Raw genomic sequence first — 57,671 nt, forward strand, 5'->3', positions numbered from 1 at the left:
CTTTGGCCAAAGCAGCGTTCAGTTCAGATGCAAAAGCATCACGGGCAGTTGGTAGCAAGCCTTCTACAATGATGATGTCATGTTTTTTTGCAATTTGACGATGTAGACGTACCGCATCTTCCAACAGCTCATCGCTTTCACCTGAATTTAAGCGATGAGTAACCGTTGCATATGGAATTGGCTCTACGGTTTCACTTTTGGTCAGATGTTGAAATAACGCAGACGTACGATCTGCTTCAACTTTGCTTTCTTGAGAAAATGGTTTCAGGAAGCCTGCTTTTACGCCTTGGCACTCTAAAGCATAGATTAAACCCAAACATGCTGAAGTCAGGCCAACACCTTCTCCAGTTGGGACTAAAAGAATCGTTTTCATAGTCGTCAATTTTTTAATTTAGAAAAAGGGAATAGCGAGAAATGCGCGATTGCTTAAGCAATCGCGGCATTAGATTCAGGCTTTTTTGCAGCTGTCTGATTAACCTCATGTTCAACCACGCTTGCTGTTTCTTTGGCAATTCGACCTTCTTCGTCAGTTGGGATTACCCAAATTTGTGGACCTGTGCCAGCATCGATACGACCTTCAGTGCCACGTTTGAGGGTGTTGTTTTGTTCTTTGTTCAGGTTGAAGCCGAAGTGTGGTAAGTACGCCATAGTTTTTTCACGGATGTAGGCAGAGTTTTCACCAATGCCACCTGTGAAAAACAAACCATCTAAACGTGGTAAACCACAGCTAAGCGCAGCTAAAGATTTTGCAAGGCGATAGCAGAACACTTCAATGGCTAAAGTTGCATCTTCATTGCCTTGTTCAGAGGCTTCAATCAAGGTACGCATGTCGTTAGACAAGTTGTCAGATAAGCCAAGCAAGCCGCTTTCTTTGTTTAGCATCTTGTCAATTTTGTAGACATCCCAGCCAAGGTTAGCCGCCAAGAAGCTATGTAAGCTTGGGTCTACATCGCCACTACGGGTACCCATCACAATCCCTTCAAGTGGCGTTAAGCCCATAGAAGTGTCAACGCTTTGACCGTTCCAGATGGCACAAGTTGAGCTACCGTTACCGAGGTGAGCGGTTAACCAACCACCTTGTTTTAAGCTGCCTGCCAACTCTGAGCCACGTTCAGACACATAAGCGTGGCTAGTGCCGTGGAAGCCGTAGCGACGGACGTTGTGTTCAGTGTATAAGAATTTTGGCACTGCATAGCGGTAAGCATGTGCAGGCATAGTTTGGTGGAATGCTGTATCAAATACTGCAACTTGTGGCAATTCTGGGAATAAGCGCATGGTTGCGTCAATGCCGACAAGGTGTGCAGGGTTGTGAAGTGGCGCAAGCGGCGTTGCTTCACGAATACGTTCAATAATTTCTGGTGTGAGTAGTTCAGCTTTGGTCAATGTACCACCATGTACAACGCGGTGACCAATGGCTTGAGGGTTATAGTGAGAAAGACGTTCTAAGATTGTTTCTAATGCTTTTTCGTGATCCGCATGGGGAATAGACAGTTCTAGTGGTGCGCCACCAACGGTGACACCTTTAATGCGAGCTTCGGCAGAACCTAAGTTTTCCGCTAAACCAAAAATTCGATCTTCACGACGCTCTGAAACAAGTGCATATTTAATTGAAGATGAGCCGCAGTTAATAACTAATACTGATGTAGACACGTTTATATACCCGAATTTTAATTGAAATAAGTCGTCCCTAAAGTGATCTTTATGCAGTACTTATCAATGCAATCCAGATCAGTAGTAATGTTTTATCATGTGTTGATTTTCTGTCCTAGATAGACTTTAGGAGATTAGACTTAAGCACTATCGACCAGGGAAATAATAATAAATAGAATTTATTGGTTCATAGTTTTCATTTATTAATGAAATAGTACTCAAGCATAAATTCTCCTTCCTGTATGCCTTTAACCCTAGCATGAGAAATGAATTTTGAGCAGAAGCGAAGTGTTGTTTTTATGCTTAGTTTTGATACTTGATTTCTGACCAGCGGACAATGACATAGGCAATTAATGCCACCATAAAAAAGACCAGCATCATCCAGGCCAAACCTTGTAAGGTTTCAATGATCGTCCGGTAAATTTCCAATACCCAGCGCTCTTGAGTCAGTTCAATCACAATTTTTTTGTCATTCTCTGTATAAGTCAGTGGCGTGATATATTTTTCCATATCGTAAATACGAATGCCTGAAGAGGTTCCGACCACCATGCCGGCAAATTTAGTGTATTTTGCCCAAGCTTCATGAATCGGGTCGTGAATAATGCGTGCCAGAATAGTATTAATCGAATTGGAAAAAATTTTCATTACTGTAAAAGAAACCAGTAATGCCAGTAAAAAGGTACAAATGATCAAATAATAAAACATGTGATATCCCTTTTATCTTTTTCAATTTTTTATCATTTTACAAAATTTAAGGCAGGGATAGTGTAGTCACAGTGTTCAGCTTCATGTTTGAAACTGAACACTTAAAGATGCTTTAGAGAGAGCGGTATTATTGACGAATTTGTCCGTCACCTAACACAATCCATTTTTGTGAAGTTAGACCTTCTAGACCAACTGGACCACGGGCATGGATCTTGTCGGTGGAGATGCCAATTTCAGCACCTAGACCATATTCAAAACCATCGGCAAAGCGAGTAGAGGCATTCACCATAACCGAGCTTGAATCAACGCGCGCAAGGAATTGACGTGCCAAACTGAAGTTTTCAGTAATAATTGCATCGGTATGATGCGAACCATATTTGTTAATATGCTCAATGGCTTCATCCATTCCCGATACCACTTTCACTGCCAAAATTGGACCGAGATATTCGGTGTACCAATCTTCTTCATTCGCAGGTTTCACACCGCTGCCTAAAATACGCTGGGTTTCACGACAACCGCGCAATTCCACATTTTTCTCGGCATATAGCTCGGCAATACGCGGTAAAAACTCTTCAGCAACTTTCTCATCGACCAATAAGCTTTCCATCGCATTACATACGCCATAACGATGGGTTTTGGCATTCAGTGCAATTGGTAATGCCTTATGTAAATCGGCTTGTGCTTCAACAAAGACATGGCAGTTGCCATCTAAATGCTTAATCACTGGAATACGGGCTTCATTGCTAATACGTTCGATCAGCCCTTTGCCTCCACGTGGAACAATCACGTCCACATATTCCGACATGGTAATTAAATGACCTACTGCAGCACGATCTGCAGTATTAATGACTTGTACTGAAGTTTCAGGTAGGCCCGAAGTTTTCAGTCCATGTTGTATGGCTTCAGCAATGGCTTTATTGGACTCTAGTGCTTCAGAGCCACCACGTAAAATAATGGCATTGCCTGACTTTAATGCCAGCGAAGCAGCCTCTAGTGTTACGTTCGGACGTGATTCATAAATCATACCGACCACACCCAGTGGAACACGCATTTTACCAATTTGGATACCAGACGGGCGATAAGCCAAATCGGTGATTTCCCCAATTGGGTCTACTAGGCTAATGACATCTTTTAAACCTTGAAGCATGCCTTTGAAGCGTGTGGGGTTGAGTTCTAAGCGATCAAGCAAGGCACTGTCTAATTGATTGTTACGACCTTTATCCATGTCTATCTGGTTGGCCGCTAAAATCGCAGACTCATTGTTTTGTAATGCTGTGTAAATTGCAGACAAAGCATTGTTTTTCATTTGGGTAGAAGCGCTGGCTAACACGCGCGATGCTTGGCGTGCTTGTTGTCCTACCGTTTGCATGTATTGTTCAATCGACTCTTGCATGGCGGTTTGATCACTTAGAAATTTCAGTTCCGATAGTAACAGCCTGTGTTCTGACAATGAAGCATATCGAGTGAAAATAGACAAAACTTTAGCGTACAGGGTGCCTCCTATCGCTTTTAGGGTAAAAAAAGATAAGCGGTCATGGAATGAGTTGCAGCCAAAATCATCCTTTGTATATGATGGCTAGCGATAATGACATTGACGTCTTACACAAAAATAGAAAGAGTTAGCACCTAAAAATAGGTACATACGTTGCAGAAGTAGTGTCTTGCAAAATAAAAATAAGACAAGGATGGAGGTAGGGAATATGAATTCCATTATCCAATTGGACGCGGAATTACAGTCATCAATAAATCGTCACGGTTTCTTCGATTTATATCATAAACACAGTTTTAAGCAGCCAGCTCGAACCACATGGATTGATGGTTGGAAAATCGAGTATATGGCGATTGCTAAACCTGAAACCCTGCACAAGACACCCATTGTGATTATTGGCGGCGCATTCCAAAACTTTAATTCATATAAATATTGTGTTGAACAGTTGTTCGCAGCAGGCCCCGTCATTTTAATTGATTTGCCTTCTATGGGCGCCAATCAGCAAATTATCAATGTCGATACAGGACTTTCTGCGGGTAGCTTGGAATTGAGTGATCTTTCCGCCATGTTAGGTCAGTGGCTGGATATTGTCGGAATGCAGCATGTTTCGGTGATGGGAATGTCCTTGGGTTCTGTGGTGGCATCAGGTTTGGCAGATTTACGTCCAGAGTTGATTGATCGCATGATTTTAATGGGCGTGATGCAGAAAACGCGGAAAAGCTGGCGCATGTTACTGGAAGAATCCTTATTTTTGATGCAAGAACAGCGTATGGAAGAATTTGGACAAGCGGTGATTCTGTATCTGGTTAATCATGCCAAACTGGATGTGACGCGAATGTCACCGACGGCAAAGCGCCTGTTCTTTCGGCAGATGGCGGACTTCACTGCAACCGAACAGGAGCGCTATGAAATTAACTGTAATCGCTTGTTACGCCTGACCGATGTCCCAATTCCAAGCAGTAAAGTGCTGGTGGCATGCGGGCAATATGACAGTTTTACCTTGCCGCATGAAAATGCCAATTTTGCCGTGCAATGTCCTGACATGGAATTTGCCATGATTGCCAACGCAGATCATGTGCCGCAATTGCAACGACGTAAAGAAACCATGCATTTATTTGCGACTTATTTACGTGGCGAGTCAATTCAATCGCTTGAAGGCATTATTAATCTGACACGGGCGCAATTGCTGACCATGGAACGCCGCGGAGAGCCACGGATTCAGGTGAGTCAGCCTTTTACTCGGCTTACGCATCGTTTTCTCAATGTACAGTTTGCTACAGAAATAGTCGATCTCAATTTCTTTGGCTTGATGCTCAAGTTTCATCATCAAGACAGTCAGCGTGTTGCTGAATATCCTCGCGATTTAGCACTGCATTTAAAAGATGAGGAAGGGGAATTCTCGATTGAATGTTTGATTTTTGAAGCAGGGGAAACACATGTCCGTGCCTTGTTTAAACATGGTAGTTTTGATGTGGCGGAGCGACTGCTACGTTATATTCAGCGACAACAGTCAGCTTTGATGCCTGCTAGTGCTTGAGCGTCAGTATGATGCTAAGAAAAGGGAGTTGATTGAACTCCCTTTTTTGATTTTTTCCCATTGATTATCTTGAAGATTGCCGACTAGAAGCATGTAGCATCCAAACCAAATCTCCAGAATGTTCCTCTGCCGAGGTCTCATTGGTCTGTGCTTGAAAATAATATTTGGGCTGAACGATGTGGGAATTTTGAAAGCCTGCATCTGTCAGAAACTGTCGTACTTCTTGCGGATGTGTGAAGTGGAAGCTAAATGCACTGCGTGACATGAATTTTAAGAGCTTACTGCTACTCCAGATAATATGTGCCAGTTTATTTTTGACAGGTTCAGGATACAGGTCGCTGAGATAATGAATTTCAGGGAAGCGTTGCCCATGGTGACTAATCGCTTGGAACAGTTGTGCCAATAATGCTTTGTCAAAATAGTTGATTAAGCCCTCACTGATGACCAAAAGTGGATATTGTGCATCAAACTGCTGAAAGATCTGTGCGAATTCATGGCTAAAAATATCCGCGCTAAGTACCTGTGGGCTATTCGGATCAAGTTGTTGTAAGGCTTGGGTTTTGAGCTGAGCCATATCTGGCAAATCTAATTCACGATAAACCAAATTGGGGAACTTTTGTCGAAAATGCCAACCACGCGGAGAAAGTCCGCAGGCAATTTCCAAGACCTGTAATTTCGGGTATTGCGCCAGTAGTTGGTAAAGATGTTCATCAATCATGCAATGGCGCTGCTTCAAGGTACTCCGCATGCTGCCACCGACATAACGCTCTGCCCATGATTCTAAGGGATGCGCCAGTTTTGCCAGAAATTTGCCTTTGGCTGTCGCGAAAATAGGATTAGAAATTCCCATTTGGTACCAAATATAGCCCGTGTAGTGTGCGGTAAATGAAATATGGCGATGTTGTGAAAGTCCTTCTGTCATGTCTTCCTGACCTACTTTTTTGTTTTGATTCTCGTACAGCAAGCGTTGCTGAAAGTTTTTCACATCATAAAGAAAAAGGAGCATTTTGTGATGCTCCTTCCGTCGAATAGTTAGCCTGCATTTTTAAAGGCGACAATTCTGTCTCGGATTTGTCGCCATTCATCACCGAGATCTAAGCTTTCGCCAATTTCAATGTTTGGAATTTTACCGCGCATGCGTTCTAGGCGTTGTTGATTCGGTAATGGCAGTTCTGTGATACCTGCCAATGCGACACATTGTGCAGCGCGATCATTACAGACCAGTCCCATATCACAGCCTGCTTGAAGCGCTGCTTGAATACGAGCATCGGCACCACCTGCGACACAGGCTGCTTGCATGCTTAAGTCATCAGAGAACAGGACGCCATCAAACTTTAATTCTTGACGCAGAATATTTTGAATCCAGAACTTAGAGAAACCTGCTGGGTTTGGGTCAACCTGATCATAAATCACGTGAGCAGGCATCAGGGCATCCAGTTGTGGCATCAATTGAATAAAGCTTTGCATGTCTTTGGCAAAGATTTCAGCATAAGGACGAGAGTCAATTGCTGCCGCCACATGAGAGTCTGCTTTCACCGAACCATGTCCAGGGAAGTGCTTCCCAGTGGATGCCATACCCGCACGTTTCATGCCTTTTAGGAAAGCGCTAGCCAGCGGCACAATATCCTGCATATTTTTGGCAAAACCACGGTCGCCAATCACATCGCTAATGTCATTTAAATCGAGCACAGGTGCAAAGCTGAAATCAATGCCGACTGCCAGTACTTCAGTCGCCATGAGCCAGCCACATTGTTCAGCCAAATCGAGTGCCTGTTCACGATGGTCTAAATACAGCTCACCGAAACGCCCCATGGCTGGGAGCAGGGTAAAACCCGTTTTCAAACGTTGTACACGTCCACCTTCCTGATCGACCGCAATTAAGATTTCTGGGCGAATTTGACGCATATGATCGGTCAGTGCGCGAACTTGTTGTGGGGACTGAATATTTCGTGCAAATAAAATAACGCCACCGACTTGCGGAGCTTGCAATAGTTCAATATCTTCTTGGGTAAGTTCTGTGCCAGCGATGTCCAGCATCAATGCGCCAATCATATCGGTGTCCGTGTTTGAATTATTTAAATAAAGAGGCTGAAGGGATCAGCTTCCGCGAAACAATACCCGAATTCTGCAATGATTTGCTACATTTTGTCAGCACAGATTATGATAAAACTACACGACATAAACATATTCAGTTGTTTAAGATGTTGAATCTGCACCATTCATATTGAATAACGACGCAGAAATTTTGGTCGAAAACCAAGGAAGTACAAATTATTTATGAAACTTCAAACAATAGCTTGTGCAGTTGCGATTGCGACTGGTGGTTTGTTTTTTACACACGCAATCAATGAAGCAATTGCGGCAAATGATACTGCTGTAGTCTCGCAATCTATCGTACCAACAAAAGAACAGGCACTGGTTTCACGACAGCTCGCAACCTTAGTCGATCGTCAACATTATTTGAATATGCGTCTGGATGCGGAGACCTCGAACCGTATTCTTGATTTTTATCTGGACAGTTTAGATCCAGATCACACGATTTTTCTGAATTCTGAAGTTGAACAATATAAGAAACAATATGGTGCGACCTTTGGTGCGGCATTAAAAGCGGGCGATTTAACAGGTCCTTATACGATTCATGCGCAATACCGTGAACGTTTGACACAGTTTTATGAGTTTATGTTGGCTGAGTTGAAAAAGCCGCAAAATCTGCATCAGTCGAATATTTACATTGATATTGACCGTGAAAAAGCACCTTATTTTAAGAATAGCCAAGAGCAGCGTGCCTATTGGCAAAAAATGCTGGTTTCTCAGCTGATCAACTTAACCATTAGTAAGCAAGAAGATCAAGCCAAACAAAAGGTTCTGAAAGATAATCCAGAACTTGCGAATGGACAGGACTTAACCAGCCCAGAAGATTTAACCCCAGTTCAGACCCTGACCAAGCGCTATACCCGTCAATTGGAACGCATTAGCCGTACCAAGAGTGATGATGTATTAGATAAAACCTTGAATGCGATGATGCTGACTTACGATCCGCATAGCAACTATTTCCCACCTGTGGATGCGATGGAGTTGAACCGTCAAACCACGTTGCAACTCGAAGGGATTGGGGTATCGATTCGCCCTGAACGTGGCAATGAAGATTACACCAAGATTGAGACCATTGTAGATGGTGGTCCTGCGAGTAAAACAGGACAAGTGAAATCGGGTGACCGCATTATTGGTGTGGCACAAGATGGCGAAAAAATGGTGGATGTAGTCGGTTGGCCTAGTAATGAAATTGTCGGGCTGATTCGTGGTAAACGAGGTACTAAAGTCACGGTACGTTTATTGGCGACAGGTGCTTCAATGAACCAAGCGCGCAATGTGACCATTGTACGTGATGTGATTCAGGAAGAAGATGCTGGGGTACGTGCACGTGTGGTTGAAGTCAAGCGTGATGGCAAAGTCCACCGTATGGGCGTCATTGAAATCCCATCTTTCTATCTGAATTATCGTGCACGCCGTGCCGGCAATGAATACCGTTCAGTTTCTGAAGATACCAATAATGCCTTGAAAGACCTACAAACCAAAAATGTAGAAGGCATTATTATTGATTTACGTAACAACCCTGGTGGCTCTTTGGAAGAAGTCGCGCGTATGTTGGGGCAGGTGATTAAGTCCGGTCCAGTGGTGCAAATCCGCGATGGCAATGGCAACGTGAGCGTGTTTGAAGATGATGATGGTGGCGCGCAAACTTATGCAGGTCCATTGGCTGTCATGGTGAATTTGGCTTCCGCTTCGGCAAGTGAAATTTATTCGGCGGCCATTCAAGACTACGAACGCGGTATTGTGATTGGCAGCACCACCACGGGTAAAGGAACCGCACAAGTTCAGCTGGATTCCTTAGCCCATGGGCAAGCAACCTTGACTCAGCGTAAGTTTTATCGTGTCACGGGTGGCAGTACGCAAAATAAAGGCGTCATTCCAGATGTCACGCTAGTCGATATCTACAACGAAGAGTTTGGCGAACGTAAAGCTAAGAATGCTTTGAAATGGGACACGATTCCAACTGCACCGTTCAAACGTGAAGGTTCGGTCAAACCGTATGTGCAGCAGCTTGATCAAGCTTCAGACCAACGTGTCAGCGTCGATCCACAATTTAAGTATCTGGAACAGCGTAAAGCGATTGCGAAAAAGTCGGATGACCAGAAACGTATCGTGTTAGATATTGATCAACGCAAAGCTGAACTGATTGCACTTGAGCAGGAAACTTTACAGGCAGAAAACCAGCGTCGTCAGGCAACGGGACAAAAACCGTATGCAAATTGGGAAAGCTATCAAGCCTCTTTAGATGCTTTGGCAGAGTCACGTGCCAAAATGAAAGCTACACAACGCCCAGCTTTGCCTGAAGAAGAAGCTTTTGTAACCGAAGCAGCCAATGTCTTGTTGGACTATGCGAAAGTACAAAAGACGAAATCTTAACTTGCTGTAAAGTTTGTTATGTTAAAAAGCCAGTCTACACAAGACTGGCTTTTTAATGTTTGGAGTATAAAAAAGGCATAAAAAATAAATGGATATTGCTTCAACACTGTAACTAAATTACGTAAATATTCGGGAATAAACACTTGACCAAAAGGATAGAGTATTAGATTCTTAACAGGATTATAAAATTTGAAAAACTTTAGGTTATTTATTGCTCGAGAGCACGACTTTGAATGTATTGATAAAAAAAAGATGACCTAAACGGAAGCTTTATATGGTTCATATACATTATGATTTAAGCCTTGTTGTGGGTTCTATTTTATTTGCTTTGTTGGCATGTTTAATGGTCGTGTCACTGGAACAATTATTATTCCGAGGACCACAGCAAAAGCTTCACAAGGTGATTTTGCTGACCAGTGGTCTAGTTTTAGGCGTTGCCATTTGGTGTATGCACTTTATTGCTATTTTTGCTTGCCAGTTTCCTGAATCATTTAGTATTGATTTTGGGTTGACGATTACATCGTATTTAATCGCTTTTGTCGCATCGACTTTCGCCATTTGGCTGATTACACGTCCCACTTTATCTTTCGCCCGCCTGATTATGGGGGCAGTGCTGATGGGACTGGGCATTTCGGGTATGCATTATACTGGCATGCTCGCTTTAAAACTGCCGTCTTATCATATTCAATATGACGCCATGATGGTGGTATTTTCGATTATCTTTGCCATCTGTGGTTCAGGTTTAACCTTTTGGCTCACATTTAAATATAAAGCGGCCATCAAATATAAGCTTTGGCTAAAAATCTGTATTGCTTTAATGATGGCGATTTCGATTGTAGGTATGCATTTTAGTGGCATGGCGGCGACGAAATTTGTTCAAGATTCTACAGATTTGCTGAACTTAAACCAGTCAGGTTATGGCTTGATTGTGTTTACAGTATTGTTGGTCACTTCTCTGATTTTTATTGCTGCATTTTTTGTTGCAGTACTTGAACAGCGTCTAGAAGAACGGAATATACAGCTCTATACCGCCAATCAGGAACTTGCAAAGCAAGCTGTGAGAGATAACCTGACTAAATTGCCGAACCGTTTGTATTTAGCCGAATACGCTCATTTCCTTTTTACTAATCATCGCTATAACGATCAGAAAATTGCTTTTCTTTTTATCGATTTAGATCGTTTTAAAGGCGTCAACGATGTCTTTGGTCATCATGTGGGTGATCAATTGCTGGTACAGCTCTCGAGCCGTATTCATGCCCAACTGAATGAGCGTCAAAAACTGCTACGTATTGGCGGAGATGAGTTTTTGATGGTGATTGAAGATGCCAGCCTCGAACAAGCAGAACGAATGGCAGCAGTTGCACTGGAACAAATTCAAGAAAGTTTTCTCATCGCAGGGAAGGAAATTAATATTTCAGCCAGTGTGGGCATTGCTATGTTCCCAGAACATGGTAATAACTTGCAAGATTTGCTGATTAATGCAGATGCAGCAATGCTGTCCTCGAAATACCAAGGTCGGAATACCTATTCAGTGTTTAACTATACAGTTGATCAGCAAGAAACCAAAAGCCTGACCAAGTTAATTAATGACCTGTATAAAGCGGTTGAAGAACAGCAATTTGTCCTATTTTATCAGCCGAAATTTACCACACAAGATCATCAAATTTGTGGTGTTGAAGCCTTAATTCGTTGGCAGCATCCGACTTTAGGTTTGTTGACTCCGAACATGTTTATACGTGGTGCGGAAAAAACAGGATTGATTATTGAATTGGGCTATTGGGTGCTGGAACAAGCCTGTCGTCAAATTCAAATTTGGGAAAAAAATAACGTACCATTTTTCCCTGTAGCAGTGAATCTTTCAGCCGTTCAATTTGAACATAAGCATCTGTTTACCAATCTGGAGCAGTTGTTTGAAAAATATCAAATTGATCCAAGTCATTTGATGATTGAGATTACAGAAACCACTGCGATGCATCATATTGAATCCAGTATTCTGAGTTTCGAGCGATTGCGCCAAATGGGGATTAAATTGGCGATTGATGACTTTGGTACAGGGCATTCCAGCTTCCTGTATTTAAAAAATCTTCCTGTAGATGAACTGAAAATAGACCGTGAATTTATTTATGATTTAGAAGAAGATTCTAAAGAAGAGATGATTTTGGAAAGTATCATCCAGCTTGCGATTAAGCTCGGTTTGGTGGTTACCGCAGAAGGGGTGGAATGTGCATCTCAGGCGGAAATTTTATCGCGTTTAGGCTGTCAGCAATTGCAAGGTTATTTATTTGCGATGCCGATGGAAGTGGAGCAACTAGAGCGTATCTAAGTTCTAGCTTTAGGTTGCAGTTCAGTTAGAGTAGTATTGGGTTTGATCTCTGTTTTTCAAATTCACCTCGATCGAGTATCTAAAATTACATACAGATGCGATTACGTCCTTCGGCTTTAGCTTGATAGAGATTTTCATCTGCCAGTTTCATGACCGCTTTAATCTGTACCGAAGAGTCAGGCCAGTGGGCGAGTCCAATTGAAATGGTAATTGGACCAATGCCTTCAACCAGCGTGGTCTCAAGTTTGAGTCTTAGGCGTTCTGCCAGTTTATAACCAATATTCAAATCAGTACTTGGCGTGAGGACGATAAATTCTTCACCACCAAAACGGCAACAGACATCATTATCACGGAAATTGGCTTGAATCAGTTCAGCGACTTTCTGTAACACCAAATCGCCTTTGTCGTGACCATAAGTGTCATTCACTTGTTTAAAGTGATCAATATCAATCGCAATCACACAAAACTGGGTTTTGGTATTCATCAACTCTTGCGTAAAGACTTCCATGCCACGTCGGTTATAAAAACCTGTTAGGGGGTCGGTGTTGACATGATAGTTTAGTTCGCTAATCCGATTTTTAAAGTTCTGCGCGCTGAGCAAGAGCGACAGACGGAACTTTAACACCTCAAAATACCAAGGCTCGATACTTTTAATTTTTTGATCGATATCAGGGGTATTCAAAATACTCGCCATTTTTGCCAGCTGTTCTAGAGGATTGGAAATCAGATAGGCAATGCGCCAAACAATAAAGAAAATAACCAGATAAAAGATCGACATGCCAAACAGGATTTTATACACAATACTGGTGGCTTGTTCTAACAGAATCGCTGTGGGTTGTTGTGAAATGATGATCCATTTGGTGGAGGGCACATAGGCAAATCCTGCCAGATTCTCTTTACCTTCACTGTTGACCAGCTGCATCTTACCAAATTTGGTCGCCTGAATTTGTGCCAGTCCCGTGTTATGCGTTACGGTTTCACCAATCCGTTTTGGATCGGGGTGAAAAATAATACGGTTATACTGATCCAGCACATACATATAGCTGTTTTGATAATTGTATTTGATGCTCAGTAATTCACGAATAATGTTATTTTTCTTTAAATATAGCGCGCCACCAATAAAGCCGAGATAGTTGTGGTTCTGGTCAAAAATGGGTTGTGAGACAAAAACAATCAAATTATGACGCACAGAATAATAAGGTGGCGTGATAACGGGGGCTTTTTTATCTAAGGAAAGCTGAATGCCGTAGGTTTTATTGATGCGTTTTTTATCAAATGCCAGCTGTTCGGGTGCATAAGACAAGAAACGCCCATCTTTATCAATGACCACCACGCTGTCAAAGGCATCAGACTGGAAGCGTAAGCGATCGACTTCATTTTGCAGTTGAATCGGATCATCAAAAGAATGCCCGAGAATGTCGGCACTATACGCCAGTTGCTTGACCAGATTTTTGAACTGTAAATCTGTGCCATGCGCAATTTTTGAAGCATAGTCAAAATTGACGGAGAGGGAGTTTTCAATCAATTGTTGACGCTGAATGTAATAACTGACGGCCAATGAAATTACAAACAGGCTAAAGACACTAAACATCGCTAGGAAAAGAATGAGTTTTCTTAAATCTAGATTAAGTGTTGAAAGTAGCCTTTGCACAATGGTCATTACAATATGAGGTGATTCTGTCGCGAATGGAGTTTTAGCAAAACTTAATCAGGTGATGATATGAAAAAATCAAAGTCAGCCTGAATCTAAACTTGTAGCATGCCAGACAATGTATAGAGAAATGAGATAAAAATCTAGTTTTGATAAAATTTATCCATGCGCTTAACACTGCTATTACTGGTCAAGCAGAAGATTAAGTATTATATTGTTTTTGTAACTATATTTTAATTTTTTGTATCTCTATTTCACGATTTATCTGCGGTTCAAGATTTAAACAAATAAGCAAAATGAAATGTAACCATGTTTGATCTTCACGTTTTCCCGAGGCAATTATGAAAATACAACTCCTAGAGATTGGCTCAGAAACCGAGCAATTAAGTGCGTGTAGACTTTCATTGTTGCTGGATATTGAGACCCCACAGAATCAGATTTCAACTGTTCTTAAATTAGCACGACAATTACTGGCAGTCGATTATGCGGTTATGCAATTTCATCATGAACCCTATGCGTGGGTATCGATGTCGTCTGGTTTAAAAGCCTATGCCTGTTCAGCTCTGTTTGCAGATTTACAAGCGCATGTTTATGTCGATGACCAACATGCAGATTATGCCGCATTTGTGAGTGAGGTTTCGCGTTTGGGCTTAGTTGCAGAGCCGCGCTTATTGGTCTTGAACTTACGCAATACCGAGGGGCAGTCATTTGGTCAGGTGGTTTTTTTCGATCAGCAGACTGCACCATTTACTCAAGATCAGATTCAAATGCTGCAAGAGCTGTTTATCAATTTAATCAAGCATATTGAACTTAAGATTGATTATGCTGAGTTGAAAGAAATGAATGAACAGCAATCAGCATTAAATTTTAGTAAAACCAAATTTTTCCAAATTATTGCGCATGATTTGCGTGCACCTTTTCATGGGCTGCTGGGCTTTTCAGAAGTGCTGGCTCAAGAGCGTGACAGTTTGGATGAAGCCAGTATTCAGAATATTGCCGATTACTTGCATGACACCACGCAGTCAACCTATAGCTTATTGGAGAGTTTACTCAATTGGGCAATGGCTGAAGGCGGACGCTTTGTGTTTCATCCGATTAATTTTCAATTAAAGCAAGCCTCTAAAATCGTATTTGATGTATTAAATGGACTTGCCATTAAAAAGAAAATTCAATTGATTGATACGGTGCCAGAAGAGATCAAAGTTTTTGCTGACATCAATATGGTGACTTCAGTGATTCAAAATTTGGTCTCAAATGCGCTTAAGTTCACGCATATGGATGGGACAGGTGTAGTAAAAATTACTGCCGAGCTGAGTGAAAAGGGTGTCGAGATTTCCATTCAGGATACGGGGCTAGGCATGACACCACAGCAAATTGAACAACTGTTTCAACCCCGATTAACCGTCAGTTTTAAAGGTACTGATGGTGAAAAAGGCATGGGGTTGGGTTTGGTGCTGTGTAAACGCTTTGTGGAAATTAATCAGGGCGAAATTGAGGTGTACTCTAAGGAGGGGGAAGGTACCTTATTTAAGGTGACTTTACCGCAAGCCGAATCTCATCTAGCCCTTGGTGCTAGTCAAAAACGCATAGAAGTTTCTCCTTAAAAGAGGATGCTCGCTGCTTTTGAATAAAAATAACCAGAAAACAGAATCCGCGAGGTGGTATCCCATTGGCTGATTGAGTACACTCAAACTAAAGTCGCTGTCATACTTTTGCCCAATATCCGACTTTAATCGTCCTGCATATGCTGGATCACAACAAGATAGAGTCATACTGAAAAGGATGGTCCGAATGATCGTATACTGGTCAAAACGACCGTCCAACTAAATATGCACCATGCGACAACATGAACCTTAATAATTAAAGAAGAAGTTGAATTCGGCTTGTGCCGAAAAAGGAGAGCCGCTCTTGATGAACGCTGAACAATTGCAGAAAACCTTGTGCGCCAGCCAATATGCAGAACAAGTTTTGGCAATCCATTCCAGCTTATTAGAACAAGATTACAGCGTTGATCAGTTCCTGACTTCCTTAACCACAGCACAAATTTATGCGCACGTCCAAGATGAATTACAACTTGTAGAAGATGAAAGGACGTGGTTACGACTTAGCCGAGTATTACGCGCCCGATTGATGTTTCGCTGGATTTGGCAAGATGCCAACCAATTAACCGATGTGGTGACACTCACGCGTGAGCTGTCCGATTTTGCCGATGCGATGGTCTGTGCGGCAAAGGATTTTGCGCGTAAGCCTTTGGTTGCTAAGCATGGCGAGCCAATGGGCTATAACGGTAAAGTTCAAGATTTGATTGTGATTGCCATGGGTAAACATGGTGCACAAGAACTCAATCTGTCCAGCGATATTGATTTGATTTTTACTTTTGATGAGCAAGGTGAAACCAATGGACGCAAATGTATTGATGTACAGCAATTTTGTATTCTTTGGGGACAAAAGCTGATTTACCTGCTGGATCATATGACCGCGGATGGTTTTGTCTTCCGTGTGGATATGCGTTTGCGTCCGTGGGGTGATGGTTCTGCGCTGGCAATCAGTCATGTGGCTTTGGAAAAATACCTGAGTCAACATGGGCGCGAATGGGAGCGCTATGCATGGATCAAGGCGCGTATCGTCACAGGTGGCAAAGAAGGTGATGAATTATTGGCAATGACCCGTCCATTCGTGTTTCGGCGTTATGTGGATTACACCGCCTTTGAAGCCATGCGCGAAATGAAAGCCATGATTGAGCGTGAAGTGGCGCGTCGAAATATTGAAGATGATATTAAGCTGGGTGCAGGCGGGATTCGTGAAGTCGAATTTATCGTGCAGGTGTTCCAATTAATTTATGGCGGTTCAAAACTCGAACTACAAGATCGTCAATGTCTGGTCAGCCTGCATCATTTGGGTGAGGTAGGGTTACTGGATCCGCAAGTGGTGCTTGAGCTGGAAGATGCCTATTTATTCTTGCGTCGCGTTGAACATGCGATTCAGGCATTGAACGATCAACAAACACAATCCTTACCGAGTGAACCTGAGCTACGTCAGCGCATGACCGATACTCTGGGTTATGCAGATTGGCAATCCTTCCTTGATGTGTTGAATCAGAAGCGTGCCAAGGTGATTTATCAGTTTGAGCATCTGATTAAAGAAAAAGAGCCTGATCCATTGGTGGAGAGCTTTGGTCAACTGGAGCAACGCTTAAAAGCAGTACTGGATGAGGATGCCAAAAAACTGGTACATGAATTCTGGTATGGCAATGCCTTAAAAAAATTGCCTGCTAAAGCGGTACAACGTTTAAAAATGTTCTGGCCACATTTGATTGAAGCGATTTTGGAGTCGGATAAACCGCAAACAGCTTTATTGCGTTTAATGCCGTTGGTTGAGTCGGTGATGCGTCGTACCGTGTATCTGGTGATGTTGATTGAAAGTAAAGGGGCATTACAACGCTTGGTCAAAATGGCGACGGTCAGCCCATGGATCTGTGAAGAGCTGACCCATTATCCAGTGTTGCTGGATGAGTTCCTCTCGATGGATTTTGAACTGCCACGCCGTCAGGATTTACAGGACTCTTTACGTCAGCAATTGCTGCGTATTGAACTCAATGAAGTCGAAGATTTGATGCGGGTACTGCGTCTATTCAAAAAGTCTAACGTCTTGGCGGTGGCTGCCAGTGATGTATTGGCTGAAAGTCCACTAATGAAAGTTTCAGATGCCTTAACTGATATTGCGGAAGTGTCGGTTAATGCCACCCTGAATATGGCGTATCAGATGGTGGCAAAACGGCATGGTTTCCCGCTTGACATCGAAGGTCAGCGTTGTGCGATTGACCATACGGCATTTGCCGTGGTGGGTTACGGCAAAGTCGGTGGGATTGAGCTGGGCTATGGTTCTGATTTGGATTTGGTGTTTATCCATTATATGGATGAACAGGCTGATACGGATGGACCGAAATCGATCAGTGGCTTTGAGTTTGCCATGCGTGTGGCGCAGAAATTTATTTCGCTGATGACCACGCAAACCCTCGATGGTCGGGTCTATGAAATTGATACGCGCCTGCGTCCTTCTGGAGAGGCAGGGGTTTTGGTGACAAGCTTAAAGGCATTTGAACAATATCAACTGAAAAATGCTTGGTTATGGGAACATCAAGCGCTAGTACGTGCACGTTCGATTGCAGGTGAAGAAACCTTGCGGGATAAGTTCGAGCAACTGCGTTGTCGGATCTTAACTTTGCCTAGAGAAGAGGCAAATGTCCGCGACGAAGTGCTCAAAATGCGTCAGAAAATGAAAGACCATTTAGGTTCTTCTAAAGAACAACAAAAAGATGGAATTTTTCATTTAAAACAGGATGCAGGTGGTATCGTTGATATTGAATTTATGGCACAGTATGCTGTGTTAGCATGGAGTGGGTCGAATCCCGATCTCGCCCATTACTCCGACAATGTACGAATCCTTGAAGACGCTGCAAAAGCAGGTTGCTTATCCAGTGACGATGCAACAGCATTGATTCAAGCTTATCTCAGTGAACGAGCCGAGAGCCACCGTTTAGCGCTTGCGAACCAATCCATGCAAGTAAATGCTGCGGACTGGCACAATACCCGCGTGATCGTTTGCAAGTTATGGCAAAGATTAATAGATCCAACTGCCACGGCAGTATTGGATAAAAATGACTGTGTATAAAAAAATTTGGAGTGTGTGCCATGAATTTGGCTGATCGTGATGGTTTTATTTGGCAAGATGGACAATTAGTTGACTGGCGTGAAGCGAAAGTTCACGTTTTAACGCATACTTTGCACTACAGTATGGGTGTCTTTGAAGGTGTACGTGCTTACGAAACACCTAAAGGTACAGCGATTTTCCGTTTACAAGACCACACAAAGCGTTTGCTTAATTCTGCAAAAATTTATCAAATGAAAGTTCCATTTGATCAAGCAACGCTAGAACAAGCTCAAATTGATGTGGTTCGTGAAAATAAATTAGCATCATGCTATTTACGTCCTTTGATCTGGATTGGTTCGGAAAAACTCGGTATTGCAGCAACCAATAACACCGTTCATGCTGCGGTAGCGGCTTGGGGTTGGGGTGCATATTTAGGTGAAGAAGCGATGGCGAAAGGTATTCGTGTAAAAACTTCATCTTTCACACATCACCATCCAAACGTGACCATGTGTAAAGCAAAAGCATCAGGTAACTATACTTTGTCAATTCTTGCTCACCAAGAAGTTGCACATTCAGGTTACGATGAAGCAATGCTAATGGATCCACAAGGCTATGTCTGCCAAGGTTCTGGCGAAAATGTATTCCTTGTGAAAGATGGTGTGTTACATACCCCTGATATTGCGGGTGGTGCATTGGATGGCATTACGCGTCAAACCGTGATTACCATTGCCAAAGACTTAGGTTATGAAGTGGTAGAACGCCGTATTACCCGTGACGAGTTCTATATTGCGGATGAGGCATTCTTCACAGGTACTGCTGCTGAAGTGACGCCAATTCGTGAATATGATGACCGTCAAATCGGTTGTGGTTCACGTGGTCCGATAACCACTGAAATTCAAAAGACTTATTTTGATGCAGTGCAAGGTCGTAACGACAAATATGCACACTGGTTGACTTACGTAAACTAAGTTGATCGGTTAAGATCAAAAGGCGAGACTTCGGTTTCGCCTTTTTTATTGAAATTTGATCATGGTTAGAGCTTATGCATATTGTCTATGTTAGTGATGGAAAGGCGGGACACCGTTCACAAGCACTTGGCTTGTTTAAGGCTATACAAAGACAATCTACAGAAATGGTCAGCTTTGAAGAAATTTCGATAGAAGACTTAGCTATTTTCTCGCTTGTTGCTGGGATATTTCATCGATCGATTCCACAGTTGAAAAACCTGCCCAATTTGATTATTGGAGTCGGTAGTCATACCCAATTACGTGTGTTATTGCTTGGGAAAATTTATACGCAAGCTAAAACTGTGATTTTAATGAAACCGAATTATCCATTGACTTGGTTTGATTACAGTGTGATTCCTGCACATGATGGTATTCCTGCATCTGCTCGCGTAATTGTGACTCAAGGGGCACTGAATCCGATAGTAAATGAACAGCGACATCAATCAGGAAGAATTTTGATTGCATTGGGTGGCTCATCGAAACGCCATCAATGGAATGAGGATAAAGTCTTTGCATCGATTGAGCACATTGTGCAGCAACAATCGAATAATGAAATCATTATTACCACCTCACGTCGAACACCAGAGCTGTTTGTTGAACGCTTGAATGCCCATCCTTTTTTACCCCATGTACATTTTTTTCCAGTCGAACACACAGCGCAAGGCTGGATTTTTGAGGAAATGCAGAAAGCTGAAGCAGTTTGGGTTACTGAAGACAGTGTCTCGATGATTTATGAAGCATTGACCGCTGGATGTCGAGTTGGAGTAATTGCCATGGATCGCATTAAACAGGATCGTATTACCGCATCAGTCGATGTTTTGTTGGGAAAAAGTATTGTGACTGAAACCTCAGACTTAGCCCAGTTGCCTCCACCGAATGCTTTTAAAGAAGCGGAGCGTGTGGCAACATATCTTTTAGCTCAATAAGCAGATGTTGCCTGTGATTTACTTATTTCTTATCGTATTGCTGATAATCGTGGTGTTTAGTTACAAGTTTGCATGGTGGAAACCCGCAGTGGATTGGAAGAGACCACGAGTACTCATGTATCACATGGTGCGCGAACATATTGATGGGGCAAAATTTAATAAACTCAGAGTTACTCCAGCCCAATTTGAGCAACAGGTGGCATGGATGAAGGCACAAGGTTTTCATTTTGTCACCATGCAGGAATTGCAAGCCAATTGGGGGCAGCACCCTGAAAAAACCGTTGCGATTACTTTTGATGATGGTTATTTGGATAACCTAGAAAATGCGTATCCAATCTTAGAGAAGTATCAAGCCAAAGCGACTATTTATGTGGTTGTAGACCGACATGATCGTGACTGGTCGACGTATAAAAAAGCACATCATAATAGTGGCGAATTGGCACGTGAACCTAAGTTGAATGATGAGCAAGTGAAATTCTTGGCGGATAGTGGTTTAGTCGAAATAGGCTCACATACCATGACCCATGCCAATTTGGATAAATTGGATGATGCTCAATGCTTATCAGAACTGACTCAGTCGAAGTTACAACTAGAGCAATTGATTCAGCAACCTGTGACCAGTTTTGCTTATCCATTTGGTATTTATTCAGTACGTGATGTGCAACTGGCAAAGCAGGCTGGCTATCAAAATGCTGTCACCACGATTGAGGGGATTGATGGACCACAACCTGATTTTATGCAGTTACAACGGATTAAGATTAGCGGTAAAGACTCACTCTTTGCTGTGAAATTAAGATTGAAATTAGGTAAGCGTAGTTGATGATTTTTAGTAGTATCTTTGTTGTGTCAATATTATGACAGAGATAAAGTATTTATTAATAAGTGGTTGGAAATACAAAGTATGAATTTATCTTTAAATAAAGTTGCGATTTTGTATATTGCAACAGGAAGATATACTATTTTTTGGGATTATTTTTATAATTCAGCGGAAAAAAATCTATTGCCTGACTGCCAAAAACATTATTTTGTTTTCACAGACAATCAAGAGTTTTTAAGCTTAAGAGAAACAGAGAAAGTAAGTTATATAGAACAGGAAAAGTTGGGATGGCCTTATGATACATTAATGAGATTCGATATTTTTTTGAAAATAGAGGATTTGCTAAAAAAATTTGATTATATCTATTTTTTTAATGCAAATACTGAAATTTTAGCACCAATTTATGCAAAAGAATTATTGCCATTAAAACCTGATAAAAAATTAGTTTTTGCTATACAACCTCATGCATTTCATAAAAAAAGAAATAAGTTTACTTATGACCGAAACCCTCAATCTAGAGCATATATACCCTATGGTCAAGGCAGGTATTATTTTACTGGTGCATTAAATGGTGGTTGTAGTGAAACTTATTTAGAAATGTGTCGTATACTGAGTTTAAATACGCATAAAGATTTAGATCATAATCAGATTGCTTTATGGCATGATGAAAGCCATTTAAATAAATATGCATTAAATCGTACTGATATTCAAATATTACCACCCTTTTTTACACGCGGTGAAACTGAACCTTGGAAGAAGCAAGCTAAAGTTATGTTCTCAGATAAGGCTCATTTTCGTTTTGGCGGACATGCTTATTTGAGAGGGGAAACAGACCATAAAATCAATGAAGATGAATGGAAAAATTCTACCGATGTCAAATCGAAAGGTTTTAGCTTTAGGGTAAAGCAATATTTTGCTTCAATATTTTTATAAATAAATCTCATTAATATTACCTGGTATTTACATCTTGGTAGAATTTAAATACCAGGTTTTTTTCTAGATATCACTTTTCGCGGGTGTAGAATATACAGCCATAATATATAAATAAGGTAATTTAATTTTTTGAGTTTTACTACGGGTGTATTTTGTAAACGGTAATGATTTTTATTGATTACAGTTGTATCAGCATTGATATAAATTAAACCAAATTGTTCTGCAAAACGTTCATAGCGAAATTGAAGATTTTGATTTTGTTTTGCTTTTTCAATGGCGATGGAGTAAGGAACAGGTCCAGTAGTATTGAGTACTCCTTTGCGTCCTACGTGATATTTCATTGGTGTATAGTCATGAATCCGAAAAGTAACTTCATCAATGACCGCTTTTAAAAAAGGAGAATAGGGTTGGGCAATAATATTCCATTGTTGGTATTCTCCATTTTTTAAAAATTTGAGATGTTTATTGATACCATAGCCTTGGTATTTTTGTCCGATTTCATTTTCCCAACCACAAATAATAAATTCATCATCTTCATGCAAAATATCATCAAAAGGTACAGCACAAGAACTTTTTAAATCTAGATAAACACCACCTTCCTGATACATTAATAAATAACGGAAAAAATCAGAACGTGCTGCTGAGTAATTTTCATTGATTAATAAATAGGTGTTTAACGTTTTATGCCCATAATGTTGTTGAATATAATCTAGAATTTTGGGTTCATCATAAAAGCGATATTCCCAGTTTGGATTACGTCGACGTAACTCACTTACTGATTTCTTTATATTGTCGGGAATGTTGGCTTCACCTTGCAAATATATTTGGTGAATAATTTTCGGGATTGGCATAGCGAACACCCAGAGAGTAAAAAGGACGATGATATAACAATAATTTATTGAGGGCGACGAACTTGATCAAGCTGTGAAAAATATTTTTTTAGTTCTTGAACCCGAATAGTCCACCATTTATCAGGATTACGTTTAGAAAGTAGATAATAAAAAAACTCTTTTAAATTTTGTTGATTACGGACTTTAAGACTCTTCCAGTATGTTGAAAGTGCTTTGATTTTTAATAATTTTTGTTGGGTTTGATCTAGCTCATGATTACTTAAAAAGTCATAAATAGTAAAAAACATATCATGATGTTGTTGATTTAGGTTTTGAGATAATCGATTATTTCCACGTTTTGTTTTGGTTTCACTAGTATCCAGAATAACAAAGACAGTCGCGGTTTCGGTAAATAATAGTTTTTGTGCTACAGCACCCAGTTGTAGTGCCAAAGATTCATCTTGAATAAATAGAGAAGTATTACAACCTTGTGATTTCTGCCAAATAGATTTAGAACACATCACACACATTTCCATAATGTTATGTTGAATCATATAAGTGAGTGGTTGATTAATAGTGCAAGTATTCATAAGTGGATATTTATTGATTTCTGTTAAATCATGGATTTTGACTTTATTTCCATAGAATAAATCGCAGCTTTCCGTCTGCATTTGCTCCATAATTTGCTTAAGGCGATTTGGTGCAAGTACATCGTCTGCATCCATAAAAAAAAGATAATCACCTTGAGCAATATCTCCTCCTTGGTTAAGACGACTTGCAGGTCCTTTATTGTCAGTATTCCGAATAATTTTTACTTTAGGATATTGTTGTTCTAATTGACTTGAAACGCTTGGCCAACTGGGATCAGTGGATGCATCATCTACCACGATAATTTCTAACAATTCTGATAAGTCAGGTTGTAAAGATTCAATAGTCCTTTGTAGAAGAGGACCTTTATTGAAATGGGTTAAGACAACTGAGATGGAAAAAACAGTAGACATATCTAGGTAACTTGTTTGTACTTAAGTGTTTTATTTAACCATAAAAAGAAAGTTTTGAAATGACCAGTGAAGCTATTGGTTGCTAAAAATTGTACCTGCACATAAGGGATATTGTATTTTCGACAAAAATACATACGGTGATGTCCTTGATGTAATTTATCTTTAACACCTAATCCTCGGCAGAGCATAATAGCCATAGGGTGCTTTTTATCATAGCCTTGATTTTTAAAAGATTCATCTATTTGCTGAAAGCGCGAAAGCCGCAGATCTTCGGGGACTCCCCACTTGTTACGCTCACTATAGTTATAAGCTGTTTCTTCACTTTTTAAATTACGTTCTAGTTGGTTATCGATAATATCGCTAAGGTAAATTTCATAACTCAGGGTTGAATAGTCGAGATATTTTTTTCTAATGGGTTTTAATAGGGCGAGAATAGATAAGTGAGGTGCACGTTGCTCAAATATAATACGTGTTGGATAGTGGGTATTACCATCATTAAATGCTTGAATGAGAACATCTCTACCAGATGCGAGTTGATCGGATTTGTTTCGTTTTTCTTGACCAATCAATAAGACAACTTTTTCCTCAATATTTTGCAATATATGAGAAGGTAGAGCCGCATCAGTTAAATCCAATAACTCCTCGATTCTAATATGATAAATATCAGAGGAAATACCGTATTGAGCCATATTGAACAATCAAAGAAAGTAAAGCTGAAATCATAACTTCCTTAACCTAAAAAATCTATTTATATGTCTACAGTAGAATTACTATTTGAACAGTAGATACAATATAATTTGACTATATGCGAAACATCTCGGGTTCATCATTGAAAAAGTATCTTATCAGCATTGAAAGGGAAGACAGTCCTCGTTTAGCAACTTTTTTTTCTCAGCAAACTTTTCAAAAGTCTCAAGCAGATTTTAAAAAAATTGGTGTTCGAGGTGCAGACCTTCCGACTGCGGAGTATTTTAAATTAGCGGTTGCAGGAAAAAAAAAGCCACTAAGCCCTGCCGAGTTAGGTTGTACACTATCACATGTAAATGCATTCAAAGATTTTTTAGAATCAGATGAACAATATGCATGTATTTTTGAAGATGATGCCATTTGTACAAGTGATTTTGACTTAGATAGTCTCGAATCAGAAATTCCCAAATTAAATTTGAACCCTTGCTTTTTTCTTAGTATGGGGGGAATTCAACTAAAGAGTAGTAATAAGGTTAGAGGTATTTTTTTAAAGCAGAAGTTAAATAATTCCGTTATCTTGAAAATACATCCAATTTATTTTGGTCGTCTATTTTATACTTATGCATATGTTATTGATCGTAAAATGGCAGAACTATTATTACGTTATCATGAGGTTCCCAAAGGCTGTGATCACTGGTCACAGATACGTGAATATGATGAAAAATGTCAATTTTATGCTACGTTCTTATTTGATCATCCTGAGTTAGGCGAACTCTCTAAAGGACAAAGCTATATTGAACAAGAAAGGGCATTATTAAAAAAAGAACAACGCTCAAAGAAATCTATATTTTATAGATGGAAACTATCCATTTTAAAAAGATTTTTAAACCTCACTTTAAAGCAATATCCGAAGTAGGGCTGAAAAATGTCAATAACCATCGTAACAGCTTTTTCTGATATCGGGCGCGATGCTTGGAGTGTAGAAAATGGTCATCCCTCTTATCTGGGGCGTTCAACTGATAATTACTTTAAATATTTCTCTAATTTGGCTGACTTAGAAAAGGATATGATTGTTTTCACAAGCCAGGAATTTGTCACTAGGATTAAAAAAATTAGGGGTGATAAACCTAAAAATATCATGACATTAGATTTGAATAAAAAATTTATAAAATGCATTATTGATGGTGTGATTGTTGCAGCACCCTCAAAATGGTTGGAATTTTATAATTTAGTATATACTTGTCAAAAGGATATGCTCAGTAAGAAAATAATTGATAATGATCAAGGCGTATATTTACAAGCTTCATTGAAGCAGCCTGACTTGTTTAAAATACACTATTTAGGTGAAGATTGTTGGTTTGATGTATTTAAACGTTATGATGAAACAACGCATTTAAATCTCAAAAATCGATATAAAAAATTGATGGGATATTTTTAATGTCAGAACTTAAACAAGTTGTATTTGAAATCAATAACTTATTTTCTCAAGATGAAGCACAAACTGTACGGTTAAAACGTTTTAAAAAGCAGCCATGGCGTACTTTTTATTCAACTTTTGTGCCTAAAGCAAAGCGTAGACTAGCGAAAAAACAAGCCAACTCTTTGCAGAAACAGCATGTGGCAAAACTTTGGAAAATTTTTCTAGATAAATATTTTAGTGGTGAATTAAATTCGTTTCAATTAAAACCTAAAAAGCACTTTGCTGATCAAAAAATTATTTGGCAATATTGGGGGCAGGGTTTAGCAGCGGCTCAACAAATTGAAGTAGTAAATTTATGTTTTGCATCCGTTGATCAATATAAAGGTGATTATCAAGTCATTCGATTAGATGAGGAGAGTGTTCGCGAGTATTTAGACTTTCCTGAATTTGTTTGGAATAAGAAAAAAAATAAACAATTTAAACCTGCATTTTTTGCTGATTTGATTCGTTTAGCTTTGTTAGATGTATATGGTGGTATATGGATTGATGCGACAATATTGTTAACAGCAAATATTGATGATCGGTTTTTAAGTCAAGATTTTTTTATGTTTCATCGTGATAACCATGTAATTGATAAGCCTCAATGGGTAAACTTTAATAATGATTACTTTGGTTGGGATGCAAATCATAATGTAAATGTTTTAAATAGTTTTATTATAAGTAAAAAAAATAATAAACTAGTGCATACATGCTTTGAAATTATGATGAATTATTGGGAAACACAAAAAGATATTCCACATTATTTTATTTTTCAAATTATGTTTAATGAATTACTTAAATATAAAGATTATGAGGATAAAATGATAGTGGTTGATGATACATTACCTCATTTATTGCAAATTCGTTTGAATGATAAGTTTGATATTAATGAATATAATTTAATTTTAAGAAAAACAAATATTCATAAACTTACCTATATAAAAGAACCTGAAGAGGGGACATTCTTTAGTTATATTAAAAGTATTTTTTAATTTTTTGTGGTGTTATTAAGTTAGAATGTAATTCACTATTCTAACTTAATAACACAATTAAGTTTTATTCTCTATTTGGATTACCTTTAAGTACCATATAAATCAAACCGACAAAAATGGCAAAAGCACCACCTAAGCTACTCACGCAGAAATACAGAATACGGTCAGAAGTGTCGAGGTTAAACAATCCATTGGCAAGAATATAGCGCATGAACAACCACTGGACGATCGCAAAAACAATTACAACAAGACCACGACGGCGGACTTCAGGACGCATAGCCATAAGGTTGCTCATCTATCAACATAAAAACAGCGGCTATTATGCCACTGACGAGAATTGATCTCAAATGAATAAAAATAATCTACTGTAAGCCCATATAAATTCACACAAATATTTAATTTTGCACTTTCAATTACTAAGTGTTTTTGCTGAAAATTAGGTTATTGGTTACTTGCGATAAACATTTACATTGCCAAAACAATTTCTAAACCGCTTATATGACCAGATGTACTGCTCAGGCGCGAGCTGAATTATCTCTTGCATCGCAAGATTCAAACAGTCGACAGATTGCTGTAAATCTTTTGAAAGAATCGTTTGGGGTAATTCGGTGCAATGTACATCAAAACTTGATAATTCGGGATTCCGGATACAGCTTAATCCAATCACATTACATTGGGTCTTGGCTGCCATTTTAGAGACCAGCGTTGCTGATAATGTGCTTTGTTGAAAGAAGTGAGAATAAATACCGCCTGATGCTTTGGGTAAGTGATCAGGTAAAACCACAGTAAGACCACCTTGCTTAAGATGTTTAAAAATCTGACGGATACCTATTTCATTTGTCGGTACTAAGGTGGCATTAAAGTTTTGACGTGCATCCAAAATATAGCGATTCACGCCTTTGATTTTGTCAGGTTTATACATAATCATGGGTTGCGTATAAACATTTAGCCAGGCATTTAACAGTTCCCAACACCCGAAATGAGGAATGACCACAATCACACCTTTTTGATTGGTCAAGGCTTTTTCTAATAGATCTGCACCATGGATATTCTTGAGTAAGTCGAGGCTATATTGAGGTGGCATTCCCCAGCACTTCACAAATTCGATATAGGTCATACATTGGCTTTGAATGCTCAGACGAATACGTTTATTTAAGGCTTGTTCATTTGATTCAGGATATGCCAATCGAAGATTAATTGTTGTAATTCGTTTGATGGAGGAGTTTGTATGAAAGAGCAGATAGGCCGCCCAACGCGCAATTCTTTGTAAAAAGGACAAAGGGAAAATTGCGATAAATTTAAGTATTAAATAAATAGCCATATTTTGACTCAAGAATCTTTCTGAAAAGATATGGTGAGAGAAAATTTTGCAAAGAGACTTAAAAATCTAAGATAGATAAAATCAAAAAAAGATGAGCATCTTAAGAACAAAATGAACTTTTGAATAGAGTATTAGGGCAAGAACCACTGCAGCAAAATATAGACTATCGTTGCTTACTCTAAGCGGGATAGGGTGAAAATTCAAAAGGAAATTTACAAAATGATTGCTAAAGGTGAAATTTTCAAAAATGCTGTTCAGTTAAAAATGAAAAAACCCTGCACGGGGCAGGGTTTTAAGTGAAGTTAAAGCTTAAGCTTCTTTAGCTTCAGCTTTTTGTTTTTCACGTAGGCGGATGCCTAAGTCACGCAATTGGTTTGCTTCAACTGGAGCAGGTGCTTGAGTCAATGGACATTCAGCAGTCTTAGTTTTCGGGAATGCAATTACATCACGAATTGAAGAAGCACCCGTCATCAACATGATCAAGCGGTCAAGACCGAATGCCAAACCACCGTGCGGAGGTGCACCGTAACGTAATGCATTTAATAAGAAGCTGAATTTCTCTTCTGCTTCTTCTTCACCAATACCAAGTGCTTCAAAAATTGCTTTTTGCATTTCTAAAGTATAGATACGCAGTGAACCACCACCGATTTCAGTCCCGTTAAGAACCATATCGTAAGCTACTGAAAGCGCAGCACCTGGGTTGTTCTTCACTTCTTCAACACTAGATTTAGGTAGTGTGAATGGGTGATGTACAGAGGTCCATTTGCCATCATCAGTTTCTTCGAACATTGGGAAGTCAACCACCCAAAGCGGAGCCCACTCGCAAGTTGCAAGCTTCATGTCATGACCGATCTTCACACGAAGTGCGCCCATCGCATCATTTACAACTTTCGCTTTGTCTGCACCGAAGAATACGATGTCGCCATTTTCAGCACCAACACGCTTCAATAGATCAAGTACGATTGGCTCGATGAACTTCACGATTGGAGATTGTAGACCTTCAATGCCTTTTTCAAGTTCGTTGACTTTGATGTAAGCCAAACCTTTCGCACCGTAGATCCCTACGAATTTGGTGTATTCGTCGATCGCACTACGTGGAAGAGAACCCGCACCTGGTACGCGAAGCGCAACAATACGACCTTTCGGATCTTTAGCAGGACCCGCGAAGACTTTGAACTCAACGTCTTGCATGAGGTCTGCAACGTCAACCAATTTCAACGGAATACGCATATCTGGTTTGTCAGATGCATAGTCACGCATCGCATCTGCATAAGTCATACGCTCAAATTTATCGAATTTCACATTCAATAATTCGTTGAACATTTTAACTGTTAAGCCTTCCATTAAATCCATGATGTCATCGTCACTCATGAACGATGTTTCAACGTCGATTTGGGTAAATTCAGGCTGACGGTCTGCACGCAAGTCTTCGTCACGGAAACATTTCGCGATTTGGTAATAACGATCAATACCACCCACCATCAACAACTGTTTGAACAATTGTGGTGATTGTGGCAAAGCGTAGAAGCTACCATTTGAAACACGGCTTGGCACTAAATAGTCACGTGCACCTTCTGGGGTTGCACGCGTTAAAATTGGTGTTTCAACGTCCAAGAAACCATGATCTTCAAAGTAGTGACGGATCAAGTTGGTCACTTTAGAACGGAAGCGTAAACGATCTAACATTTCAGGGCGACGAATGTCCAAGAAACGGTATTTCAAACGAATTTCTTCAGAAATATTGGTGTTTTCGTCATTGAGTGGGAATGGAGGCGTTTCAGAAGCGGCAAGAACTTCAATTTCTTTACCTAAAACTTCAATTTGACCACTCACCATATTGGCATTTTCAGTACCCGCATAACGACGGCGGACACGGCCAGTAATTTTTAATACGAATTCAGAACGCGCTTTGTCTGCTGTAGCGAAAGCTTCTGGAGTATCTGGATCGATAACTACTTGCACAAGACCATCACGGTCGCGCATATCAAGGAAGATGACACCACCGTGGTCACGGCGACGGTGTACCCAACCGCAGAGGGTAACTGTTTCATCAATTTGAGCTTCGGTTAAAGAACCGCAGTAATGAGTTCGCATCATGGCGTTAAAAATCCAACTATATGGCTAAAGGTAGCGAATACGTAAACAGCGTACCGCCAGAAATAAAGGTAGGATTATGCCTCGTTGAAGATTTTGCTACAAGGACTAGAACCAAATTCCTCCCAATTTCAGCCTATTTCGATGGAAAATTCGGGTAAAAAATATTATTCAAAATGTTGTTTATGATCTAAAAACAGAAACAGCGTACAGCCCAGACTGAAGGTCAGCAGTGCAGCTTGGCTAAATTCATTGATACTTCGCGCTGTAAAATAATACAGGTTGGACATCCACAGCTCTTGGGTGAAATAGCGCGCATAATCCCAAACCGAATAACACCCCAACAGTAAGGTTAACGCAAGTAAGCTCCAGGCATAAATTTTAATGTTAGGAGCGACAGTTTGGCTTTGTCTAAATTGTTGATAGTAGCGTGCGCACATCCAAAATAAGATGGGTAAAGCCACAGCAGAAGTACCGATTTGCAGAACTAGATGCACGGGAAAGCTGTGTCCGAACAGCATTATGCTTTGACTTAGAAAATCATGAAAAGCGAAGGTTCTAAAATCGACATGCGTCAGTCCATCCCAAATTAGATGGGTGCTTACGCCCAATAGAATGGCGAGTACCACACCTACAGCAAAGCCAAGTATGTGGCTAAAGCGATTAAGCACTAACGGATCTTTTAGCCCCAAGAAACGATACAACACAGGGCGATAGAGTGCATACCAGAACAGACAAAAAATCAGTCCAATCCATAAATTCGGTTCAATCAAAGCACTCCACAAATGGGTTTTCCCTCCGTCATGTTGGGTAAATAAACGGATTAGGTCAGGTGTCATACAGCCAATCGCAAGTGCGGCAATGGGTAAGCGACCTTGAGTCAGTTTGGAGAGTGGCGGGGCAAGGACCGCATGGGACAGGGTAAATGGCATGGCATCTGGTATTTAAAAATTTTTATGAATTATTGGGAATAGTTCGTCCTTATTTAGTGTAAAGCACCAAGTGGATAATTTTTGTTTTTTATTGCAAATTAATCGTAATGTTATATTATAACAATTAATAAATTCCACCAGACCTTTTCTGACTCATGCTATTTCATAAGAATTTACTTTCAGTTGCGATTCTTTCAGTCATCGCGCCTTCTGTATTTGCACAAGATAATGAATCTACGCAAAAATTAGAAACTATTCAAGTAACAGCACATCCGCTAGTACAAAGTGCTGCAGACTTTGCTGTAGCAGACCATGTGGTCGATCACAAACAATTGGCTGAACGTGGTGCAACTATTGGTGATGCACTGGCAGATGAATTGGGAGTGTATTCAAATCAGTTTGGGGCAGGTTCAAGCCGACCTGTCATTCGTGGACAAGAGGGTGCACGTGTCAAAGTACTGGAACATGCTTCAGAAACAGCTGATGTCTCGACTTTATCGCCAGACCATGCAGTTACAGTCGATCCGATTTTAGCCAAGCAAGTGGAACTGATTCGTGGTCCATCGACCTTACTCTATAGTGCAGGTACGGTTGGTGGATTGATCAACGTCACAGACAATAAGATCCCGACGCAAATGCCAGAAAAGGGTTATGAAGGACAAATCGGGTTGCGTTATAACTCTGGCAATGATGAAAAGCTTGCAAGTGCTGGGGCTACCGTTGCGCTGGGTGATCAGGTGGCATTGCGTGTGGAAGGGCTAAAACGTAAAGCCAATAATTATATTGCCCCTGATTATGTGCACGAACATGAGGGTGAACTGGAAAAAGAACGCCGCGTTGACAATACTTTTGCCGATGGGCAAACCGTGAACGTCGGTTTATCTTGGATTCATGAGCGTGGTTTTACCGGAATTTCTTATAGTAATCGTCAAGATCAGTATGGCTTGCCAGGGCATAGCCATGAATATGAAAGTTGTCATCCGCATGATGATCATTTGCACTGTGATGGGAGCGATAATCATGGGCATACAGATGAACATGATCACTCAGGGCATGCACATGAGGAAGAAGAGGCTCATGGTGGTCCGTGGGTCGATTTAAAATCAGAACGTTATGATTTTCGCACCGAACTGAATAACCCATTTAAGGGCTTTGAAAAACTGCGTGCGCATGCCAGTTATACCGACTACAAGCATGATGAGATTGAAGAAGGCGTAGCCGCAACCACATTTAAAAGTCAGGGTTATGATGCACGTTTAGAGTTGCTGCATAACCCGCTGGGGGCTTGGGAAGGGGTGATTGGTACTCAGTTTGCACGTCAAAAACTCGATATTACCGGGGAAGAGTCCTTATTTGCAGGACCAAGCACGACGGATAAATGGAGTTTGTTTGCTTTAGAGCATACGCAGTGGAAGGATGTGCATTTCGAGCTAGCCACACGTTTTGACCAGCAAAGCATTGATATTGATTCACCGCAAAAAGATTATGATGATCATGCCATTTCATACTCAGGTGCAGCCAACTGGGCATTTGCGCCTGACTATAAATTGTCATTGGTGGCATCACATCAAGAACGCTTGCCTTTGGCGCAAGAACTCTATGCCAACGGTAAACATTTGGCGACCAATACCTATGAACGTGGCAATGAAGATCTAGACGTCGAAAAATCAAATAACCTTGAATTAGGTTTGCACTACGAAACGGATCGATTTGACTATCATGTGCATGTTTACCATAACTGGTTCGATTCTTATATTTATGCACAAACCGCAGACCAGTATGAAAACTTCCGTTTAGTGGATTACACCCAAGATAAAGCCAAGTTTTATGGCACCGAAGCACAAGCATCTTATCAACTGAATGACCTGTATAAGCTCAGTGTGTTTGGGGATTATGTTCGCGGTAAAATTGACAACGAAAATGCACCCCGGGTACCCGCAGGTCGTTTAGGCAGTAAAGTGGATGTCGATTTTGCCGATGGCTGGTCTGGTTTAGCCGAGTATTATCACGTATTTAAACAAGACAAGATCACGGCTTATGAGCAAGAAACAGCAGGCTATAATATGGTCAATCTTGGGGTTGCCTATGCAGCACCAGCCATTGCAGACACCAATTATCGCGTGTATTTCAAAGCGAATAACCTGCTAGATGAACAGGTTTATCAGCATGCATCCTTCCTGGCCAATATTCCACAAATGGGGCGTAATTTCACGGTGGGCTTGGAATTTGGTTTCTAAGTGTTGCTCGGCTTTTGGAATTGAATCAAGACCTTGTCACAGAAAGCCTCTTGAAAATTAAGTGTAGAAAACCTAGCCTGAGACTATTGGGTTAGGTTTTTTCTTATGCGTATTCTCCGAAAAGTTCATTATCAATTAAATTGGTCACCACGACGATATGTTGCGGTATTTATGGGTTTATTGGCACTGGGCTATTTTGCTTCAGGCATTTATCACGCGGTGAAACCAATACCCGAAGGTCTGAACTACACCGGTAAATTGCGCCATGCCCAAGTCAAATTCTTAGCCGATCAGACTTATTTAACGCCTGATGGCAAACAGCAGCAACAGCATGTGATTTTCAATGAAATGCTGAAGATGATTGAGGAGGCGAAAACCACGATTGTGTTGGATATGTTTTTATTCAATACAGAGGTGGGTGAGTCTAAAATTCAGCAACAGGCTTTAACACAGCAATTAACGGATGCCTTGATTTCCAAACATCGTCAGTATCCAGAGATGGACATCAAATTCATTACCGATCCGATTAACTCTGTTTATGGTGGATTGGCACCTGAACACTATCGTCAATTGCGTCAGGCTGGAATAGATGTAATTGAAACAGACTTGCGTCCATTACGGGCCTCAAATCCGACTTGGTCAGGTTTCTGGTATCTGTGCTGTCAGGATACAGGCAATAACCCAGAAAAAGGCTGGTTGCCAAATCCATTTGGAAATGATCCGATTACCTTACGCAGTTATCTAAATTTATTTAATTTTAAAGCCAATCATCGGAAAACCTTGGTGGTTGATACAGCTGAAGGCTGGAAAACTTTGGTCACTTCCATGAACCCGCATGATGGCAGTTCACGTCATTCCAATGTAGCTTTGGTGGTCACAGGCAATACCGCAATTGACATCTTAAAGACAGAGCAAACGGTTGCGAAAATGTCAGGTACGGAACTTCCGACGGTCATTTTGGGAGAATATGAAGCCGCGAAAACTGAGCCACAAGTGCAAGTTTTGACGGAGCAAGCGATTCTTGACGCCACATTAACATTAATTGATTCAGCAAAAAGACAGGATCAGATTGATTTGGCGATGTTCTATTTGTCTGAACGACAAATTGTTCAGGCATTGCTTGCAGCGCAAGAGCGCGGGGTAAAACTACGGATTTTACTTGATCCGAATAAAGATGCGTTTGGACGTCAGAAAAATGGTATTCCCAACCGTCAGGTGGCATCTGAATTACATCAGGCAGGTGTGCCAGTTCGCTGGTGTAACACCCAAGGTGAGCAATGTCATAGTAAAATGATCATCAAACGCAGTGGCAATGCAAGTGAGCTCATTTTAGGCTCTGCTAATTTCACTGCAAGGAATATCAAAAATTATAATTTGGAAACAGATTTGCGCGTCGTTGGTTCAACTCAGGCGCAAGTATTTCAAGATGCGGATCAGTACTTTAATACCGCGTGGTCAAATTTAGAGGGCAAGCAGATGAGTGTGGACTATGCTCAATATGCAGATGAATCCAATTTGAAATATGCGTTGTATCGCTTTATGGAATGGAGTGGCTTGTCGACGTTTTAATCCCTTCTAGCCTCCCTTTATTATAGGGAGTAAATCCCTTATTTTTATAAGGGATTTGGAGAGGAGAGATTGTTTATACCTCAGGATTTGGCGGAATGATTTGATCCAAATCTTTATCCGTCATGTTATCCAATTCGCGTAGATCAGTTTTAATTTTCCATTTTTCAGCGTCTTCCACAGGGTTCGGTAGACGCGCTTCAAGCCAGTCACAAACCACATCGGGTGGAAAGTCTGGGTGATTACATTGAATGACCCAAGAGAGGAACTGTTTCGCTTCACCATTCATATAAGGGGGTGGAGAAACTGGAAGGAATTGCGTGGGTAAACGTTCATTGGTCGAAATGTAATTTAAAACATGTCCAAGCTCTTGTACCGTTTGCCAAGCCAGTGGGTGGTCGATATTAATCTGGAATTTAAACCACCACGCATGTTGACCATCTGTTCCATAAGAATCGATAAATTCTGGTTGTACACTTGGAACTTTAGAGAAAAATTGATGCAGTCGTTCAAAGCTTAATTCCGCCACAATGTTCAGCCTAATCCATGAAAAGGCTTATTTTAGCATAAAGCGTGAAAAGCAAAATTGAGAATCGAAATGGATGTATGGGGACTACAAATCTTTGCGTAGTCTGCTGTTTTTATCCATGCTTAAATACAAAGATCGGTTAAAATATGAATAAAGACAGTTGGGAGAAGCAGATGACAACCAAATACTATGTTGCAAGCGCTATCGCTATCCTCATGTTGAGTTCAAGTTATGCTTCAGCGGATGCCAATGGTTGGTCAAACTATCAGGGCACCAGTACTAAACGCCCGAACTATCGACCTTATCCACCGCAACCGCCTTATCCTAACCGACCTTATCCGCCACATGATCATCGTCCTCCCCATCATTGGGACCGACCGCATGCAAATGTCAGCATTAATATGCAGGCACCTACTTATACCCAATACAATCATCAAAGTACCAGCTATGTCTTTGGGGATGCCAATTCACGTATAGAAAGTTCAAATTATCGAATTATTAATGATTGGCAGCGTTTAGGGTTACCTGAACCACCACAGAATATGTATTGGATCTTTGAAAATGGTCGCTATGTGTTAGTTCCGAGATAAGAATAGATATCCTTCTTTCGATGTCTGGCTAATGATCACACATGAAAGAAGGAAGAGCATTTAAGCCAATTCATCATCTTCGGGACGTGGGGTTTTACCTAGCGCTAAGGGTTTGTCTTGATGTTTGTCACGCATGACGGACGGGTAGTTCCAAGAGGCAAAGCGCACAACCAAAATTGAAAAGGCAAGAATTAAAATTGAACCCGTAATAATCACCAGATCCATATCGGCTTTATGATCGTGTTGAATATCGGAAATGAGCAGGCGGGTCAGGGCAGTAATCGCTACATAAATCAAAAAGCGTACTGGCATATGGTTGGTTTTAAAGTAAATACCGACCATGGCACCCAATTCCAAATAGATAAATAACAACAGAATATCGTCAATGGTGGCATATTGTTTGATGGTAAGAATTTCAATGACGGTATGTACCGCAGACCATGCCACCATACAGCCAATAATGAAGAGAGCAATGTAGTGAAAGCTTTCTACCGCAAGATTTCCTAAACGGTCGAGGAGGGTTTCAATTTTGGCAACTTTGGGTTCACGTTCTGACATGTTCTACCTCCTATACTCGAAATAACAATGCATTCAATTGAATAAATATGATGGGATGCAATTTGGAAAATATTCATTACAGCGAGAAGCTGTTTATAAATTTATATTCACTATTCTCTATATTTTAATTTCTGATTTTATTCAATGCTTATTTATTTTTTTATTCTAAAAGTTTAAATCAATCACTTTTTAACAATAATTATAATTAAATGACGATTTTGGTCACACTATTTTGATTTTTTTGATAATTACTTCAACAAGTTATATTATGATCAGCAAAGTTTTATCTAAGAAATATTAATAAATGCTGAAGCTAGGGTGGCGAATGAAATCATCATTGGGGTTTACTTTAATCGAATTAATGATTGTTGTAGCAATTATTGCAATTTTTGCAGCTATTGCTATACCGAGCTATTCAAGATACATCGTGGCAAGCCATAGAACAGAAGCACAAGCAGCAATGCTCACTTTAGCTCAATTCTTAGAAAGCAAATACAACGCTTCATTTAGTTATCCTGCAGTTGCGGACATTCCTACAGCATTGAAATCACCTGCAAATGTAACAACCTACTATACCTTTTCAATCAATGTAGCCAATTCCTCTCAGACCTATACGATTACAGCAACACCTACAAATGCGCAGTCGGATTCTTTATGCGGGACATTAACATTAAAAGAAGATGGGGCTAAAACACCAACCACATCTGGGTGCTGGAAATGAAAACAATAAAAGGATTTACCTTGGTCGAACTGATGGTCACCATTGCTGTACTCGCTATCATTGCGACTTTAGCCGCACCTAATTTAAGCCAAATCTTAAAAAATACCAAAGTGAAAACCAGTAGTGGCGATATTTTTAATTTCCTTCAGCAAGCGCGAACCGAAGCGGTGCGACTAGGAAAAACAGTCACCATTTGTGGAAGTGTAGATGGTACGACGTGTTCAACTGCAAATAAAACCAATTGGTCAACAGGGCTCATTGCAAAATCCTCTGCTTCCTCTACGCCTATACAGAAACTAACATTTGAGAATTCACAACTTTTTATTACCGCACCTGAAACAATTTCATTTAATCCAGTGGGGTCGACGAATGCTGAACATGCAATCAGCGTAACCATTGCGGGTGCAGATACTTATTCAGTCTGTGTTGAAGTTATTGGCAGAGCATTCAAAAGTAAAACAGGGTGCTAAATCATGAATAAAATAAATGCTCAACAAGGTTTTGTGCTCTTCGAAGCACTCATCGCAATGTTTATTACCGCAGGTGTGTTGTTAGGACTTGGTATCCTGCATTTGAAGTCTATGCAGCAAAGTGCACTTACAACTCAAAGAACGATCGCTACCATTCAAGCCAATGATTTGGTTGATCGTATGTGGGCGAGTGTTTGCTCCTTAGATAATAGTTCTGGGCAAGTGTCATCAAGCAATATTAATGCGCTGAAAGCACAATGGCAAAACCGCTGGAAGGTTACGGGGAACACCAGTAGTTTTGTTCAGGGTTTAACCGCAAATCAGAAAGCTTTACATAGCCGTATGAATGCTTGGTCGGGCAATCTAGAGATAGAGAATACGGCTAAGCGACGTTATAAAATCACCATTGAATGGGAAAACAAAAAAGCAAAATGGTATGCATTAGATCCATCCCAGAAAGAAACATTTATCTATTATTTTTCAGTACCGAAATGTGAGATTTAATAGAGGACAATTTTATGAAAAGAAAAATATCTATTAATCGATCTTCTCAAGCGGGTATTTCTTTAATTGAGCTTATGGTGGGTTTAACCATTGGGCTGATTATTACGGCAGGGGCTTTAACCATTCTTTTTTCAAATCAGAAGCTGATTCTCGAAAAAGATGTTATGGATCGCTCACAAGAGAATTTTCGTTTTGCATCAATGACCATTACACGACTGGTTAGACAGGCAAATGAACTAGGTATTCCTGCCAATAATAATGAATTGATTGTGACATTTGATCGAACTCAAAGAGACTGTCTGGGGCAATTAAATAACTCATGGATTAATACATTTAAAGTGAATGCGAACAATGAATTACTGTGTGTTTTGAATAATGATGAAAATTTAAGTTATGTGCTTGCCAAAGATATTTCTGAAATTAAATTCTCATATGGCATTCAGAATGGTGTGAGTGCGAATTCTCTAGTCTATCAACCGAGATTCAGTGGCAATAGCAACACGGAAAATACGGCAGTGGTAAATGCGTGGAACACGGTAACCAGTGTTTTAACCCAGATGACGGTTGCTGAGGGCAATGGTAAGCAGCCAACGATTGATTTTATTTCGACTTCACATTTATTGGCATTAACCAAACTGGCATCAAGTGGGGGAACGAGTCACGCCAATCCGTCAAATAATGATTCAAGCAATTCTTCCTCCGGTAGTAGTCAGAATGGAAATGACAGCTCTAATGGTAATAGTAGTGAAGATGGTCCTGAAGAAAATAATGAGAATCCTCCCACTGAAATAGCGACTTGTTCGAGAGATGTGTTTAGCCGAGTTAAAGTCACATATGGAAGTGGGGCTTCATATTGGGCTGATTTATCAGGTACAAATTTTGTGCCAAATAAATCAGTAGTCTCAGTAGATATAAGCCAAGTTAACAACAATACGGATTGGCAGTTAGAATGGAAATACAATACAGGAGTTACTGGAGAGAAACCTTTTTCTAGTTCGTGGACTACTTGGACATCTGATAATTTGCAAGGTAATGAATATGTTGTATTGACGCTTAGATGTAGTGACCAAATTACTAGTTCACTTAAATTTTCGAGATAATGAGTATGAAACAAAAATATCAACAAGGTTCCGTCCTCATTATTACAGTAGTCGTTTTATTCGCTGCGACGATGATTAGTTTATATGCGATGCGCGGCACAGTCATTCAAGATAAGATGACGGCAAATATCAATAATAAAGTAGCGACCAGTAATGCCGCTGAAGATGGAGCCACTCAATTTTTAAATTGGGCGGATAATCGTTTTAAAACATATGGTTGGCCAACCAGTAGTTCGGATAAGAATTCATGGAAGGGTAACTTAACATCTGACCTGATTCCTTACACAGACCCTACCAATGGAGTAAGTGCATCCAATTTACAAAATGGACGCTATTATTGGATTAAAACCGACGCCAATATTACAGGCTGCTCAGTTGCCAATACCAATCCATGTTGGGATGATACTCATCAACAAGTTACCGTACAAATTACTGGTAATTTGATTAAGGGTACAGGTCGTGATACGAAGATCTTGGGTGAAAGTGTTTATCAAGTTAAATTTGCAGCACCACAAGCCGTTCGGTTGCCTGAGTTACCAGCAGCCCTAACACTGGCTGGTGATGTGAGTTCTTTTTCTGGGGCAAATAGTAATGTCTTTAGGATTGATGGTGGTCATAAACTCGCTATTGCTACGGATAGTGTGAATTCGAACAATACTGTTAAAAATGGTATTCCAAACAATCGTAATGATGCAGCTCATTATCCTGGTGGGAGTGCTTGTCCATCTTCTGGAGCTTGTGTTAAGAATACGAACTTGGGTCTATGGGGAGATGCCAATCAAGTGATGGAGCTTGTCAATTCCATCAAAAATGCGCCAGGTGTGACTTATGTTGATGGCAGTGTGAACGGTAGTCTCCCAGCGTGCTCAGGGATTGTGATAATTACAGGAAGTCTGCGTACAAACGGGAATCAATGTTCATTTACAGGCATTCTTCTTGTCTTAGGTGGAAATTATGATGTACGAGGCAATGGCGGCGATTATGTTGGTGCATTGTATGTGGCAAATATTGTATCCAATGGAAGTGGTGGCTACCAGTTCTCTAGCAGTCCGACTCAATTTACGGGTGGTGGGAATATGACCATTACTTATGATTCTAGTTTGATGGATGATTCTGTAAATCCAAGCTATTCAACCAGAACTTCGGTTTTATCTTGGGTGGATGTTCTCTAATCTCAAAGCATTTCATAAAAAAACGCCTGACATTGCAGGCGTTTTTTATACTTAACGATTATGCTTGGCTAGTGAAGTAATCTTCGCTGAAGTTCATGATCAAGTCTGAACCCGCTTTTACTTTCGCAATACGCATATCTAATTCTGGAAGAATGCGTTGTGCGAAGTATTGAGCTAGTGCAAGTTTGTTTTGGAAGAACTCACCATCTTTGTCTTTTGCTGCATTGGCAATACGAGCAAACATGTAAGCAAAGCTTAACAAACCAACTGCATGTAAATAGTCAACTGCTGCTGCATTCGGGAACTCAACATTTTCAGCTGCTTGCGCAAGAACGAATTGAGTCAGATCAGCTACTTCTGTCGCTGCATCTAAAGTTGCATCTTTAATAAAGTTTAAGTCAGCATCTAAGGCATTTGCGAAATCACGAATTTCTTCGATGTATTCAGCAAGGTATGCACCGTTACACTTAATGGTTTTACGACCAATCAAGTCTTGTGATTGAACGCCGTTTGTTCCTTCGTAGATCTGTGCAATACGTAAGTCACGAACACATTGCTCCATACCCCATTCACGGATATAACCATGACCACCGAAGCACATTTGTGCATCTAAAGTCGCTTGGAATGCGGTATCGGTTAAGTATGCTTTTGCAATTGGCGTAAGAAGCGCAACGCGGTCATTGGCTTTCTTCACAGCAGCAGCATCAGTAGAGAACTTGGTGACGTCTAACTGTTGACCTACATAGACTGCAAATGCACGAGAAGCTTCATTATTGGCACGTACGTTGAGCAACATACGACGTACATCGCCATGCACTAAAATGCTGTCCGCTGGTTTGTTTGGAGATTTAACACCAGATGCGCTACGACCTTGTAAACGATCCGTCGCATATTGTGCTGCATTTTGGTAAGCAAATTCAGAAGCACCGAGACCTTGAATACCCATAGACAAACGTTCGTAGTTCATCATTACGAACATTGCTGCAAGACCTTCATTTTCTTTGCCTACGAGGTAACCTTTCGCACCGTCAAAGTTCATCACGCAAGTTGCAGATGCCTTGATCCCCATTTTGTGTTCGATAGAACCAGGACCTGCTGCATTACGCTCGCCCACTGAACCATCTTCATTCACAAGGAATTTCGGTACGATGAATAAAGAAATACCACGTGAACCTGCAGGTGCATCTGGAGTTTTCGCTAACACCAAGTGAATGATGTTTTCAGCTAAGTCGTGGTCACCGCCAGTAATGAAGATTTTAGTCCCAGTAATGTTGTAGCTGCCATCTTCGTTACGTTCAGCTTTAGTTTTGATAATCCCTAAATCAGTACCCGAGTGTGGTTCTGTTAAGCACATGGTGCCCGACCATTCACCTGAGTAGATTTTAGGTAAATAAGTTTCTTTTTGCTCTTGAGATGCATAGCTGTTTAACGCCATACCTGCACCCACTGAAAGCAATGGATAAAGCATGAAAGAAGGGTTGGTTGCAAACAGCATTTCGTCAGAAAGTACAGTCAGCATTTTTGGCATGCCTTGACCGCCCCATTCTTCTTCTGCACCTAAACCAATCCAGCCACCTTGAGCATATTGTTGGAAGGCTTCTTTGAAACCAGCCGGTGTCGTCACTGCGCCATTGTTATAAGTTGCACCTTCTTCATCACCAGTACGGTTCAGCGGAAGTGTTACATTTTGCGCAAATTTCGCCATTTCTTCTAGAATAGCTTCGGCAGTCGCTGCATCTAAATGAGCAAGATTTTCGTTAGATTGCCAGAATTGTTCTGCGTTAAAAACATCGTTTAAGATGAATTTCATATCTGCAAGCGGTGCATTATAAATTGGCATAGTTAGTTCACCTTTGTTGTATACATCATGTGCCGAGTGTGAAATAACACGCGATCACACGTATTATTGATTGAATTAAATTTAGCATTGATTACATAAAAAAAGGACCGTCAAAACCGACCAGTCCTTTTTTCTTAAATTAACATTGCAAGCAACATTAAAGTGTGATTAGAACGCGAAGTGTTCCGCATCTAATGACATTAATGGGTCTACACCACCAGCAATCACTTCAACGTGTGAACGAACACGCGGTAAGATTTTCTTAAAGTAGAAGCGAGCAGTAGTCACTTTTGCATTGTAGAAGTCAACCTCAGTTGTACCTGCAGCAAGAGTTTGCTGAGCTACTAATGCCATTTGTGCCCAAAGGTACGCAAGCGTTACATAACCTGAGAAGTACAGGTAATCAACTGCCGCAGCACCCACTTCATCTGGGTTTTGCATTGCGCGCATACCAATTTGCATGGTGAGGTCGCCCCATTCTTTGTTGAGTGCAGCCAATGGCTCAACAAATTCTTGCATTGCTGCATTGTCTTTGTTGGCTTCGCAGAATTTGTGAATAATCTTGGTGAAGTCTTTCAACATTGCACCTTGAGTACCCAAAACTTTACGACCTAACAAGTCCAAAGCTTGAATTTCTGTTGTACCTTCATATAAGCAGGCGATACGGGTATCACGAACAATTTGTTCCATACCATGTTCAGAAATAAAGCCGTGACCACCAAACACTTGTACGCCGTGTTTAGCCGATTCAGAACCTGTTTCAGTTAAGAATGCTTTTGCAATCGGAGTAAGCAACGACAAAATATTGTCAGAGTTTTTACGCTCTTCTTCAGTAGCACCTTGCTCAACGATATCGGCATGGAAAGACAATAAGTAAACCAATGCGCGACCTGCCTCAGCAAAAGATTTTTGCGTTAACAGCATGTTGCGTACAGCTGGGTGAACGATAATTGGATCTGCTTCTTTTTCAGGTGCTTTAGGACCAGAAAGCGAACGCATCGCTAAACGGTCTTTCGCGTAGGCAAGCGCACCTTGGAATGCACCTTCAGATGCAGCAATTCCTTGAACTGCTGTACCGATACGTGCAGTGTTCATGAAGGTGAACATACAGTTTAGACCGCGGTTTTCAGGTCCAATCAAGTAACCTTTTGCGTTGTCAAAGTTGATGACACAGGTTGCGTTACCGTGAATACCCATTTTGTGTTCGATTGAACCACAACGCACTGCATTACGCTCACCCACAGTACCATCAGCATTTAAGTTGAATTTTGGTACGATGAATAAAGAAATGCCTTTAGTGCCTTTTGGTGCACCTGGAAGGCGTGCAAGAACGATGTGAATAATGTTCTCTGCCATGTCGTGCTCACCAGCAGAGATAAAGATTTTCTCGCCAGTAATTGCATAGCTACCGTCAGCATTTGGTTCAGCTTTGGTACGGATAATACCGAGGTCAGAACCTGCATGAGATTCTGTTAAGCACATGGTACCTGTCCAAACACCTGATACAAGGTTTGGTAAGTAAGCATCTTTTTGTTCTGGTGAACCGTGGTGTTCTAAAGTACGCACTGCACCATGAGAAAGACCAGGATACATACCCCAAGCCCAGTTCGCAGTACCGACCATTTCAGAAATCACGTTACCTAAAGAAACTGGTAAACCTTGACCGCCATATTGCTCTTCAGCAGAAAGAGAAGGGAAGCCGAGTTCGATATATTTTTGATACGCTTCTTTAAAGCCAGTCGGTGTAGTAACAACACCGTCATTCCAAGTACAGCCTTCTTGGTCGCCGCTTTGGTTGATTGGAGACAATTCGTTTTCACAGAAATCTGCAGCAGCATCTAAATATTGGTCAACCAATTCACGGCTTACGGTTTCTTGGAAAGCAGGTAGTTTTGCATAATGTTGTTCAGCATTTAGTAATTCATGCAAAACGAACTGCATATCACGTAAGGGCGCTTTGTATTGTGGCATGTCGGTTTTCCTCAATACTGGTTTCAACCAGCGTTATAATCCTAATAAACATGGTGACGTGCCTTCAATGACACGTTTTTAAGTACAAGTTAATCGTGCAACATCTTGTTATAAGGTACAAGCTCTTGCCCCCCATTTCTTAGTGACTGTAAAGTCAAAAAAAGGTGGCTTGAATTTTCTAAGTGCATTGAGTGTAAACGTTTTTATGTTTTTTTTGATGATACAAATAGTCAAAAAACGTAAAAAGTTATATCCCTTATTTAGGCATAAAAAAAGACGCTTACGGCGTCTTTTTTGTTGTAAATCTGCTTATGCAGCTGGAAGCGGAGCAATTTTTGCTGCTGGCGCTGAATTTCACTGCGGTTGGATTGGAAAGAAGCGTACTGAACATTTACCTGAAAGCGTTTGTTCGCCCGCTTTAATCTGAACGGCTTTGCCGTCAGCTTGACCTTTACATGCAGTTTCAACCGCTTGTTGGAAGGCTTGCTTTTCTTTTAAACGTTGATCGAACTGTTGCACCATCTGTTGACGTTGAGCATCTGTCAGTTTTTCGCCACGTTGTGGGTGCATCATGCCTTCATCACCTTGCATTGGATGTTGACTCATACGCATGCCATGACCGCGTTTTTGATCAGGTTGGAACACGATCTTACATTGACCATCAATCGTTTGGGTACCTGATTTAATCTGAACAGTTTGTCCAGCTGTTTTGCCGTCACAGGCTTGTTTCATCTGTTTGAACATTTCTTTGTGTTCTGCGCGCATTTTTTCATGTTCAGCACGCTGTTCAGGAGAGAGGCGTTCACCATGACGACCATCCATCATACGGTGTGGCTGATCTTGTGGCTCAGGTGATGATTGGCAAGCTGTTAAAGCACCTACACTTAAAACGCCACAAGTGGTTAATACAATTTTTTTCGTCAAGTTCATAATTAGTTACCCCAGCGCGCTATTTTTCATTTGTGCTTAAAGATTAAATAATAAAGATGAAGAAACAATGGAGGGTTTTTTGAAAATAGGTTGGTTACAATAGCCCTAACAAAATAACAACTGAGCACCCCTGTTGAATACCCGACGTGTCCCGATTGCACTACGCCTCTTCTTGACTGTATTGCTCACCACCTTAGTGATTATCACGCTAAGTTTGGGGGTGTTGCATTGGACCATGCAAAAAAACTTCACCAGATATGTTGCAGATGTTGAAATGCAAAAGCTGGATCATCTAATTGGTAATTTGGCGAGCGTTTACTCAGTTTATCATGACTGGGGCAATGCGATACAGGCACAAATTTTACAGATTGAAGGACAGGCAGATCCTGATGATTATGATCGTTTGTCACATTGGTGGTTACGTCGACAGTATGATATTGCCTTACAACAGCGCTATTTTGACGAACACACCTTGGTAAATATGTCGCCGACTTTGGCACCAGCAGATCAGGGTAAACCTTTATTAGATCAAGAGGAATTACGTTGGTTAGAGTTAAACCTACCTTCGGAATATCAGCCTTTTGAGGGTTTGAAATTTCCATTAAAGTCAAATGAAAATGCATTTCGTCCGCCTGATCGTAAAGAAGGGCAGAATAAATTAAAAGAGAAGAATCAAAAGAAACAGTTTATCTCGATGCCTGACCGACTAGGTTTAAGTTCACGTTTATCTTTATATGACGCCAAGCGACAATTTGTGGTGGGTGAACCGTCTTCAGATCAGATTTCGTATCGCCCCATTATTGTTGGTGAAAAAGTGGTGGGATATCTGGGCTTAAAACCTGTGCTTGATCAGGATGATGCTCTAAGTATCAATTTCTTTAGTAATCAAAAGCGCTATTTGTTCTTGGTTTATGGCTTGACCATTTTGGCGAGTCTGATTGCGGCATTATTGTTGGCGACCTATTTCAAGAAGCCGATTCAGCGCTTGTTGAACGGTACGCGTGAACTGACCCAAGGTAACTACCAACATCAAGTCAAAATTAACCGTAATGATGAATTGGGCGATTTATCTAATGAATTAAATCGACTGGCTGAAATTCTGGATCAACACGAAACTTCGCGTCGTCAGTGGGTGGCGGATACCTCGCATGAATTAAAAACGCCTTTGGCTGTTTTGCAAGCGCAAATTGAAGCCATGCAGGATGGGATTCGTAAAGCGACCCCAGAGCATTTGGATGCCATGATGCGTCAGGTCAGCAGCCTGAAAAAATTAACTCAAGATTTGGCAGATTTGGCACAGGCAGATGCACAGCAATTGAAGTGTTATTTCAATGCCATTAATCCATGGGATGTGGTTGTACAAGAAATTGAAAACTTCAAGCCAAAGTTTGAACAGGCAAATCTTAAAGTGAGCGTGCAGGGTGATGCTCCTGTCTTACAATTAGATACAGACCGATTTAAGCAAATTGTGGTGAACTTACTCAGCAACAGTATTCGCTATACCGAGCAAGGCGGAGAAATCCAGATTCATACTGAGCAAACGGCTACAGAGTGGAGTTTGTATGTGGATGACAGTCCTTACGGTTTAAGTGATGAACAGTTACGTCGTTTAGGTGAACGTTTTTATCGTGTAGATGATTCGCGTACTCGAAGCACAGGTGGCACAGGACTTGGTCTGGCACTTTCCTGTAAGATTGCTCAGGCACTCGGTGGACGTTTGAGTTTTGAACATTCGCCTTTGGGTGGGTTGCGTTGCAAACTCACTTTTCCCAAATAAATGAAAGCATAAAGGAAATATTCATGAAGCATATTATGCTGGTTGAAGATGAAGTTGAACTGGCTCAATTGGTCCGTGATTATCTAGAAGCAGCTGGTTTTGAAGTCAGTATGTTCCATGATGGTCAAGAAGCTTATGACAGCTTTATGCAGCGCAAACCCAGTCTCATGATTCTGGACTTAATGGTACCGCGTATGGATGGTTTAACCATGTGCCGTAAGGTGCGGGAACAGTCGGATTTACCCATTATTATGGTGACTGCACGGACAGAAGAAATTGATCGTGTGTTGGGGTTGAACATGGGTGCAGATGATTATGTCTGCAAGCCGTTTAGCCCGAAAGAATTGGTGGCTCGTGTGCAAGCGGTGTTGCGTCGATTAGACCGTAAAGCTGAGCCTGAAGAAAATAGCCTGTTTCGTATAGATAAAGCGCAACAACGTATTTGGTATCAACAAAAGACACTCAACTTAACCCCAACAGAATTCCGCTTGTTGGAGTTGTTCTTGGAACACGTGGGGCAGGTTTATTCACGCGTGCAATTACTGGATCATATTAACCCAGACAGTTTTGATGTGGCTGACCGTGTGATTGATAGTCATATCAAGAACTTACGTCGAAAAATATCAGATGCAGCAGAGACTGGAAATCGTCATGAATGGATTCAAGCCGTCTATGGCGTGGGCTATCGTTTCGAGTATCCAGAAGATTAAAGCTTATCGTTAAAAGTAGTTTTCCTGTGGATAACCACAACGTTATCCACAGAATATGTGGATAACCACGCTGAGTAAATCGACAGATTTTATGATGAACAACTGACCATCACTTCAGGTACATCACTCGGTAAAGGACCTAAGTCTTCAGTACGTTCCAGATCAGGTTGTTGAGTAAAAGGCTGACTGAGTAATTTAAACAGTCGATCAACTTCTGAAAAGTCATTGCGTTCAGCCAGCTCAATCGCACGCTGTGCCATATGATTACGTAAGATGTAGCGTGGATTGGTATCTTGCATGGCTTGATCTAATTCAACTTGGTCTTGATGTTCCCGAATCGATTGGTATTGCTGCAAGAATTGTTCGAACTGACGTCGATCGAGGCAGTCATCTAAGAGCAATTCATATTCTTTATTTTGTAGTCGAATAAAGCTTTGGGTGTAATCCAGTTGTTCAGATTGTAAGATGCGTAAAAACAACATGCCGCAATCAAAACTGTCTTTATGGAAATTAGGTAAGCCCATTTTCTGACTTAAGCCTAAGCGGTAATGTTCAAGGAAAGTCGGTTCATAATGACTTAAACACGCGGCCAAATCTTCCTTCCATTGCTCTTTATCATAACCTTCAGGCAATAACGGGGTTAAATTATTGAGCCACATCCACAAGTTCCAATGCCCAATACTCGGTTGCTGTTGGTAGGTATAACGTCCTTGATAGTCAGAATGGTTGTTGATCCAGTTGGGACGGAAGCGTTCCATAAAGCCGTAAGGACCAAAATCTAAGGTCGAACCTGTAATATTCAGGTTGTCTGTATTCATGACACCATGTGCAAAACCGACCAATTGCCATTTGGCAATCATGATGGCAGTGCGTTGCACAACCTGAGTTGCAAAAGCCAAGATAGGTTGTTCAGCGTGTAGACATTCAGGATAGTGCCATTCAATATATTTTTGCGTAAAGTCAGCCAACAGGTCTGGTTGGTACTGATTAATCCACTCAAAATGTCCCAGACGAATATGGCAGTCGGATGTCCTGAGGAGCATCGCACCGAGTTCTAATTTTTCACGTTGGACGCCCTGTGTAGAAGAGGTAAAACCCACGGCATTGCTGGACGAAATGCCAAGTGCATTTAAGGCATGACCAGCTAAATATTCACGAATCACAGAACGTAGTACTGCGCGGCCATCGCCCATACGTGAATAAGGCGTTTGACCTGCACCCTTTAAATGCAAATCAATGGTTTGTTGTTTTTGATCCAAGATTTGTGCAATCAGTAAACCGCGACCATCACCAAGTTGTCCTGCCCATTGCCCAAATTGATGTCCTGCATAAACCATGGCAAGCGGAGTAAATTCAGCAAAGGTTTTTTGCCCGCTACAGATTTCTACCCATGCCGCTTGTTCTTCGGCAGTCCATTGTAACTCCTCAGCCAAAGCTTGATTGAAATGCCCAGCTTTTGCGCCGACAAGTGGTAGTGGCATTTGCTGATGGTAGAGTTTCGGATTGAGGCTAGGGTAGCGCGAATTGAAAAGCATGGTCTTGGATCAGATGGTTGAACTCAGCCCACTATAGCAAAACCATGTCCTAAAAATGAATAAAGCTTCCATAAGGAAGCTTTATTCGAGTATTTCTGAATAAGAGTCTTATTCAGAAACCGCATTTTTTTTGATGTTACGCATCAAGATTTTCAACGTTTCACGGTGATGACCTAAACGTTGTTCCACCAGCTGGAAGTCCATTTTTAATTTATGGTCCATTTGGTTAATCTTTTCAGCTACAGACGCTTTCTTGGCTTGAATTTCCTGTTCTTTCAGTTTTGCCCAGTCATTCAAGGTTTGTGTGAAGGCATCATACTCTTGTGCAATGCGTGCTTTGGCAGCGCTGAGATCTTCACTCATATTGAGACCATGAACTTCTAGATCTTGTTCGGCATATTTAAACTTCATCGCAAGTTCAGCTTTCTTAATGTTAAAGCTTGGAATACGACGTAGATTCTTGGCTAAGCCTACCTTTGAGCATGACCAAATCAACCATTTGGTTGGGTCATATTGCCACCATTTCACGCCGTTACGGTAATCGTATTGGAAAATATGGTGGTAGTTGTGGTAGCCCTCACCCCAAGTTGCAATAGCAAGCAAGAAGTTGTCACGTGCAGTATTTTCATCTGTATACGGACGTTTACCCCACATATGGCAAAGTGAGTTAATGAAGAACGTCACGTGATGGCTGAGGATTAAACGGACTAATCCACCCAATAACAACACGCCCCACATATCACCTACAGCCCAACCAATCGGTAATAAAATACCGGTATGCACCAAGATTACCAATGGGACATAGTATTTATGTTGGAACATGACCAACTTGTCATTGAGCAAGTCTGGCGCATTTTTATAATTTGGCTCTGCTGCTGGATAATCACGTAACATCCACCCGATGTGGGCAAACCAAAAGCCCTTATTAATTGAATACGGGTCTTTTTCTACATCATCCACATGGCGGTGATGGGTGCGGTGGCCAGAAGACCAGAATAAAATACTGTTCTGAACCGCAAAAGTACCCATAATCATTAAAATGATTTTTAAAGGTAAAGTCGCCTCATAAGCACGGTGTGCCCATAAGCGATGATAACCCGCAGTAATACCTAAACTGCTTACACCCAATAACACAATCATGCTGACCCACGCGCTTGCGCTAAAATCATGATTGATGGCATACAGGGGAAGTGCGATAACCGCAACAATAGGTAAAAAAACTAGGGCAAAAATTGCAACCCAGTTGATTGGGGCTTGAGGTAGGGGAGGATTCATCTCCAACAGCACTCCTAGAAACCTTGGACAGGTTAAAATTGAGAACTTAAACCACTACAAACTGTAAGGATTAAGATTCTGGCATATTAGCATGAGCAACATTTGTACTCTAGCATTATTGTACAGTTGTATTGTACTAAACAGTAACAGAATAAGACTATGCCATGATTGAATTTATCGTAATCAATCGGCTATTTTTATTGGTTGCTCGATATATTTCTATCGTACTTTAGGTCAACTAGCATCTTCGTTTCAAGTTCGTCAAAACTTTGCTCCGTATAAGAGTACATTCTTAGTTCATATTAAGCTGTTGAAGCATCAATTTTGGAAAGTCGGTAATTAAGCCGTCGATGCCGCAGGTTTGTAGATGTTTGGCGCGTTCGACATCATTTACTGTCCAGACACTCACTTTTAATCCCGCTGCTTGCGTGGCTTGAATCAAGGTATCCGTTGCCAATTGATTCATCCAACCGATACGGCAACAGCCAAATGCTAAAGCCTGCTCGATGGCTAGTTCTTGAATGTCATCTTCAATCAAAAGTCCTCGCTTAAAGTGTGAGTCTGATTGTTGTAAGGCTTGATGAATTTTCAAATCAAAACTGGTGATGACGGCATTGTGTTCAAATCCCGTTAAAGCGTGTTGCAAGCTTTGAATCAGTCTTTCTGCGGCGGTCATATCATTTACAGCTTTAACTTCAACTTCAAGATGCGAAAATTCACGTAGTACCTTAAGGCTTTGCGATAAGGTTGGCGTGACTTGAGGTTGCCAATCCATCCAGATCGCAGCTTGGTTGTAGTGAGTTAAGTCATCAACTGTACAGGTATAAAGTTCTTGGTCAATTGAAGACGTACGCAAAAAGTTATCATCATGCATGACCACCAAGGTGTCATCCTTGAGTTGGCGGACATCAAATTCGACCGCACGAATGCCTAGGTCATGAATATACTGAAATCCAGCTAAGGTATTTTCAGGGGCTTCGCCACGCGCGCCACGATGACCAATGATTTGCATGTTGATCTGCCTTTGTTTTCAGCGTTAATGATTACGGAGTTTTGTGATTTTTCACAATATTGGAACTTTGAGTTCCTTTATGATTTTAATCATTTCATCTTAAAATTGTTTAAAAATAGCAGAATGTGGAAAAATGAGAGAAAAGTTTAGAGCAGCATAATTCACCGAGACTCAATCGAAATGATTCAGCCTCGATTATCTAAATGAATTTTAAATAGTCTCGTTGATATTTTTTTGCCAAAGCACTTCGCTACCGCCTTCGGCACGTTGCAAGGTTCTGGAAGCCACAAAGAGCCAGTCGGAGAGTCGGTTTAATAACTGTAAAGAGCTGGGCTGAATATTTTGATCACGATGATGGACTGACATTAAGCTGCGTTCAGCACGACGGCAAACTGCGCGGGCTTGATGGGCAAAACTGCATGCGAGTGTACCTGAAGGCAGAATAAAGTCTTTGAGCATGGGTAAAGCTTCATTCATGCGATCAATGTCTTGTTCAAGGTATTCAACAGAGATGGGTTGTACCAAGTGATAGTTGGGAATACACACCTCGCCACCCAAATCGAACAGCCAGTGTTGAATCAGGCTTAGACTTTTATCCCATGCGGATTGTTCTGCAATATCACTTTGACTGATTTGCGCGCGGAGTATGCCGATACAGGCATTCAGTTCATCAACATCGCCCAATGCAATAATGCGTAAATCATCTTTAGCGACACGTGAACCATCGCCAAGACCAGTCGTGCCTGAATCACCTGTACGGGTATAAATTTTACTTAAACGGTGGCCCATAACTTTTCCTTAGGTTGAAATGTAAAAAAGGATAATGCCGGTCAAAACATTATCCATAAACTGCGCTGTTTTATATATTTTTTTGAAGCTGAGAATTAATAACGGAAAGTTACCCCAGCAGAGGCAAGACGTCCGCCATTCACATAATAATATCCGCTGCTATAAGATGTGGTTTTGTATTCAACATCACCAATATTTTGAATATTCGTAAATAGCTTAACGTTAGGATTTACATTCCAAAATGCATTTACATCAACAGTAGCATACCCAGAAATTGTGCTATTTTTAGGTTTAGATTTAGCTGAAAGTGATGCACTGATGCCATACACTTCATTTTGTAGTCCTGACGTCAAAGTCAGACTTTGGCGTGAACGACGAGGCAGATCTTTATCAGTTTCCTTGTCTTTTGGCTGTACATAAGCATATGAAAGATTTGTAAATAACTCATCTTTTGCCCAATCAAGGTTGAACTCGCCACCTGTAAAAGTTGCTTCCTTTACATTGAAATTTTTACCATTCTGCCAAGTAATTAAGTTATCAACCTCATTACGGTATGCAGATAATCCCATTGTTAAGTAATTTGTCAGTTGTTGGTCGAGACCAATTTCATATGAAACACTTTCTTCTGGTTTTAATTCAGGGTTTCCACCCCAGCTTAATGCATATAAGTCATTATTTGTTGGGGCACGGAAAGCAGTACCAATATTGGTGTAAATACTAGTTGCTGGTAAAATCTGATAACGTGCGGCAGCTTGCCCTACTGTATGAGTACCAAATGTCTCATGATCTTCTACACGTACACCTAATTGGGTGTGTAGTTTTTCAGATTGATATTGGTGTTGAACAAAATAACCTGTGCTATCAACTTCTTTGTCATAGTCCACGCCATAATAACCACTACCTGAAAGAACGTCAGATGCGACATTTTTCGTTGCGACCCCAGCTAAGAGATTCTGAGTAGGGCTAAATTGCCATTTACTGTAAAGTTCAGCTTCTTTTGTTGTATTGTAGATTGCATCATGAGAATCATTTTGCTCAAGATCATCTTTGAATTGAGATAAGCGAGCATGAAGTGCAAAGTTATCGTTTAGGTTTACACGGCCTTTCACATTAATGATTTCATTTTTAAAATCTTGAGAGACATTTTTTAAACCTATTAGATTCCAATTCGCATCATTTACACTTTCAACGTAAGTTGATGTACCTTGGTTCTCTGAATAATCAACAGATGCAGCATATTGTTGTTTTTCTACACCGAATTTTGCACTAAAGCCTTTCTGATCATAGGCACCTGCATTGACTTGGGCATCTTTGAAGTCAGTAACTTGTGTACCATCAGATTCTAATCGTTGTCCACGAATTTGTGCATAAATACCATTCTCAGCCAAATCAGCACCAATGACAGACTTATAGGTATTGTGCTCACCCACTTCACCAGTGACGAAAGCCCCTGTTTTTTCAGGTGTTTTAGAGACTAACTGGACTACGCCACCAATTGCATCTGTTCCGTATAATACAGAAGCAGGACCTTTGAGCACTTCAATTTGTTTGATATCGGTGGTATCAATAAATGCCAGAGATGCAGACCCTGCAGAGCCTGTATTTAGGCGAACACCATCACGTAATACAAGAGTATGGGTTGAATTTGTTCCACGCGTAAAGATAGATGCAGTTTGACCGTAACCGCCATATTGCATCATATCGATAGAAGCATCGCTCATGAGCAAATGAGGTAATTCAGCAATCGGAGACTGCTCTAAAATGTGTGGCTCGATAATTGAAATACGCGCAGGTACATCTTTAATTTTTTCTTCAGAACGCGTAGCCGTAACCACTAATGTATCTAAAGACGCATTCACAACATTGGTACTGTCTTGTGCAAATACAGACGTAGAGAAACCCATCGCAAGCGCGATTGCGCCCACTAAAGCAGTAGGCTGAAATAAATTTGACATGTTTGCTCCATACATTCACCCCCCGTGAATGATTGAGTTAAACGGCACAATAAGCAGGTCTCCGGACTCAAATATAAATATTGCGAACAATATTGGTATACCCATCTTCCCACACGAGTGCAGTGATGTAAGTGCAAACTTATAAAGGTATACGTTTCGTTTTACCGTTGCGGGGGCAGTGTTGGATTCTCACCAACTTCCCTAAAGCATATCGCTATGACTTATTGCATTTGCGCGCAGTATAAGGTTTGTATGCGAATTAAACAATCGATGTATAGAATATTCGGGATGAACTTTACTCAAGAGAAAAAAATTGCATTACAATGATTCGCCCTCATATTCATGGACAGGCCATGAATTAGGCTACGTTAGAGCTGAAATTATATGAGAACCCGTGCCAAAATTTGTGGAATTACCCGTGTTGAAGATGTTCAGTCTGTAGTACAGTCAGGGGCAGATGCAATTGGATTGGTTTTTTATCCTCCAAGTCCACGGCATGTCAGTATTGAGCAAGCCCAAGTTTTGGTAAAACACATTCCTGCTTATGTACAGGTAGTCGGCTTATTTGTGAATGCGACCGCTGATGATATTACAGAGGTATTAAAGCATGTGCCTTTAGATATGCTGCAATTTCATGGGGATGAAACGCCTGAACAATGTCAGGCAATTGCTCAGCACACGGCACGCCGCTGGTATAAAGCCATTCAGGTTAAACCTGATTTGGATGTGATTGCCTGCATCAAAAAATATCAAGACGCAGGTGCAAGCGCAGTATTATTGGATGCTTGGCATCCTGAACTAAAAGGTGGAACGGGGCACAGCTTTGACTGGACCCAGTTTCCACAACTCGATATTCCTTTAATTTTGGCAGGTGGTCTAAAGCCTGACAATATTGAAGAAGCAATACAAACAGCACAGCCTTTTGCTGTAGATGTTAGTGGCGGTGTAGAGTCCGCAAAAGGTATTAAAGACCAACAACTCATACAACGATTTATGCAAGGAGTCCAACGTGGATCAGCAAAATAATGTGATTGACTATACCCAATACCCTGATGCAAAGGGGCATTTCGGTATCCATGGCGGACGTTTTGTGTCAGAAACTCTAATGGCAGCATTAGAAGATTTAGAAAAGCTCTATTTCCGTATGAAAAACGATGAGCAATTTCTGGCAGAATTCGACCGTGATCTCGCCTACTATGTGGGTCGTCCTAGTCCTTTATATTATGCTGAGCGATGGTCGAAAGAGTTGGGTGGTGCGCAAATTTATTTAAAACGTGAAGACCTGAATCATACCGGCTCGCATAAAGTAAATAACACCATTGGTCAGGCATTACTGGCTAAGCTTTCAGGTAAAAAGCGGATTATTGCCGAAACAGGTGCAGGTCAGCATGGCGTAGCAACTGCGACGATTGCGGCACGTTTAGGACTTGAGTGCGTGGTATTCATGGGTGCTGAAGACGTGAAACGTCAAGCCATGAACGTGTACCGTATGCGTTTATTGGGTGCAACCGTTGTACCTGTAGAAAGCGGTTCAAAAACCCTGAAAGATGCCATGAACGAAGCGATGCGTGACTGGGTGACTAACGTTGACTCAACTTACTATGTAATTGGTACAGTGGCGGGACCACATCCATATCCGCAATTGGTTCGTGATTTCCAATCGATCATTGGTCGTGAAGCGCGCCGTCAAATTCAAGAGCAAGCAGGGCGTTTGCCTGATGCACTAGTGGCATGTGTCGGTGGAGGTTCAAATGCGATGGGCTTGTTCTATCCATTCTTGAATGATGCTGAAGTGAAAATGTACGGTGTAGAAGCCGCTGGTTATGGCATTGAAACGGGCAAGCACTCTGCACCTTTAAATGCGGGGCATGTCGGTGTCTTACATGGTAACCGTACTTATTTGATGTCGGATGAACAAGGTCAGATTATTGAAACCCATTCAATTTCTGCAGGTCTGGATTATCCAGGCGTAGGTCCTGAGCATAGCTTCCTGAAAGATATGCACCGTGTGAATTATGTGCCAATCAATGACCAAGAGGCATTACAAGGTTTCCGTGATTTAACCAAAATTGAAGGGATTATTCCTGCACTTGAAAGCGCACATGCAATGGCGTATGTCACCAAGTTGGCTCCGACCATGGATAAAGATCAAATTATTATTGCGACGGTTTCAGGTCGTGGTGATAAGGACTTGATGACAGTTGCACGTATTGATGGTGTGGAAATGGTCGAGATGTAAGCTCAATCATTTAAAAAAGCACGGGCTAGACTCGTGCTTTTTTATGTCTGAAATCTGAGTTTATTGATCATTGGGTAAAATTAAATAGCATGAGAGCTATAAAAGTACTTCTTTGTCTTATACTTTGACCTCAGTTCAACATCATAATTAATTCAATCTTATTCCATTAATACAAAATCCATCTCATATAAAAAGTGAAGTTTTGAGCTGGGAAAAATTAGAGTCTTTTATTTAGGAGTTATGCCGTGTCCCATTTATTTCTGGTCATGCTGGGTGGTCGTCATTCACGTGCCAATACTGAAGTGCATGATGTTATGGCGGTATTCGGTGATCGCTTAGAAGATACATTTCCACAATTAAGACAAGCATGGTTTGGCGAACAAAAGGGATTACATATTGATGCTTGGATGAAAATCAATAGCATCGAATCGGAAGGGCAGTATTATCAAGTGCATGTTAATTCGACTGCTCCACAAGCTGATGCTCTCAAGTTATTTTTGATTAATTTAGGGGGCTATGATGTCCGAGAATTTGGCGAGTTGCACCGTTATCTATTGGTGGTCGCTGGTGATGCAACACAAGCCAAACAACGTGGTAAACAGTATTTTAATCAAGGCTGGCAAAAACCGCATACCGACTGTGTGCTCGAAGTGGATGATTGTATTGCGTTGGAGAAAGTTGAAAATCGCTATATTCATTTGACATTGACCATGCATCAAG

General features: G+C 40.9%; 49 protein-coding genes and 1 riboswitch (2 of these 50 running past the window's edge). Of the genes, 25 read left to right on the plus strand and 24 right to left on the minus strand.

What is annotated here, in order from left to right; all coding sequences use genetic code 11:
* From pta to MKI85_RS05770, 4 genes are all read right to left on the minus strand, one after another.
* Positions 1-373, minus strand: the 5' end (the start) of a protein-coding gene (gene pta, locus MKI85_RS05755) for a phosphate acetyltransferase (protein WP_241625857.1). It extends 1,787 nt beyond the left edge of the window; only the first 373 of its 2,160 coding nucleotides appear in the window; the start codon lies at positions 371-373; its stop codon lies off the left edge, out of view.
* A 53-nt stretch (positions 374-426) separates the two neighbouring features.
* A complete protein-coding gene (locus tag MKI85_RS05760) occupies positions 427-1,650 on the minus strand; it encodes an acetate/propionate family kinase (RefSeq protein WP_241625860.1) in 1,224 nt (407 codons plus the stop codon).
* A 303-nt stretch (positions 1,651-1,953) separates the two neighbouring features.
* Positions 1,954-2,355, minus strand: coding sequence for a hypothetical protein (locus MKI85_RS05765; RefSeq protein WP_241625862.1), 402 nt, complete (start codon positions 2,353-2,355; stop codon positions 1,954-1,956).
* A gap of 127 nt (positions 2,356-2,482) precedes the next feature.
* Positions 2,483-3,748, minus strand: a complete 1,266-nt coding sequence (locus MKI85_RS05770) for a glutamate-5-semialdehyde dehydrogenase (RefSeq protein WP_241625863.1) — start codon at positions 3,746-3,748, stop codon at positions 2,483-2,485.
* A 307-nt stretch (positions 3,749-4,055) separates the two neighbouring features.
* Between MKI85_RS05770 and MKI85_RS05775 the strand changes: the two genes are divergently transcribed.
* A complete protein-coding gene (locus MKI85_RS05775) occupies positions 4,056-5,381 on the plus strand; it encodes an alpha/beta fold hydrolase (RefSeq protein WP_241625865.1) in 1,326 nt (441 codons plus the stop codon).
* A gap of 64 nt (positions 5,382-5,445) precedes the next feature.
* Here MKI85_RS05775 and MKI85_RS05780 read toward each other — a convergent pair whose 3' ends face one another.
* Positions 5,446-6,303, minus strand: a complete 858-nt coding sequence (locus tag MKI85_RS05780) for a class I SAM-dependent methyltransferase (RefSeq protein WP_241625981.1) — start codon at positions 6,301-6,303, stop codon at positions 5,446-5,448.
* A 110-nt stretch (positions 6,304-6,413) separates the two neighbouring features.
* Complete coding sequence (nagZ, locus tag MKI85_RS05785) at positions 6,414-7,433, minus strand: beta-N-acetylhexosaminidase (RefSeq protein WP_241625867.1); 1,020 nt, start codon at positions 7,431-7,433, stop codon at positions 6,414-6,416.
* Between the two features lie 225 nt (positions 7,434-7,658).
* Between nagZ and MKI85_RS05790 the strand changes: the two genes are divergently transcribed.
* Together MKI85_RS05790 and MKI85_RS05795 are read left to right on the plus strand one after the other, a co-directional pair.
* Positions 7,659-9,848 carry a carboxy terminal-processing peptidase gene (locus tag MKI85_RS05790; RefSeq protein WP_241625869.1) on the plus strand — a complete coding sequence of 730 codons (2,190 nt, stop codon included), beginning with the start codon at positions 7,659-7,661 and terminating at the stop codon, positions 9,846-9,848.
* Positions 9,849-10,122: 274 nt separating this feature from the next.
* Positions 10,123-12,171: a bifunctional diguanylate cyclase/phosphodiesterase gene (locus MKI85_RS05795; protein ID WP_241625871.1), complete on the plus strand. Its 2,049-nt coding sequence runs from the start codon at positions 10,123-10,125 to the stop codon at positions 12,169-12,171.
* Between the two features lie 85 nt (positions 12,172-12,256).
* Here the strand turns inward: MKI85_RS05795 and MKI85_RS05800 are convergent, their stop codons facing one another.
* Positions 12,257-13,831 (minus strand): sensor domain-containing diguanylate cyclase, encoded by a 1,575-nt coding sequence (locus MKI85_RS05800; protein WP_241625873.1) that lies wholly within the window; start codon positions 13,829-13,831, stop codon positions 12,257-12,259.
* A gap of 332 nt (positions 13,832-14,163) precedes the next feature.
* Here MKI85_RS05800 and MKI85_RS05805 point away from each other — a divergent pair, with 332 nt between their 5' ends.
* The 6 genes from MKI85_RS05805 (at position 14,164) to MKI85_RS05830 (ending at position 22,155) form a co-directional block, all read left to right on the plus strand.
* The gene (locus tag MKI85_RS05805; RefSeq protein ID WP_241625875.1) at positions 14,164-15,426 is read left to right on the plus strand and encodes a sensor histidine kinase; all 1,263 of its coding nucleotides are present in this window, start codon (positions 14,164-14,166) and stop codon (positions 15,424-15,426) included.
* A 307-nt stretch (positions 15,427-15,733) separates the two neighbouring features.
* A complete protein-coding gene (gene glnE / locus MKI85_RS05810) occupies positions 15,734-18,493 on the plus strand; it encodes a bifunctional [glutamate--ammonia ligase]-adenylyl-L-tyrosine phosphorylase/[glutamate--ammonia-ligase] adenylyltransferase (protein ID WP_241625877.1) in 2,760 nt (919 codons plus the stop codon).
* Positions 18,494-18,513: 20 nt separating this feature from the next.
* Complete coding sequence (locus tag MKI85_RS05815) at positions 18,514-19,440, plus strand: branched-chain amino acid transaminase (protein WP_241625879.1); 927 nt, start codon at positions 18,514-18,516, stop codon at positions 19,438-19,440.
* A gap of 74 nt (positions 19,441-19,514) precedes the next feature.
* On the plus strand, positions 19,515-20,405 hold the full coding sequence (locus MKI85_RS05820; RefSeq protein ID WP_241625881.1) for an ELM1/GtrOC1 family putative glycosyltransferase: 891 nt from the start codon (positions 19,515-19,517) through the stop codon (positions 20,403-20,405).
* Between the two features lie 4 nt (positions 20,406-20,409).
* The gene (locus MKI85_RS05825) at positions 20,410-21,225 is read left to right on the plus strand and encodes a polysaccharide deacetylase family protein (RefSeq protein ID WP_413351325.1); all 816 of its coding nucleotides are present in this window, start codon (positions 20,410-20,412) and stop codon (positions 21,223-21,225) included.
* Positions 21,226-21,306: 81 nt separating this feature from the next.
* On the plus strand, positions 21,307-22,155 hold the full coding sequence (locus MKI85_RS05830) for a family 6 glucosyltransferase (protein WP_241625886.1): 849 nt from the start codon (positions 21,307-21,309) through the stop codon (positions 22,153-22,155).
* A gap of 44 nt (positions 22,156-22,199) precedes the next feature.
* Here MKI85_RS05830 and MKI85_RS05835 read toward each other — a convergent pair whose 3' ends face one another.
* Genes MKI85_RS05835 through MKI85_RS05845 form a run of 3 tightly spaced genes read right to left on the minus strand, consistent with a single transcriptional unit; the run spans position 22,200 to position 24,675 of the window.
* Positions 22,200-23,006, minus strand: a complete 807-nt coding sequence (locus MKI85_RS05835) for a glycosyltransferase family 32 protein (protein ID WP_241625888.1) — start codon at positions 23,004-23,006, stop codon at positions 22,200-22,202.
* 44 nt (positions 23,007-23,050) lie between these two features.
* Positions 23,051-23,986, minus strand: coding sequence for a glycosyltransferase family 2 protein (locus MKI85_RS05840; protein ID WP_241625890.1), 936 nt, complete (start codon positions 23,984-23,986; stop codon positions 23,051-23,053).
* Between the two features lie 2 nt (positions 23,987-23,988).
* Positions 23,989-24,675, minus strand: coding sequence for a hypothetical protein (locus MKI85_RS05845; protein WP_241625892.1), 687 nt, complete (start codon positions 24,673-24,675; stop codon positions 23,989-23,991).
* A 140-nt stretch (positions 24,676-24,815) separates the two neighbouring features.
* On the opposite strand from MKI85_RS05845, the gene MKI85_RS05850 reads away from it, so the two are divergent.
* From MKI85_RS05850 to MKI85_RS05860, 3 genes are read left to right on the plus strand one after another with little or no spacing between them, the layout of a single operon-like run.
* Complete coding sequence (locus MKI85_RS05850) at positions 24,816-25,589, plus strand: glycosyltransferase family 25 protein (RefSeq protein ID WP_241625894.1); 774 nt, start codon at positions 24,816-24,818, stop codon at positions 25,587-25,589.
* 9 nt (positions 25,590-25,598) lie between these two features.
* Entirely contained in the window at positions 25,599-26,111 is a 513-nt protein-coding gene (locus tag MKI85_RS05855; RefSeq protein WP_241625896.1) for a WlaTC/HtrL family glycosyltransferase, read from the plus strand.
* A complete protein-coding gene (locus MKI85_RS05860) occupies positions 26,111-27,124 on the plus strand; it encodes a capsular polysaccharide synthesis protein (protein ID WP_241625899.1) in 1,014 nt (337 codons plus the stop codon). Before MKI85_RS05855 ends, MKI85_RS05860 begins: the two co-directional genes overlap by 1 nt.
* 64 nt (positions 27,125-27,188) lie before the next feature.
* On the opposite strand, the gene MKI85_RS05865 is transcribed toward MKI85_RS05860, so the two are convergent.
* The 4 genes from MKI85_RS05865 to MKI85_RS05880 all read right to left on the minus strand — a co-directional run bounded on the left by MKI85_RS05865 (position 27,189) and on the right by MKI85_RS05880 (position 31,471).
* Positions 27,189-27,407 carry a hypothetical protein gene (locus MKI85_RS05865; RefSeq protein ID WP_241625900.1) on the minus strand — a complete coding sequence of 73 codons (219 nt, stop codon included), beginning with the start codon at positions 27,405-27,407 and terminating at the stop codon, positions 27,189-27,191.
* 165 nt (positions 27,408-27,572) lie between these two features.
* Positions 27,573-28,445 carry a lysophospholipid acyltransferase family protein gene (locus MKI85_RS05870; protein WP_241625902.1) on the minus strand — a complete coding sequence of 291 codons (873 nt, stop codon included), beginning with the start codon at positions 28,443-28,445 and terminating at the stop codon, positions 27,573-27,575.
* A gap of 309 nt (positions 28,446-28,754) precedes the next feature.
* Positions 28,755-30,542, minus strand: a complete 1,788-nt coding sequence (gene aspS, locus MKI85_RS05875) for an aspartate--tRNA ligase (protein ID WP_241625904.1) — start codon at positions 30,540-30,542, stop codon at positions 28,755-28,757.
* A 164-nt stretch (positions 30,543-30,706) separates the two neighbouring features.
* Positions 30,707-31,471 carry a DUF4184 family protein gene (locus MKI85_RS05880; RefSeq protein ID WP_241625906.1) on the minus strand — a complete coding sequence of 255 codons (765 nt, stop codon included), beginning with the start codon at positions 31,469-31,471 and terminating at the stop codon, positions 30,707-30,709.
* A 155-nt stretch (positions 31,472-31,626) separates the two neighbouring features.
* On the opposite strand from MKI85_RS05880, the gene znuD reads away from it, so the two are divergent.
* Together znuD and MKI85_RS05890 are read left to right on the plus strand one after the other, a co-directional pair.
* Positions 31,627-33,708: a zinc piracy TonB-dependent receptor ZnuD gene (gene znuD / locus MKI85_RS05885; RefSeq protein WP_241625909.1), complete on the plus strand. Its 2,082-nt coding sequence runs from the start codon at positions 31,627-31,629 to the stop codon at positions 33,706-33,708.
* Between the two features lie 105 nt (positions 33,709-33,813).
* Entirely contained in the window at positions 33,814-35,277 is a 1,464-nt protein-coding gene (locus MKI85_RS05890; protein WP_241625911.1) for a phospholipase D family protein, read from the plus strand.
* Between the two features lie 73 nt (positions 35,278-35,350).
* Here MKI85_RS05890 and MKI85_RS05895 read toward each other — a convergent pair whose 3' ends face one another.
* A complete protein-coding gene (locus tag MKI85_RS05895) occupies positions 35,351-35,803 on the minus strand; it encodes a hypothetical protein (protein ID WP_241625912.1) in 453 nt (150 codons plus the stop codon).
* Between the two features lie 173 nt (positions 35,804-35,976).
* Here MKI85_RS05895 and MKI85_RS05900 point away from each other — a divergent pair, with 173 nt between their 5' ends.
* Positions 35,977-36,393, plus strand: coding sequence for an RcnB family protein (locus MKI85_RS05900; protein ID WP_241625914.1), 417 nt, complete (start codon positions 35,977-35,979; stop codon positions 36,391-36,393).
* Between the two features lie 60 nt (positions 36,394-36,453).
* Here the strand turns inward: MKI85_RS05900 and MKI85_RS05905 are convergent, their stop codons facing one another.
* A complete protein-coding gene (locus tag MKI85_RS05905) occupies positions 36,454-36,951 on the minus strand; it encodes a phosphate-starvation-inducible protein PsiE (RefSeq protein WP_241625916.1) in 498 nt (165 codons plus the stop codon).
* Positions 36,952-37,276: 325 nt separating this feature from the next.
* Here MKI85_RS05905 and MKI85_RS05910 point away from each other — a divergent pair, with 325 nt between their 5' ends.
* From MKI85_RS05910 to MKI85_RS05930, 5 genes are all read left to right on the plus strand, one after another.
* The gene (locus MKI85_RS05910) at positions 37,277-37,672 is read left to right on the plus strand and encodes a type IV pilin protein (protein WP_241625918.1); all 396 of its coding nucleotides are present in this window, start codon (positions 37,277-37,279) and stop codon (positions 37,670-37,672) included.
* Positions 37,669-38,142 (plus strand): GspH/FimT family pseudopilin, encoded by a 474-nt coding sequence (locus MKI85_RS05915; RefSeq protein ID WP_241625920.1) that lies wholly within the window; start codon positions 37,669-37,671, stop codon positions 38,140-38,142. The genes MKI85_RS05910 and MKI85_RS05915 overlap by 4 nt, the downstream gene beginning before the upstream one ends.
* A 3-nt stretch (positions 38,143-38,145) precedes the next feature.
* Positions 38,146-38,646, plus strand: a complete 501-nt coding sequence (locus tag MKI85_RS05920; protein ID WP_241625922.1) for a type IV pilus modification PilV family protein — start codon at positions 38,146-38,148, stop codon at positions 38,644-38,646.
* Positions 38,647-38,660: 14 nt separating this feature from the next.
* Positions 38,661-39,746, plus strand: a complete 1,086-nt coding sequence (locus tag MKI85_RS05925) for a PilW family protein (RefSeq protein ID WP_241625924.1) — start codon at positions 38,661-38,663, stop codon at positions 39,744-39,746.
* 71 nt (positions 39,747-39,817) lie between these two features.
* The gene (locus MKI85_RS05930; RefSeq protein WP_241625926.1) at positions 39,818-40,918 is read left to right on the plus strand and encodes a hypothetical protein; all 1,101 of its coding nucleotides are present in this window, start codon (positions 39,818-39,820) and stop codon (positions 40,916-40,918) included.
* A gap of 58 nt (positions 40,919-40,976) precedes the next feature.
* Here the strand turns inward: MKI85_RS05930 and MKI85_RS05935 are convergent, their stop codons facing one another.
* The 3 genes from MKI85_RS05935 to MKI85_RS05945 form a co-directional block, all read right to left on the minus strand.
* Positions 40,977-42,758, minus strand: a complete 1,782-nt coding sequence (locus MKI85_RS05935; protein ID WP_241625927.1) for an acyl-CoA dehydrogenase C-terminal domain-containing protein — start codon at positions 42,756-42,758, stop codon at positions 40,977-40,979.
* A 168-nt stretch (positions 42,759-42,926) separates the two neighbouring features.
* Positions 42,927-44,729, minus strand: a complete 1,803-nt coding sequence (locus MKI85_RS05940; RefSeq protein ID WP_241625929.1) for an acyl-CoA dehydrogenase C-terminal domain-containing protein — start codon at positions 44,727-44,729, stop codon at positions 42,927-42,929.
* 354 nt (positions 44,730-45,083) lie between these two features.
* Positions 45,084-45,659: a hypothetical protein gene (locus tag MKI85_RS05945; protein WP_241625931.1), complete on the minus strand. Its 576-nt coding sequence runs from the start codon at positions 45,657-45,659 to the stop codon at positions 45,084-45,086.
* Positions 45,660-45,792: 133 nt separating this feature from the next.
* Between MKI85_RS05945 and baeS the strand changes: the two genes are divergently transcribed.
* Together baeS and MKI85_RS05955 are read left to right on the plus strand one after the other, a co-directional pair.
* Entirely contained in the window at positions 45,793-47,436 is a 1,644-nt protein-coding gene (baeS, locus tag MKI85_RS05950; protein WP_241625933.1) for a sensor histidine kinase efflux regulator BaeS, read from the plus strand.
* Positions 47,437-47,459: 23 nt separating this feature from the next.
* Complete coding sequence (locus MKI85_RS05955) at positions 47,460-48,146, plus strand: response regulator (RefSeq protein ID WP_241625935.1); 687 nt, start codon at positions 47,460-47,462, stop codon at positions 48,144-48,146.
* A gap of 89 nt (positions 48,147-48,235) precedes the next feature.
* Here the strand turns inward: MKI85_RS05955 and MKI85_RS05960 are convergent, their stop codons facing one another.
* The 5 genes from MKI85_RS05960 to MKI85_RS05980 all read right to left on the minus strand — a co-directional run bounded on the left by MKI85_RS05960 (position 48,236) and on the right by MKI85_RS05980 (position 54,712).
* Positions 48,236-49,681: a protein adenylyltransferase SelO gene (locus tag MKI85_RS05960; RefSeq protein WP_241625937.1), complete on the minus strand. Its 1,446-nt coding sequence runs from the start codon at positions 49,679-49,681 to the stop codon at positions 48,236-48,238.
* Positions 49,682-49,789: 108 nt separating this feature from the next.
* Complete coding sequence (locus tag MKI85_RS05965; protein ID WP_241625939.1) at positions 49,790-50,956, minus strand: acyl-CoA desaturase; 1,167 nt, start codon at positions 50,954-50,956, stop codon at positions 49,790-49,792.
* A gap of 292 nt (positions 50,957-51,248) precedes the next feature.
* Positions 51,249-51,968 carry a glycerophosphodiester phosphodiesterase gene (locus tag MKI85_RS05970; protein ID WP_241625941.1) on the minus strand — a complete coding sequence of 240 codons (720 nt, stop codon included), beginning with the start codon at positions 51,966-51,968 and terminating at the stop codon, positions 51,249-51,251.
* 210 nt (positions 51,969-52,178) lie between these two features.
* Positions 52,179-52,757: a cob(I)yrinic acid a,c-diamide adenosyltransferase gene (locus MKI85_RS05975; protein ID WP_241625942.1), complete on the minus strand. Its 579-nt coding sequence runs from the start codon at positions 52,755-52,757 to the stop codon at positions 52,179-52,181.
* Between the two features lie 95 nt (positions 52,758-52,852).
* Entirely contained in the window at positions 52,853-54,712 is a 1,860-nt protein-coding gene (locus MKI85_RS05980) for a TonB-dependent receptor plug domain-containing protein (RefSeq protein WP_241625944.1), read from the minus strand.
* 35 nt (positions 54,713-54,747) lie between these two features.
* Positions 54,748-54,952: riboswitch (cobalamin riboswitch) on the minus strand.
* 144 nt (positions 54,953-55,096) lie between these two features.
* On the opposite strand from MKI85_RS05980, the gene MKI85_RS05985 reads away from it, so the two are divergent.
* The 3 genes from MKI85_RS05985 to MKI85_RS05995 all read left to right on the plus strand — a co-directional run.
* Positions 55,097-55,738 (plus strand): phosphoribosylanthranilate isomerase, encoded by a 642-nt coding sequence (locus MKI85_RS05985; protein ID WP_241625945.1) that lies wholly within the window; start codon positions 55,097-55,099, stop codon positions 55,736-55,738.
* Positions 55,722-56,951 (plus strand): tryptophan synthase subunit beta, encoded by a 1,230-nt coding sequence (gene trpB, locus MKI85_RS05990; protein WP_241625947.1) that lies wholly within the window; start codon positions 55,722-55,724, stop codon positions 56,949-56,951. The genes MKI85_RS05985 and trpB overlap by 17 nt, the downstream gene beginning before the upstream one ends.
* Before the next feature lie 266 nt (positions 56,952-57,217).
* On the plus strand, positions 57,218-57,671 hold the 5' portion of the coding sequence (locus MKI85_RS05995) for a DUF1543 domain-containing protein (RefSeq protein WP_413351715.1). 41 nt of this gene lie beyond the right edge of the window; 454 of the gene's 495 nt are visible here — the first part of the coding sequence; the start codon lies at positions 57,218-57,220; its stop codon lies off the right edge, out of view.

The sequence above is a fragment of the Acinetobacter zhairuonensis genome (genome assembly GCF_022601715.1).
Lineage (GTDB): Bacteria > Pseudomonadota > Gammaproteobacteria > Pseudomonadales > Moraxellaceae > Acinetobacter.

Coding starts and splice junctions, on each gene's coding strand:
- MKI85_RS05765 (WP_241625862.1), bottom strand. CDS start 2,355: ATGTTTTATTATTTGATCATTTGTACCTTTTTACTGGCATTACTGGTT.
- MKI85_RS05770 (WP_241625863.1), bottom strand. CDS start 3,748: ATGCAAGAGTCGATTGAACAATACATGCAAACGGTAGGACAACAAGCA.
- MKI85_RS05775 (WP_241625865.1), top strand. CDS start 4,056: ATGAATTCCATTATCCAATTGGACGCGGAATTACAGTCATCAATAAAT.
- MKI85_RS05780 (WP_241625981.1), bottom strand. CDS start 6,303: ATGACAGAAGGACTTTCACAACATCGCCATATTTCATTTACCGCACAC.
- nagZ (WP_241625867.1), bottom strand. CDS start 7,433: ATGATTGGCGCATTGATGCTGGACATCGCTGGCACAGAACTTACCCAA.
- MKI85_RS05790 (WP_241625869.1), top strand. CDS start 7,659: ATGAAACTTCAAACAATAGCTTGTGCAGTTGCGATTGCGACTGGTGGT.
- MKI85_RS05795 (WP_241625871.1), top strand. CDS start 10,123: ATGGTTCATATACATTATGATTTAAGCCTTGTTGTGGGTTCTATTTTA.
- MKI85_RS05800 (WP_241625873.1), bottom strand. CDS start 13,831: ATGACCATTGTGCAAAGGCTACTTTCAACACTTAATCTAGATTTAAGA.
- MKI85_RS05805 (WP_241625875.1), top strand. CDS start 14,164: ATGAAAATACAACTCCTAGAGATTGGCTCAGAAACCGAGCAATTAAGT.
- glnE (WP_241625877.1), top strand. CDS start 15,734: ATGAACGCTGAACAATTGCAGAAAACCTTGTGCGCCAGCCAATATGCA.
- MKI85_RS05815 (WP_241625879.1), top strand. CDS start 18,514: ATGAATTTGGCTGATCGTGATGGTTTTATTTGGCAAGATGGACAATTA.
- MKI85_RS05820 (WP_241625881.1), top strand. CDS start 19,515: ATGCATATTGTCTATGTTAGTGATGGAAAGGCGGGACACCGTTCACAA.
- MKI85_RS05825 (WP_413351325.1), top strand. CDS start 20,410: ATGTTGCCTGTGATTTACTTATTTCTTATCGTATTGCTGATAATCGTG.
- MKI85_RS05830 (WP_241625886.1), top strand. CDS start 21,307: ATGAATTTATCTTTAAATAAAGTTGCGATTTTGTATATTGCAACAGGA.
- MKI85_RS05835 (WP_241625888.1), bottom strand. CDS start 23,006: ATGCCAATCCCGAAAATTATTCACCAAATATATTTGCAAGGTGAAGCC.
- MKI85_RS05840 (WP_241625890.1), bottom strand. CDS start 23,986: ATGTCTACTGTTTTTTCCATCTCAGTTGTCTTAACCCATTTCAATAAA.
- MKI85_RS05845 (WP_241625892.1), bottom strand. CDS start 24,675: ATGGCTCAATACGGTATTTCCTCTGATATTTATCATATTAGAATCGAG.
- MKI85_RS05855 (WP_241625896.1), top strand. CDS start 25,599: ATGTCAATAACCATCGTAACAGCTTTTTCTGATATCGGGCGCGATGCT.
- MKI85_RS05860 (WP_241625899.1), top strand. CDS start 26,111: ATGTCAGAACTTAAACAAGTTGTATTTGAAATCAATAACTTATTTTCT.
- MKI85_RS05865 (WP_241625900.1), bottom strand. CDS start 27,407: ATGGCTATGCGTCCTGAAGTCCGCCGTCGTGGTCTTGTTGTAATTGTT.
- MKI85_RS05870 (WP_241625902.1), bottom strand. CDS start 28,445: ATGGCTATTTATTTAATACTTAAATTTATCGCAATTTTCCCTTTGTCC.
- aspS (WP_241625904.1), bottom strand. CDS start 30,542: ATGATGCGAACTCATTACTGCGGTTCTTTAACCGAAGCTCAAATTGAT.
- MKI85_RS05880 (WP_241625906.1), bottom strand. CDS start 31,471: ATGCCATTTACCCTGTCCCATGCGGTCCTTGCCCCGCCACTCTCCAAA.
- znuD (WP_241625909.1), top strand. CDS start 31,627: ATGCTATTTCATAAGAATTTACTTTCAGTTGCGATTCTTTCAGTCATC.
- MKI85_RS05890 (WP_241625911.1), top strand. CDS start 33,814: ATGCGTATTCTCCGAAAAGTTCATTATCAATTAAATTGGTCACCACGA.
- MKI85_RS05900 (WP_241625914.1), top strand. CDS start 35,977: ATGACAACCAAATACTATGTTGCAAGCGCTATCGCTATCCTCATGTTG.
- MKI85_RS05905 (WP_241625916.1), bottom strand. CDS start 36,951: ATGTCAGAACGTGAACCCAAAGTTGCCAAAATTGAAACCCTCCTCGAC.
- MKI85_RS05910 (WP_241625918.1), top strand. CDS start 37,277: ATGAAATCATCATTGGGGTTTACTTTAATCGAATTAATGATTGTTGTA.
- MKI85_RS05915 (WP_241625920.1), top strand. CDS start 37,669: ATGAAAACAATAAAAGGATTTACCTTGGTCGAACTGATGGTCACCATT.
- MKI85_RS05920 (WP_241625922.1), top strand. CDS start 38,146: ATGAATAAAATAAATGCTCAACAAGGTTTTGTGCTCTTCGAAGCACTC.
- MKI85_RS05925 (WP_241625924.1), top strand. CDS start 38,661: ATGAAAAGAAAAATATCTATTAATCGATCTTCTCAAGCGGGTATTTCT.
- MKI85_RS05930 (WP_241625926.1), top strand. CDS start 39,818: ATGATTAGTTTATATGCGATGCGCGGCACAGTCATTCAAGATAAGATG.
- MKI85_RS05935 (WP_241625927.1), bottom strand. CDS start 42,758: ATGCCAATTTATAATGCACCGCTTGCAGATATGAAATTCATCTTAAAC.
- MKI85_RS05940 (WP_241625929.1), bottom strand. CDS start 44,729: ATGCCACAATACAAAGCGCCCTTACGTGATATGCAGTTCGTTTTGCAT.
- MKI85_RS05945 (WP_241625931.1), bottom strand. CDS start 45,659: ATGAACTTGACGAAAAAAATTGTATTAACCACTTGTGGCGTTTTAAGT.
- MKI85_RS05955 (WP_241625935.1), top strand. CDS start 47,460: ATGAAGCATATTATGCTGGTTGAAGATGAAGTTGAACTGGCTCAATTG.
- MKI85_RS05960 (WP_241625937.1), bottom strand. CDS start 49,681: ATGCTTTTCAATTCGCGCTACCCTAGCCTCAATCCGAAACTCTACCAT.
- MKI85_RS05965 (WP_241625939.1), bottom strand. CDS start 50,956: ATGAATCCTCCCCTACCTCAAGCCCCAATCAACTGGGTTGCAATTTTT.
- MKI85_RS05970 (WP_241625941.1), bottom strand. CDS start 51,968: ATGCAAATCATTGGTCATCGTGGCGCGCGTGGCGAAGCCCCTGAAAAT.
- MKI85_RS05975 (WP_241625942.1), bottom strand. CDS start 52,757: ATGGGCCACCGTTTAAGTAAAATTTATACCCGTACAGGTGATTCAGGC.
- MKI85_RS05980 (WP_241625944.1), bottom strand. CDS start 54,712: ATGTCAAATTTATTTCAGCCTACTGCTTTAGTGGGCGCAATCGCGCTT.
- MKI85_RS05985 (WP_241625945.1), top strand. CDS start 55,097: ATGAGAACCCGTGCCAAAATTTGTGGAATTACCCGTGTTGAAGATGTT.